This is a genomic window from Paralimibaculum aggregatum (genome assembly GCF_030270585.1).
In the GTDB taxonomy this organism is placed as follows: Bacteria; Pseudomonadota; Alphaproteobacteria; order Rhodobacterales; family Rhodobacteraceae; genus Thermohalobaculum; species Thermohalobaculum aggregatum.
This window is the reverse complement of the sequence record NZ_BSYI01000012.1, coordinates 57,672-113,037: the sequence shown is the minus strand read 5'-3', so window position 1 is coordinate 113,037 and position 55,366 is coordinate 57,672. Positions and strand designations below refer to the sequence as shown.

At 72.1% G+C, this 55,366-nt stretch carries 49 protein-coding genes and 1 tRNA gene (1 of these 50 running past the window's edge); 24 read left to right on the top strand and 26 right to left on the bottom strand.

Going from position 1 to position 55,366, the window contains the following annotated elements; translation table 11 throughout:
* The 5 genes from QSJ97_RS09485 to tsaD all read right to left on the bottom strand — a co-directional run.
* Positions 1–344: the 5' portion of an EVE domain-containing protein gene (locus QSJ97_RS09485; protein ID WP_285671501.1), read on the bottom strand. It extends 76 nt beyond the left edge of the window; only the first 344 of its 420 coding nucleotides appear in the window; the start codon lies at positions 342–344; its stop codon lies beyond the left edge, outside the window.
* A gap of 49 nt (positions 345–393) precedes the next feature.
* Positions 394–1,899, bottom strand: coding sequence for a bifunctional aminoglycoside phosphotransferase/ATP-binding protein (locus tag QSJ97_RS09480; RefSeq protein WP_285671499.1), 1,506 nt, complete (start codon positions 1,897–1,899; stop codon positions 394–396).
* 34 nt (positions 1,900–1,933) lie between these two features.
* Positions 1,934–2,209 (bottom strand): YciI family protein, encoded by a 276-nt coding sequence (locus QSJ97_RS09475; RefSeq protein WP_285671498.1) that lies wholly within the window; start codon positions 2,207–2,209, stop codon positions 1,934–1,936.
* Positions 2,210–2,415: 206 nt separating this feature from the next.
* On the bottom strand, positions 2,416–3,126 hold the full coding sequence (locus QSJ97_RS09470; RefSeq protein ID WP_285671497.1) for an aspartate/glutamate racemase family protein: 711 nt from the start codon (positions 3,124–3,126) through the stop codon (positions 2,416–2,418).
* Complete coding sequence (tsaD, locus tag QSJ97_RS09465; protein ID WP_285671496.1) at positions 3,123–4,208, bottom strand: tRNA (adenosine(37)-N6)-threonylcarbamoyltransferase complex transferase subunit TsaD; 1,086 nt, start codon at positions 4,206–4,208, stop codon at positions 3,123–3,125. Before tsaD ends, QSJ97_RS09470 begins: the two co-directional genes overlap by 4 nt.
* A gap of 121 nt (positions 4,209–4,329) precedes the next feature.
* On the opposite strand from tsaD, the gene hemC reads away from it, so the two are divergent.
* From hemC to QSJ97_RS09430, 7 genes are all read left to right on the top strand, one after another.
* A complete protein-coding gene (hemC, locus tag QSJ97_RS09460) occupies positions 4,330–5,283 on the top strand; it encodes a hydroxymethylbilane synthase (protein ID WP_285671495.1) in 954 nt (317 codons plus the stop codon).
* Positions 5,264–6,001 (top strand): uroporphyrinogen-III synthase, encoded by a 738-nt coding sequence (locus tag QSJ97_RS09455; protein WP_285671494.1) that lies wholly within the window; start codon positions 5,264–5,266, stop codon positions 5,999–6,001. The genes hemC and QSJ97_RS09455 overlap by 20 nt, the downstream gene beginning before the upstream one ends.
* Positions 6,002–6,109: 108 nt before the next feature.
* Positions 6,110–7,438, top strand: coding sequence for a hypothetical protein (locus QSJ97_RS09450; RefSeq protein ID WP_285671493.1), 1,329 nt, complete (start codon positions 6,110–6,112; stop codon positions 7,436–7,438).
* Positions 7,439–7,455: 17 nt separating this feature from the next.
* On the top strand, positions 7,456–8,847 hold the full coding sequence (locus tag QSJ97_RS09445; protein ID WP_285671492.1) for a heme biosynthesis protein HemY: 1,392 nt from the start codon (positions 7,456–7,458) through the stop codon (positions 8,845–8,847).
* A gap of 171 nt (positions 8,848–9,018) precedes the next feature.
* Positions 9,019–9,094 (top strand) — tRNA-Thr (locus QSJ97_RS09440).
* 169 nt (positions 9,095–9,263) lie between these two features.
* Positions 9,264–9,866 (top strand): ABC transporter ATP-binding protein, encoded by a 603-nt coding sequence (locus QSJ97_RS09435; RefSeq protein WP_285671491.1) that lies wholly within the window; start codon positions 9,264–9,266, stop codon positions 9,864–9,866.
* A complete protein-coding gene (locus tag QSJ97_RS09430) occupies positions 9,863–10,669 on the top strand; it encodes an ABC transporter permease (RefSeq protein WP_285671490.1) in 807 nt (268 codons plus the stop codon). The genes QSJ97_RS09435 and QSJ97_RS09430 overlap by 4 nt, the downstream gene beginning before the upstream one ends.
* A 170-nt stretch (positions 10,670–10,839) precedes the next feature.
* Here the strand turns inward: QSJ97_RS09430 and QSJ97_RS09425 are convergent, their stop codons facing one another.
* The 5 genes from QSJ97_RS09425 to QSJ97_RS09405 all read right to left on the bottom strand — a co-directional run bounded on the left by QSJ97_RS09425 (position 10,840) and on the right by QSJ97_RS09405 (position 13,922).
* Positions 10,840–11,139 (bottom strand): CcdB family protein, encoded by a 300-nt coding sequence (locus QSJ97_RS09425; RefSeq protein WP_285671489.1) that lies wholly within the window; start codon positions 11,137–11,139, stop codon positions 10,840–10,842.
* Complete coding sequence (locus QSJ97_RS09420) at positions 11,139–11,375, bottom strand: type II toxin-antitoxin system CcdA family antitoxin (protein ID WP_285671488.1); 237 nt, start codon at positions 11,373–11,375, stop codon at positions 11,139–11,141. The genes QSJ97_RS09425 and QSJ97_RS09420 overlap by 1 nt, the downstream gene beginning before the upstream one ends.
* A 119-nt stretch (positions 11,376–11,494) precedes the next feature.
* On the bottom strand, positions 11,495–12,637 hold the full coding sequence (locus QSJ97_RS09415) for a tyrosine-type recombinase/integrase (RefSeq protein ID WP_285671487.1): 1,143 nt from the start codon (positions 12,635–12,637) through the stop codon (positions 11,495–11,497).
* A 209-nt stretch (positions 12,638–12,846) separates the two neighbouring features.
* The gene (locus tag QSJ97_RS09410; RefSeq protein WP_285671486.1) at positions 12,847–13,044 is read right to left on the bottom strand and encodes a hypothetical protein; all 198 of its coding nucleotides are present in this window, start codon (positions 13,042–13,044) and stop codon (positions 12,847–12,849) included.
* Positions 13,045–13,373: 329 nt separating this feature from the next.
* Entirely contained in the window at positions 13,374–13,922 is a 549-nt protein-coding gene (locus QSJ97_RS09405; protein ID WP_285671484.1) for a MarR family transcriptional regulator, read from the bottom strand.
* An 83-nt stretch (positions 13,923–14,005) separates the two neighbouring features.
* Between QSJ97_RS09405 and QSJ97_RS09400 the strand changes: the two genes are divergently transcribed.
* Together QSJ97_RS09400 and QSJ97_RS09395 are read left to right on the top strand one after the other, a co-directional pair.
* Positions 14,006–14,755, top strand: a complete 750-nt coding sequence (locus QSJ97_RS09400) for a hypothetical protein (RefSeq protein WP_285671483.1) — start codon at positions 14,006–14,008, stop codon at positions 14,753–14,755.
* A gap of 131 nt (positions 14,756–14,886) precedes the next feature.
* Complete coding sequence (locus tag QSJ97_RS09395) at positions 14,887–15,969, top strand: glycosyltransferase family 61 protein (protein WP_285671482.1); 1,083 nt, start codon at positions 14,887–14,889, stop codon at positions 15,967–15,969.
* Here QSJ97_RS09395 and rffA read toward each other — a convergent pair.
* Genes rffA through QSJ97_RS09380 form a run of 3 tightly spaced genes read right to left on the bottom strand, consistent with a single transcriptional unit; the run spans position 15,951 to position 18,552 of the window.
* Positions 15,951–17,144, bottom strand: coding sequence for a dTDP-4-amino-4,6-dideoxygalactose transaminase (gene rffA, locus QSJ97_RS09390; protein ID WP_285671481.1), 1,194 nt, complete (start codon positions 17,142–17,144; stop codon positions 15,951–15,953). The two genes, QSJ97_RS09395 and rffA, sit on opposite strands and share 19 nt — an antisense overlap.
* The gene (locus QSJ97_RS09385) at positions 17,144–17,896 is read right to left on the bottom strand and encodes a phytanoyl-CoA dioxygenase family protein (RefSeq protein WP_285671480.1); all 753 of its coding nucleotides are present in this window, start codon (positions 17,894–17,896) and stop codon (positions 17,144–17,146) included. Before QSJ97_RS09385 ends, rffA begins: the two co-directional genes overlap by 1 nt.
* A complete protein-coding gene (locus QSJ97_RS09380) occupies positions 17,893–18,552 on the bottom strand; it encodes an acetyltransferase (RefSeq protein WP_285671479.1) in 660 nt (219 codons plus the stop codon). Before QSJ97_RS09380 ends, QSJ97_RS09385 begins: the two co-directional genes overlap by 4 nt.
* 544 nt (positions 18,553–19,096) lie before the next feature.
* Between QSJ97_RS09380 and QSJ97_RS09375 the strand changes: the two genes are divergently transcribed.
* Entirely contained in the window at positions 19,097–20,293 is a 1,197-nt protein-coding gene (locus QSJ97_RS09375; RefSeq protein ID WP_285671478.1) for a hypothetical protein, read from the top strand.
* A gap of 3 nt (positions 20,294–20,296) precedes the next feature.
* The gene (locus QSJ97_RS09370; protein WP_285671477.1) at positions 20,297–21,103 is read left to right on the top strand and encodes a hypothetical protein; all 807 of its coding nucleotides are present in this window, start codon (positions 20,297–20,299) and stop codon (positions 21,101–21,103) included.
* A gap of 14 nt (positions 21,104–21,117) precedes the next feature.
* Here the strand turns inward: QSJ97_RS09370 and QSJ97_RS09365 are convergent, their stop codons facing one another.
* Positions 21,118–22,074, bottom strand: coding sequence for a class I SAM-dependent methyltransferase (locus tag QSJ97_RS09365; RefSeq protein ID WP_285671476.1), 957 nt, complete (start codon positions 22,072–22,074; stop codon positions 21,118–21,120).
* A gap of 2,429 nt (positions 22,075–24,503) precedes the next feature.
* On the opposite strand from QSJ97_RS09365, the gene QSJ97_RS09360 reads away from it, so the two are divergent.
* Positions 24,504–27,155: an ATP-binding protein gene (locus QSJ97_RS09360; protein WP_285671475.1), complete on the top strand. Its 2,652-nt coding sequence runs from the start codon at positions 24,504–24,506 to the stop codon at positions 27,153–27,155.
* On the top strand, positions 27,152–28,327 hold the full coding sequence (locus QSJ97_RS09355; RefSeq protein ID WP_285671474.1) for a sensor histidine kinase: 1,176 nt from the start codon (positions 27,152–27,154) through the stop codon (positions 28,325–28,327). Before QSJ97_RS09360 ends, QSJ97_RS09355 begins: the two co-directional genes overlap by 4 nt.
* Here the strand turns inward: QSJ97_RS09355 and QSJ97_RS09350 are convergent.
* Positions 28,264–29,025, bottom strand: coding sequence for a response regulator (locus QSJ97_RS09350; RefSeq protein ID WP_285671473.1), 762 nt, complete (start codon positions 29,023–29,025; stop codon positions 28,264–28,266). The two genes, QSJ97_RS09355 and QSJ97_RS09350, sit on opposite strands and share 64 nt — an antisense overlap.
* 264 nt (positions 29,026–29,289) lie before the next feature.
* Between QSJ97_RS09350 and fmdA the strand changes: the two genes are divergently transcribed.
* The 6 genes from fmdA to QSJ97_RS09320 all read left to right on the top strand — a co-directional run bounded on the left by fmdA (position 29,290) and on the right by QSJ97_RS09320 (position 34,458).
* Positions 29,290–30,516: a formamidase gene (gene fmdA, locus QSJ97_RS09345; RefSeq protein ID WP_285671472.1), complete on the top strand. Its 1,227-nt coding sequence runs from the start codon at positions 29,290–29,292 to the stop codon at positions 30,514–30,516.
* Between the two features lie 79 nt (positions 30,517–30,595).
* On the top strand, positions 30,596–31,108 hold the full coding sequence (locus QSJ97_RS09340; protein ID WP_285671471.1) for an AmiS/UreI family transporter: 513 nt from the start codon (positions 30,596–30,598) through the stop codon (positions 31,106–31,108).
* A gap of 85 nt (positions 31,109–31,193) precedes the next feature.
* Positions 31,194–31,493 (top strand): FmdB family zinc ribbon protein, encoded by a 300-nt coding sequence (locus tag QSJ97_RS09335; RefSeq protein WP_285671470.1) that lies wholly within the window; start codon positions 31,194–31,196, stop codon positions 31,491–31,493.
* 20 nt (positions 31,494–31,513) lie between these two features.
* Positions 31,514–32,701 (top strand): MFS transporter, encoded by a 1,188-nt coding sequence (locus QSJ97_RS09330; protein WP_285671469.1) that lies wholly within the window; start codon positions 31,514–31,516, stop codon positions 32,699–32,701.
* Positions 32,702–32,777: 76 nt separating this feature from the next.
* On the top strand, positions 32,778–33,521 hold the full coding sequence (locus QSJ97_RS09325; RefSeq protein ID WP_285671468.1) for a helix-turn-helix transcriptional regulator: 744 nt from the start codon (positions 32,778–32,780) through the stop codon (positions 33,519–33,521).
* Between the two features lie 64 nt (positions 33,522–33,585).
* Entirely contained in the window at positions 33,586–34,458 is an 873-nt protein-coding gene (locus QSJ97_RS09320; protein ID WP_285671467.1) for a DMT family transporter, read from the top strand.
* 28 nt (positions 34,459–34,486) lie between these two features.
* Here the strand turns inward: QSJ97_RS09320 and QSJ97_RS09315 are convergent, their stop codons facing one another.
* Together QSJ97_RS09315 and QSJ97_RS09310 are read right to left on the bottom strand one after the other, a co-directional pair.
* The gene (locus QSJ97_RS09315) at positions 34,487–36,367 is read right to left on the bottom strand and encodes an ATP-binding response regulator (protein ID WP_285671466.1); all 1,881 of its coding nucleotides are present in this window, start codon (positions 36,365–36,367) and stop codon (positions 34,487–34,489) included.
* A 278-nt stretch (positions 36,368–36,645) separates the two neighbouring features.
* Positions 36,646–38,241 (bottom strand): sensor histidine kinase, encoded by a 1,596-nt coding sequence (locus QSJ97_RS09310; RefSeq protein ID WP_285671465.1) that lies wholly within the window; start codon positions 38,239–38,241, stop codon positions 36,646–36,648.
* A gap of 734 nt (positions 38,242–38,975) precedes the next feature.
* Here QSJ97_RS09310 and QSJ97_RS09305 point away from each other — a divergent pair.
* From QSJ97_RS09305 to QSJ97_RS09295, 3 genes are all read left to right on the top strand, one after another.
* Positions 38,976–40,067, top strand: a complete 1,092-nt coding sequence (locus QSJ97_RS09305) for a Rossmann-fold NAD(P)-binding domain-containing protein (RefSeq protein WP_285671463.1) — start codon at positions 38,976–38,978, stop codon at positions 40,065–40,067.
* A gap of 42 nt (positions 40,068–40,109) precedes the next feature.
* Positions 40,110–40,940 (top strand): class I SAM-dependent methyltransferase, encoded by an 831-nt coding sequence (locus tag QSJ97_RS09300; protein ID WP_285671462.1) that lies wholly within the window; start codon positions 40,110–40,112, stop codon positions 40,938–40,940.
* Positions 40,941–41,294: 354 nt separating this feature from the next.
* Positions 41,295–41,990 (top strand): type 1 glutamine amidotransferase domain-containing protein, encoded by a 696-nt coding sequence (locus tag QSJ97_RS09295; RefSeq protein WP_285671461.1) that lies wholly within the window; start codon positions 41,295–41,297, stop codon positions 41,988–41,990.
* Positions 41,991–43,902: 1,912 nt separating this feature from the next.
* Here QSJ97_RS09295 and QSJ97_RS09290 read toward each other — a convergent pair.
* The 6 genes from QSJ97_RS09290 to QSJ97_RS09265 form a co-directional block, all read right to left on the bottom strand.
* The gene (locus tag QSJ97_RS09290) at positions 43,903–44,859 is read right to left on the bottom strand and encodes a 2-hydroxyacid dehydrogenase (RefSeq protein ID WP_285671459.1); all 957 of its coding nucleotides are present in this window, start codon (positions 44,857–44,859) and stop codon (positions 43,903–43,905) included.
* Positions 44,856–45,143 carry a hypothetical protein gene (locus QSJ97_RS09285; RefSeq protein ID WP_285671458.1) on the bottom strand — a complete coding sequence of 96 codons (288 nt, stop codon included), beginning with the start codon at positions 45,141–45,143 and terminating at the stop codon, positions 44,856–44,858. The genes QSJ97_RS09290 and QSJ97_RS09285 overlap by 4 nt, the downstream gene beginning before the upstream one ends.
* A 3-nt stretch (positions 45,144–45,146) precedes the next feature.
* Positions 45,147–46,574, bottom strand: a complete 1,428-nt coding sequence (locus tag QSJ97_RS09280) for an amidase (RefSeq protein WP_285671457.1) — start codon at positions 46,572–46,574, stop codon at positions 45,147–45,149.
* Positions 46,564–47,991 carry a TRAP transporter large permease gene (locus tag QSJ97_RS09275; RefSeq protein WP_285671455.1) on the bottom strand — a complete coding sequence of 476 codons (1,428 nt, stop codon included), beginning with the start codon at positions 47,989–47,991 and terminating at the stop codon, positions 46,564–46,566. The genes QSJ97_RS09280 and QSJ97_RS09275 overlap by 11 nt, the downstream gene beginning before the upstream one ends.
* The gene (locus QSJ97_RS09270; RefSeq protein WP_285671454.1) at positions 47,988–48,596 is read right to left on the bottom strand and encodes a TRAP transporter small permease subunit; all 609 of its coding nucleotides are present in this window, start codon (positions 48,594–48,596) and stop codon (positions 47,988–47,990) included. The genes QSJ97_RS09275 and QSJ97_RS09270 overlap by 4 nt, the downstream gene beginning before the upstream one ends.
* Before the next feature lie 98 nt (positions 48,597–48,694).
* Entirely contained in the window at positions 48,695–49,801 is a 1,107-nt protein-coding gene (locus tag QSJ97_RS09265) for a TRAP transporter substrate-binding protein (RefSeq protein WP_285671453.1), read from the bottom strand.
* A gap of 467 nt (positions 49,802–50,268) precedes the next feature.
* On the opposite strand from QSJ97_RS09265, the gene QSJ97_RS09260 reads away from it, so the two are divergent.
* Entirely contained in the window at positions 50,269–50,958 is a 690-nt protein-coding gene (locus QSJ97_RS09260) for a GntR family transcriptional regulator (protein ID WP_285671452.1), read from the top strand.
* Positions 50,959–51,011: 53 nt separating this feature from the next.
* Here the strand turns inward: QSJ97_RS09260 and QSJ97_RS09255 are convergent, their stop codons facing one another.
* The 3 genes from QSJ97_RS09255 to QSJ97_RS09245 form a co-directional block, all read right to left on the bottom strand.
* Positions 51,012–52,295: a TRAP transporter large permease gene (locus QSJ97_RS09255; RefSeq protein WP_285671528.1), complete on the bottom strand. Its 1,284-nt coding sequence runs from the start codon at positions 52,293–52,295 to the stop codon at positions 51,012–51,014.
* A gap of 2 nt (positions 52,296–52,297) precedes the next feature.
* Positions 52,298–52,849, bottom strand: coding sequence for a TRAP transporter small permease (locus tag QSJ97_RS09250; protein ID WP_285671451.1), 552 nt, complete (start codon positions 52,847–52,849; stop codon positions 52,298–52,300).
* A gap of 79 nt (positions 52,850–52,928) precedes the next feature.
* On the bottom strand, positions 52,929–53,912 hold the full coding sequence (locus QSJ97_RS09245) for a TRAP transporter substrate-binding protein (protein WP_285671450.1): 984 nt from the start codon (positions 53,910–53,912) through the stop codon (positions 52,929–52,931).
* A 171-nt stretch (positions 53,913–54,083) separates the two neighbouring features.
* Between QSJ97_RS09245 and QSJ97_RS09240 the strand changes: the two genes are divergently transcribed.
* Positions 54,084–54,833 (top strand): SDR family NAD(P)-dependent oxidoreductase, encoded by a 750-nt coding sequence (locus tag QSJ97_RS09240; protein WP_285671449.1) that lies wholly within the window; start codon positions 54,084–54,086, stop codon positions 54,831–54,833.
* The last annotated feature ends 533 nt before the right edge of the window (positions 54,834–55,366 follow it).

The window sequence follows — 55,366 nt, the reverse complement described above, 5'->3', positions numbered from 1 at the left end:
TGGCGCACCAGCGCGAATTCCGAGAGCCGCGGCTCGGCCTTGATCTCGGCCAGGCTCACCGGCTCGGGCATCGGCGCGACGGCGCGGATGTCGACGCATTCCCAGCGCGCGTCTTCGGTGGTGCTGTCGGGATGGATCTCCCGGCAGACCTCGACGATGCCGACAATGCGCTTCTCGTTCACCGAGTGATAGAAGAAGCCGCGGTCGCCGAGCGCCATCTCGCGCATGTTGTTGCGCGCCTGGTAGTTGCGCACCCCGTCCCATTCCTCGCCATCGGCGCCGCGGGCCACCTGGTCGTCCCAGCTCCAGGTGTTGGGCTCCGATTTGAACAGCCAGTAGCGCATCTCGTCTCCTCTTCGCTTGGAAGCCCGGTCCGGGGCCGGCATGCCGGGCTCAGAGACCGAGCGCCGCGGCGGCGGCCCCGGCAACCCGCTCCGGCCCCTGGCCCGCCGGGATCATGGTCCAGTCCGCCGGCGCGTCCAGCCCGGCGAGCTGGCGTTCGAGCACCGCGGGCGTCGCGTCGGAGGCATCGGGGCCGCGCCCGCGGATACGGCCGGCCAGCGTCTCGCCCGGCGCCGCGAGCCAGAGCCCCTGGAAGCCGGCGCCCGCCGCCGCCGCCAGCGCCGCGGCTCGGGCGCGCTCCCCGGGGTCGAGATGGGTCGCGTCCAGCACCACCGGCATGGCCCCGCCGAGCGCCATGCGGGCCCGCGCCAGCATCGCCGCATAGACCTCCGCCGAGGCTGCCGGGGCATAGGCTTCCGGCGGCAGCGCCTCGGTCTCGGCGACCCCGCGCAGCCCCTTGCGGATCGCGTCCGAACGCAGCACCACGGCGCCCATCCGGTCGGCCAGCGCGCGGGCCAGCGTCGACTTGCCCGAGCCGGAGGGCCCGCCCACCGCCACCAGCCGCGGCGCCGGGGCGGGCCCGAGCCGGGCCAGCGCCAGCCCGGCATAGGCCCGCGCCTCCGCCGCATCGCCGCCGAGCGCACCGGTCTTGGCCCGGATCGCCGCCCGGGTCGCCTCGTAGAGCGGCAGCAGCGCCAGCCCGCCATAGGCGGTCTCCGGCTCCGGCCCGGGCGCCGCCGCCAGCGCCTCCGCCCAGGCGTTCAGCGCCGCCGGCACCAGCCGTGAGAGACCGCGGCGGTGCAGGTCCATGGTCAGGAAGGCAAGGTCATAGAGCGGGTCGATCCGGCTGAGCGCGTCGTTGAACTCGATGCAGTCGAACGGCGCCGGCCGGCCCTGCCAGAGCACGATGTTGCGCAGGTGCAGATCGCCGTGGCAGCGCCGGCAGCGGCGCCCCGCCGCGGTCTCCGCGAGGCGCTGCGCGGCCGCCGCCATGGCGCCGGTGAGGCGGGCGGTCAGCGCCTCCCCCAGCGTCCCGGAGAGCGCCGCCAGCGCCGCGGTCTCGGCCCCGACCAGCGCCGGCAGGTCCACCGGCGCGCCGGGCTCGGCCGCCTTGTGCATCGCCGCCACCGCGGCGCCGGTCCCGGCCATCAGCGCGCGGCTCAGCCGGCCCTCGTCGGCCATCCGGTCGAACAGCGCTTCGGCAGGGAAGCGGCGCATCGCCACCAGCGGCTCGGCCGCCGCCGGCACCGGGCTGCCGGGCCGGATCAGGCGCAGCCCCTCCGGCCCCTCCGACACGCCGCCGAGGCCGAGATAGAGCCCCGGCGCGGTCGCCTCGTTCCAGGCGATCTCGCGCTCGGCCATGATCCGCCGCCGGGCGCGGGAGGCATAGTCGAGCCAGCCATAGTCCACCGGGCGGCGCAGCTTCCAGACCCGCGCCCCGGCGAGATGCACCCGCGCGGTATGGGTCTCGATCACCTCGGCCGGCCCGTCGTCGGCGAGCCCCGGCCCGGCGAGGAACGCCGCGACACGGTCCCAGTCCGGCCCGGTCTCCGACATCGCCCCGCGCCCCCCGCGACCCGCCGCCCGCGGCTCAGCCGATGACCCGGTTCCAGGCCCGGATCTCGACGCTCTCGAACAGCCCGGCCGTGGCATAGGGATCGGCGGCGCACCAGGCCTCGACCTCGGCGCGGTCCGCTGCCTCCATCACCAGCAGCGAGCCGCACATCTGGCCGTCGGCGTCGAGGAACGGCCCGGCCTGCGAGATCCGCCCCCCGGTCGAGCGGATATGCGCCAGATGCGCGTCGCGATTGGCCTTGCGGGTCTCGATCGCGCCCGGCTTGTCGATGCAGATGATGGCATAGAGCATGTGCTGTCCCTCCCTGTCGCGCCCTATGGGCCACAGCCGCCGGCGCCATGCAAGCCCGGAGGCGCGGCCCGGCGCCCGGCAACGCCCGCCGCATGCCGAACGGCCGGGGCGGGGCGCCGGCGCGGCCATGCGGGCGGGCACCGCACGCCGGCGGCGGCGCAGCCGCAGCCCCGCGATCGCCCCGATCGCGGATGGCCGCGCCCCCCTCAGCCGGCCAGCGCCAGCTCCAGCGCCGCCGCGCAGTGGATCGCCACCGTGTCGAAGACCGGCACCGGCACATTGCCCGCGTCCAGCAGCATCCCGACCTCGGTGCAGCCGAGGATCAGGCTGTCCGCCCCCGCCGCCGCCAGCCGGGCGGCGATGGCCTCGAAGGCGGCGCGGCTCCGCGCGCTGACCACCTCGCGGCAGAGCTCCTCGTAGATGATCCGGTGGGTCTCGGCCCGGTCGGCCGCATCCGGCAGCACCGGCGCGAGCCCGGCCGCGCGCAGCCGCCCGGTGTAGAACTCCTGCTCCATGGTGAAGGCGGTGGCCATCAGCCCCGGCGCCGAGAGCCCCCCGGCGCGGATCGCGGCGGCGGTGGCGTCGGCGATATGGACGAGCGGCACCCCGACCCCCTGCATCATCGGCCCGGCGAGCTTGTGCATGGTGTTGGTGGCGAGCAGCAGGAGCCCCGCGCCGGCGCGCTCCAGCGCCTTCGCCTCGGCGTTGAGCAGCGCGCCGGCGCGGTCCCAGTCCCCGGCCGCCTGCAGGTCGGCCACCGGCGCGAAATCCAGCGAGCGGATCAGCAGTTCCGGCGAGTGCAGCCCGCCGAGCCGCTCCCGGGTCAGCCGGCAGAGCTCGGCATAGTAGATCTGCGTCGAGGCCGCCGACATGCCGCCGAGAATCCCGATGGTGCGCATGCTCGCCCGCCCGCTCATGCCTTCGCGCCCTTCTTGCCGGAGCCGATCAGCGGCGCCGCCGCGGCATCCAGCGGCCAGCGCGGGCGCGGGCGCGCCGGCGCGTCCGCTAGCCCCGCGGCGAGCCGCTCGATCCCGGCCCAGGCGATCATCGCGCCGTTGTCGGTGCAGAGCTTCAGCGGCGGCGCCACCAGCGCCAGCCCCGCCTCCGCCGCGACCCGCTCGAGCCCGGCGCGCAGCTCGCTGTTGGCCGCGACGCCGCCGGCCACCGCCAGCGCCGAGGGCCGCGCCCCCATCGCCGCCACCGCGCGCGCCGTCTTGGCCGCGAGGATCTCCGCCGCCGCCGCCTGGAAACCGGCACAGAGATCGGCGATGTCGCGCCGCCAGAGCCCGCCCTGCGCCTCGGCCAGCCGCATCACCGCGCGGGCCACCGCGGTCTTGAGCCCGGAGAACGACATGTCGCAGCCCGGCCGGTCGAGCAGCGGCCGCGGAAAGGCGAAGCGCGCCGGATCGCCCTTTGCCGCCCAGCGCTCCACCTCCGGCCCGCCGGGGAAGCCGAGGCCGAGCAGCTTGGCCACCTTGTCGAAGGCCTCGCCCGGGGCGTCGTCGATGGTGCCGCCGAGCCGGCGATAGCGGCCGAGCCCCTGCACCGCCAGCAGCTGGCAATGCCCGCCGGAGACCAGCAGCAGGAGATAGGGAAAGGCCACCGCATCGGTCAGCCGCGGGGTCAGCGCATGGCCCTCGAGATGGTTGACCGCGACCAGCGGCAGCCCGGCGCCGCGCGAGAACCCCTCGGCCGCCATCACGCCGGAGATCACCCCGCCGATCAGCCCCGGCCCGGCGGTCACCGCCACCGCGTCGAGATCCGCCGCGCCGAGCCCGGCCCCGGCCAGCGCGCGGGCGATCGCGGTGTCGGCGCGCTCGGCATGGGCGCGGGCGGCGATCTCCGGCACCACGCCGCCGAAGGCGCCGTGCAGCTCGGCCTGGCCGTGCACCCAGTTGGACAGCACCGCGCCCCTCGCGCCGGGGCGCCCGCGCACCACCGCCGCAGCGGTCTCGTCGCAGCTGGTCTCGAGCCCCAGCACCGTCAGCGTGCCGTCCATCACCCTCTCCCCGGCGCGGGGCGCATGATTGCGCCGACCGTCCGCGGCACTTAGTAAGGACAACCGGCCGCCACCACAATCGGCGGCCGCATTCGGTCCCCGCAATCCCGGAGCCTGCCCGATGACCCTGCCGAGCCCCGACCAGCCCCTGCGGATCGGCACCCGCGGCTCGCCGCTGGCGCTGGCCCAGGCCGAGGAGACCCGCGCCCGGCTGATGGCGGCGCATGGCCTGCCCGAGGCGGCGTTCCGCATCGCGGTGATCCGGACCACGGGCGACGCGGTGCAGAACCGCGCGCTCTCGGAGATCGGCGGCAAGGGGCTCTTCACCAAGGAGATCGAGGAGGCGCTGTTCGCCGGCAGCATCGACATCGCGGTGCATTCGATGAAGGACATGCCGACCGTGCTGCCCGAGGGGCTGGAGATCGGCTGCCTGCTGCCGCGCGAGGATGTGCGCGACGTCTTCGTCACCGGCGCCGGCGGCCCGGCCGGGATCGCGGCGCTGGCGCCGGGGGCGGTGGTCGGCACCTCCTCGCTGCGGCGGCGCGCGCAGCTCCTGCACCGGCGGCCGGACCTGCGGGTGGTGGAGTTCCGCGGCAATGTCCAGACCCGGCTGAAGAAGCTGGCCGACGGGGTGGCGGAGGCGACCTTCCTGGCGCTGGCCGGGCTGCGCCGCCTCGGCCACGGCGAGACCGAGCTCGGCGCCCCGGTGCCGGTGGACGAGATGTTGCCGGCGGTGGCGCAGGGCGCCATCGGCATCGAGCTGCGCCGGCGCGACGCCGATCTCGCGGCGCTGCTCGCACCGGTCCACGATGCGCCGACGGCGAGCCGGCTGGCGGCCGAGCGGGCCTTCCTCGCCGGGCTCGACGGCTCCTGCCGCACGCCGATCGCCGGGCTGGCGGAGATCGACGGCGCGGCGGGCGGCACGCTGCGGCTGCGCGGCGAGATCGTGCGCCCGGACGGCTCCGAGCGGCTGGCCACCGAGCGCCGCGGCCCGCTCGCCGAGGCCGCCGCCATGGGAGCGGATGCGGCGGCGGAGCTGCGCGCACGGGGCGGCGATGGCTTCTTCGACAGCTGAGCCGGTGCCCGGGCGCCGGCGCCGCGCGGTGCTGCTGACCCGCCCGCTCGAGGACAGCCGGGCGCTGGCCGACGGGCTCGCCGAGGAGGGCATCCAGGCGGAGATCTGGCCGCTGACCGCGATCCGTCCCCTGGCGATGTCGCTGAAACTGCCGCCGACGCTGGACGGGCTGCTGTTCACCTCCGCCCATGGCGTGCGCGCCTTCGCCGGGCTGGCGCCGCGGCGCGACCTGCCGGCGCTCTGCGTCGGGCGGCGCACCGCGGATGTCGCCCGCCGGCTCGGCTTCGCCGGTGCGCTGAGCGCCGGGCCGGACGCCGAGGCGCTGGCCCGCGCCGCCTCGATGAGCGGCTTGCGGCATTTCTTCCATGCCCGCGGGCGCGACGCGGCGGCGGACCTGAAGGCGATGCTGGCGGCCCGCGGCGTGCACGTCACCGAGGCGGTGCTCTATGCCGCGGAGGAGACCGGCCCGCCGCCGGCGCCGGTGGCGCATGCGCTGGGCTCGGGCGCGATCGGGCTGGTGACGCTCTGGTCGCGGCGCAATGCCGAGATCTTCGCGCGTCGCATGGCCGCGCCCGGCGCGCTGGCGCCGGGGCTCCGCGGGCTGGCGATCTCGGCCCGGGCGGCGGAGCCGCTGGCCGCCCTCGGGCTCGCCTCGGTCACGGTGGCCGAGGCGCCGGACGGCGCGGCGATGCGCGCCGCGATCCGCGCCCTGGCCTGAGCCGCCCGGCACGCGTTCGTGGCGTTTTACCGCACCCGCGTAGTTGTCGCCCGCGCCGGTGCGCCCTAAGGTCTCCCCAAGGCATCGCGCCAACGAGGACGACAAGGCATGACCGCGCGCTCACTGACCGGCGACCCGGACCATCTCGACCCTGCCGGCTACGACCCGGCCGAGGAGGTCTACGACGCCTATGACGACGAGCCGCATGCCCCGAGCCTCGCGGCGACCCTGCTCTGGCTGCTGATCGGCGCGGTCTTCGTCGCCGCGGTGACGCTCTGGGCGGCGCCGAAGCTCGCCCCGCACCTGCCGGCGCCGGTGGCCCGCTTCCTGACCCCGGTGCCGGAGGAGCTGCGCAGCCGCATGGCCGCGCTCGAGGCGCAGGCGGCGGCCCGCCAGGCCACCCTCGAGGCCGAGGTCGAGGCGCTGCGCGCCGCTGCCGCCAGCGCCGTGATGGGCGAGGAGGCCGCCACCGCCTTCGCCGGGCTGACCGGGCAGATGGAGCGGCTCGAGGCAGCGCAGAAGGCCGCCACCGCCACCTCCGAGGCGGCCCGCGCCGAGGCCCGCGTGGCGCTCGCCCAGGCCGAGACCGCGGAGCGCATCGCCCGCGGCGCCGAACAGGGCGTGCGCGCCGCCAGCGCCAGCGCCGCGGCGGCCGAGGATGCCGCGGCGGAGCTCTCGCTCGGGCTGGCGCAGCTCAAGGCCGGGCTCGAGCGGCTGGCCGCGGCGCGCGCCGCCGATCCGGCCTTCCTGCCCCGCGCCGAGGCCGAGGCGCTGGCCCCGCGCGACGAGCTGGCCGCGCTCTCCGGCGAGATCGCCGCGCTGCGCGCCCGCATCGGCCAGCAGCTGCACGCCCTCGGCGCCCGCCTCGACGCCTCCGAGCGGCAGGCCGAGCGGATCCAGACCAGCGCCCTCGGCGAGGCCGAGGCGGCGCTGCGCAATGCCGCGCTGCGCGGCGCGGCGGATGCGCTGGCCACCCGCGTGCTGGCCGGCGAGAGCTATGCCACCGTGCTGGCCGAGGTCGAGGCCCTGATCGGGCGCCCCGCGCCGCCGGCGCTCGCCGCCCATGCCGCGGCCGGGATCGCGCAGCCGGCCAGCCTCGCCGGAAGCCTGCCCGGGGCCGCCCGCGCCGCGATCGCCGCCGAGGCCCGCATCGCCGGCGACGACGGCCCGACCGACCGGGTCGGCTCCTGGCTGCAGCGGCAGATCTTCGTGATGCCCAAGGAGGAGCAGGCCGGCCCCTCGCTCACCGCCCGGATCTCGCGCATCGAGGCGCGGCTGCGCGAGGGCGAGCTCGCCGCCGCGCTGGCCGAGGCCGAGGCCCTGCCCCCCGCCGCCGCGGCCGCCATGGCCGGCTGGACCGCGGCGCTGGCCGACCGGGTCGCGGCCGAGCGGGCACTCGCGGAATATGTCGCCCCGGCGCTGATCGGCGCCCCCTGACGCATCGGAACGCAGGCATGCTCGGCTCCCTGATCCGGCTCCTGGCCTTCGCCGGCATCGTCGGCGCGACGACCTGGGTCGTGGCGCTGCTGCTCGAGGCGGAGGGCAGCGTCACCGTGGCCCTGGCGGGCTATGTGTTCGAACTGACCCCGCTGGCGGCGGGGGCTGCGCTGGTCGCCGCGGCGGCGGCGCTGGTGATCGTCGCGCGGCTGCTCGACCTGCTCGTCGCGCTGGCGCTGTTCATGCTGGGCGACCCGGCGGCGGTGCGCCGCTTCACCGATGCGACCCGGCGCCGCCAGAGCCTCGAGGCGCTCGACGGCACGCTGATGGCGCTCGCCGCCGGCGATGCCCGCGGTGCCGAGCGGCAGGCCGGGCGCGCGGCGCGGCTGCTGCGGCGGCCGGGCCTGGCGCGGCTGCTGCAGGCGCAGGCGGCGGAGCTCGCGGGCAACAGCCGCCGGGCCCGGCGCTACTGGCGGGCGCTGGCCGAGGAGCCGGCGACGGCGCTGGTCGGGCTCAAGGGGCTGCTGGCCCAGGCCCAGGCCGCCGGCGACACCGACCGCGCCCATGCCCTCGCCGAGCGCGCGGCGGAGATCGCCCCGCACGACCCGGAGGTGCTCGAGACCCTCTACACGCTGCAGAGCCAGGGCTACGACTGGGCCGGCGCCCGGCGCACCCTCGCCGTGCAGCGCCGGATCGGCGCCGTGCCCGCCGCCGAGGCCAGCCGCCGCGGCGCCACGCTGGCGATCGCGCTCGCCGAGGAGGCCGAGGCGGCGCGCGCGTGGAAGCCGGCGCTGGCCTATGCGCTGGAGGCGGCGAAGCTCGACCCCGGCAACCCCGAGGCCGCGGTGGCCGCGGCGCGTCACCTCATGCGCGACGGGCAGAAGCGCCAGGCCGCGCGGCACCTCGGCGCCGGCTGGAGCCGGATGCCGAGCGCCGAGATCGCCCGCGCCTTCGCCGATCTCGAGCCGGAGGAGAGCCCGGAGGCCCGGCGCCGCCGCTTCGACCGGCTGCTCGGCGCCAATCCCGAGCACCGCGAGAGCCGATTCGTCCGCGCCGAGCTGGCGCTGCTGGCAGAGGACTGGGCCGGCGCCCGCGCCGCCGTCGAGCCGCTCTCCGAGCCGCCGCTCTCGGCGCGCTACTGCGCGGTGATGGCGGCGGTCGCCCGCGGCGAGGGCGAGCCGGATGCGGTGGTGCGCGGCTGGCTCGCCCGGGCGCTCGGCGCGCCGCGCGACGATGCCGCCGAGGGCGCGTTGGCGCAGGCCGCCATGCTGCCGCTGCTGGTCGACGAGCGGGGTCCCGGCGAGCCGCCCCTGCCCGGCCCCTCGGACCGCGCGCTCGGGCGCGAGCCGGACACGGAGGATGGCGACACCGATGCCGCCGCGCCGGACAGGCCGCCGCGCCCCGACTGACGCGCGCCCTTCTGACGCTCCCCTGCCGGAAAGCGCCCACCGGCCCGCCCCGGCCGGCGGCGGTTCCTGGCGGCGGTTCCGGGCACCGGCCGGCCGGTGCGAGCGCTCTTGCCAAGCCCCGCCGGAGCCACTATCACGCGCATGGTCCGCGCGCACCCGACGCGCGGCATGGCCGGTGTAGCTCAGCTGGTAGAGCACGTCATTCGTAATGATGGGGTCGGGGGTTCGAGTCCCTTCACCGGCACCATTCTTCTCAGCAAGAACCTGAAAAGAATGCAATTTCCTGGGGGGCGAGTTTTGGGTCCACCTCTTGGCCCACCCCAATAGAGGCTGTCCCGAACCAAAGTTTGTAGGCTCATACCGGGGCTCACTCGTTTGCATGGCAGTTTAGCGGCATAGCTGCCAGAGTGCAGCGCATGCTTGCCATAGAGGATCTTCGTACACCGCTGATCGGCCCGGTGAGCCTGGCCGTAGAGCGGGGACAAATATCTGCGCTGCTTGGCCCCTCGGGCTCGGGCAAGTCCCTGATTCTTCGCGCGATCGTCGATCTCGACCCCAATGAGGGGACAGTGACGCTCGACGTCCAGGAGCGGGCCTCGATGCCGGCCCCCGAATGGCGCCGGCGCGTGGCGCTGGTTCCTGCCGAGAGCGGCTGGTGGGCCGACCGGGTTTGCGATCATTTCGATGCGGAGTCGGAACTCGCCGGCCTCCTCGAAGCGGTCGAGCTGCCGGAGGCGCTCGACTGGTACGTCGCCCGGCTCTCCTCCGGCGAGCGGCATCGTCTCGCAATCGTCAGGGCGCTGGCGAACCGGCCCGATGCGCTGCTGCTCGACGAGCCGACCGCGACGCTCGACGAGCACGCGACCGGATTGGTCGAGGCGCTGATCCGGGACCAGTGCGAGCGAGGCGTCGCCGTGCTTCTCGTGACCCATGACGAAGCGCAGCCTGCCCGGCTCTCGGCCGGGCGCCATCGCGTCGAGCGCGGTCGGCTCGTGTCCCTGCCTGGAGTCGCCTTATGACCGGCTACATCGAGCTCTCTATCTGGGACATTGTCCTCGCCGCGCTGTTTCTCGCGCTGAATGCGGTGCTGTCGATCACGCTCAGGCTGCGCCTCGAGCGTCAGCTCCTGATCGCGGCGCTCCGGATGATCGTTCAGCTCCTGATGATCGGGCTGGTTCTGCGCGCGGTGTTCGCCGCCGGCTCTCCCTGGCTGACCTTGGCCCTTGCCTGCGCGATGGTGGGGTTTGCCGGCTATGAGATCTTGGCGCGCCAGCAGAGCCGTCTCGCCGGGCTCTGGGGCTACACGCTCGGCGCGGGCGCGATGACTGCGGCGGGTTCGATCGTCACCCTCGTAGCGCTGACCAGCCAGATCCAGCCCGAGCCCTGGTGGTCGCCGCAATATGCCCTGCCGATCTTCGGCATGATACTCGGCAACACCATGACCGGGGTGAGCCTCGGCCTCGACACGCTGCACGCGACACTCGCAGCCGAGCGCCGCGCCATCGAGGCGCAGCTCCTGCTGGGGCGCACCAGCCTCGAGGCGATGCTGCCGATGATCCGGCGGGCACTCCGGAGTGGATTCACTCCGATTATCAACGCGATGGCCGCGACCGGCGTCGTCTCGTTGCCGGGCATGATGACAGGGCAGATCCTGTCGGGCGTCGACCCGCAGGAGGCGGTGAAGTACCAGCTGCTGATCATGTTCCTGATCGGCGGCGCCACAGGACTCGGGGTGCTGGGCGCTGTGATCGGCAGCGCGCAGCGGCTGACCGATAGCCGACACCGCCTGCGCCTCGACCGCCTGGCCGACGCCGGCCGCTGACCGCCTTCTCCGAACGTCCGACAGCGCAAGGAGACTGTATCGATCGGAACTGACACCCACAGACTTTTTGTCTGCTGCTCCATCAGCATCAGATTCGTAGTCAGGAAATCAGACTAAAACAGTCGGAATTTCCACGGCTTTGGCCTCCGCCTCAAGAAATCGAGACTGCATCAGAAGCCAAAGAAGGCCATGTCGAGCGCCCCGGTGATCTCGGCGTCGTGATCGGCGAGCGTGGTTACGGGCTCCTTCAAAATTGCACGTGGGACTGCCGCTATGAACTGCGTGACCATGACGTGTCTTTGATTGACGATCTCGAACACCGGGTTCAGTCGCTGGGCCGGAGAAGGCGCGTCGTTTGCGGGCAGCAGTGGGACGACGATTCTGGTGTTCAACCCATCCAGGAGATCGGTCTGCACGTCCAGCAGATAGCCGGCGCCGTCCGGATTTGCGTAGACGTCGAACCGGGCCATCAGAAGCGGCGAAACCGCTCCAACGGCAAGCCGCGTTTCTCGACCCAGGCATTGGAGCTTTCCAAAGCAACCTGGTTTTCGCGTTTCCAGGCAGCGGCCTTTGCGCTGGCGATGGCCTGCCGGAGACCGTGCTCCGCAGCCTGAGAGAGATTCACCCCGAGTTCCCGAGCTTCCTGCAAGAGGGCTTGGTCAAGCGAGAGATTGGTCGGCTTCTTAGGCAACGAATGGGGTTGCATCATACCTCCGACGACATATGGACCGAGAATATGCGCATAGTTGTGCGCGTCAAGATGCGCATCCAGATCGACGCCTCATTCCGAATGCACTGGCGTTTGCGCGATTGGCTAGGACAGCCTCATGAGCCGGTAAGGAACGAAGACCAGCTTTCCATTAACTCCCGGCGACGCTCAAGGCGGTCAGAGCGCTGGTAGGCCCGGACCACCGCGCCATCGACGATGTGACCGAGGCAGGCCTCCTTCACCTCGTAAGGGGCGTCAGTGCACTCCTCCACCCAGGTGCGGAAGGTCGACCGGAAGCCGTGGGGGCGCGCCTCGTAGCCTTCGCGCTCCATGAAGCGCGCCATGGTCGCGTCCGACATCGGCTTGCCCTTAGGAGACGGGAAGAGAAGGTCGCTGTCATGCAGCCGCCTGGTCTGTGCGATGAGGTCGAGCGCCTCGGTGCTCAGCGGGATCCTGTGCTCATTGCCCGTCTTGGTGCGCTCAGGCGGGATGACCAGCACGTCGTCGACGAGATCATCCTTGAGGGCGAAGCGGATTTCGCTCGTGCGCGCGACCGTCAGCATCAGAAAGCGCAGCGCGTGGCAGGAGAAGAAGCTCTTGCCGGAGAGCATGCGGTAGAAGGCCGGCGCCTCCCGGTAGGGGATCGAGGGAACGTGCTCGACCGTGTGGCGCTGTTTGCCGAGGAGGGCCCGCGCCTTCATCGTTGCCTGCATGTCGACCTCGAGCCCAAGGGCGGCGGCGTGCTTGAGCGTCAGGTTCAGACGGTTCATCGCCTTGCGTGCGGTGTCGGGCTTCTCGTGCCAGATCGGCTCGAGCACCTTCCGGATCACGTGCTGGTCGAGATCCTCGATCGCGACCTCCCCGATGGCCGGGATGATGTGAACGGCGAGTGGCGAGAGCCAGCGGCCGGCCTTGCCGTCAGCCTTGAGTTCGGCCTGGCGCGCTTCGAAGCATCCGTGGATAGCCTCCTCGACGGTCAGGCGCTTGGCGCGCAGGCGCCTGGCCGCGCGCTCTTCGATCGGGTCGTCGCCGCCCCGCACGCGGCGTCGGGCATCCTCCGCGCGGCCCCGCGCCTCCGCGATCGAGACATCTGGCCACGGGCCGAGCCCCATCTCCCGGCGCCGCCCGTGGATCGTGAGGCGCAGGATCCACTTTCCTGACAGCTTGCTGCGCTTCACGAGCCAGAGCCCCTGACCGTCGGCATGCTTACCTTCGGGCAGGTGCTTAGCTTTCATCTGAGAGAGCGCGTTGATGAGCACAGTTCGGGTCCTCCACCTCTCCGGGGCCCACCTTTCAGCCCACCCCGGAGAATGCGAAACCATGCTCAAATATGCGCCAGCTCGGTTGCCTAGGGAACCGTAAATTTCTGTTTCAAAACAGATATCTGGTTCTGTTGTGAGTCGCTATGAGAAGGAAAATCGGTGCCCTTCACCGGCACCATTCTTCCCCCAGACATGTCGAGTGCCGCTCACATGTTGAACGGCAAGGTGGTTTTCGAGGTCCGAAGGCCGCCTTCCCGCTCGCATGGCGCGGGATCGGCAGAGGCCGGTTGCAGCCCCATCCGGCGGAGCGTGAGCTGCCCGCCCTCCCGGATCTTCCAGCGATTTTCCTGAAAGCGAACGCGCATTCCCACGAAGCCGTGCGGCGGGTTGGCCGCTTTCCGCATCTGATCGGTCAGCGCCGGGCGGCCCCGCGCCAGCTTGCCGATCCGCTGCTCATCGGCCGCGATGACGCCGGAGCCGTCTGCCTCGGCGATCCGCTCGGGCCGCGCGTCGGTCTGCCTGGCGATCCCGGCGGCTTCCTGCTTCGCGGTGCGGCGGGCGATCCCTGCTCCGGGCCCCGCCCGGATCGCGTCCGCGGCCAGCTCCGGATGGCGCCCGCGGCCAGCGCAGCCGCCGCGGTGACGCGATGCCCGGACCCCCGGATGTCAGCGGAACCGGCGGCCGCTTCGGCCGGAGGGCGCCGCTGCACGACGTGCGGCTCGGGCGGCCGTGCTCATGCCGCCACCTGCTCGTGGCAGATCTGCGTGGCTTCCTCCGGCCGGAGAGGAAGCCTGAGCAGGGCGCAGAACGCGCCATCGGCGGCCGGGCGGTGGTGGATGCAGGTCCGGCACAGGCCGAAGGCGCGCCCGCCATTGGCCTCCAGCCGGGCGGCGAGGACCGCCGACAGCCCGTCGCTCAGGCTGTCCCGCTGTGCCGCGGGCAGCGCCGCGATCGCATCCGCCAGGGCGCTGCGCCGCGCGGCCAGGGCGATCCCCGCATCGGTCAGATGGCAGGTGATCGAGCGCCTGTCGGTCTCCGAACGGCTTTCGCGCAGATAACCCTTGCGCTCGAGCGCCTTCAGCGTCTGCGACATCGTCCCGCGGGTGGTGCCCAGATACTCGGCCACATGCGACGGCGCGCGCGAGAAGCGGTTGGCGCGCGCCAGGTATTCCAGCGCGGCGATCTGGGCAGGGTTGAGATCGTCCGTCCAGGTCTCGGCCGCGTCGAGGCGCGCCAGACGGTGGATGAAGGCGCGGATCCGCTCGGTCGTGTCCATGGGCATGTAATAGCGACTCGCTATCTCCATTGCAACGCCGGCGGTAAAGTGTTATCGACTCGCTATCATATCACCCGATGGAGGCCGACATGAACCGCACCCTGCCCAGCGCTGCCGCCCTGCTGCTGCTCGCCGGCGCCGCCGCTGCCGACGAAACCCGCGCCATCCACCAGGCCGGGGCGATCGCCTCGCCGGCCGACGCCTCGAGCGTCGCGGCCTTCGACATCCTCGCCGCCCATGCGCACCGGGCGGGGCGGCTCGTGACCTTCCACATAACCACCGGCGGCATCGCCGGCGCCGACCGGCCGCAGCCCGCCGGCGCGCTCGCCGGCGCGCCGGTGCTCTCCTATGTCTGGCCCACCTCGCTCGACCCGGCGACCGTCGGCTTCGCTGGCGGCACCGGCATCCTCACGCTGGCGGCGACCAGCCACCCCGATTTCGACGACACGCCGCTCTTCGACGAGAACGGCGACGGCGACCCGGGCAATGACGGGGTGCTGTGGCACAGCCACTGGGTCGTCCTGACCCCGACCGAGGGCTGCGGCGCCGGCGCGCTCGGGGTGCGCGACATTCCCGACGGCGCGACCCCCGCCATGCCGGCGACCTGGCCGGGCCTGCCGATCTTCATCGACAGCCCGGGCTACACGCCGCTGTTCGACGGGCCGGAGATCACCGTCACCGTGCCGTTTGCCGACCCGGCGGCGGTGCACGGCGCGGCCTATGACGGCGTCACCGCGGCGCTGCGCGTCAACGCCAACATCCACGCGCCGCTGCTCTGCGTGACCGACATCTTCGACATCGCCTCGGGCGATCTGAGCCTGCCCGGAACCATCGACTGAGCCCTGCGCGGCGCATCCCGGCGGGCATCGCTCCGTCCCACCCACGCATGCGGCACGGGCCGGATCGACGCTTGACGGCAGCCGGAGCGCGGCGACATGCTTGCTCGCGCCAATGGGATCGGGGGCCGGCGATGATGTTCCACCACCGCGTCAAGGTCCTCGGCAAGCGCGGGCTCGTCGGCCTCGGCCTGTGGCGCCCGATCCCCGCCGCGCTCTGCGAGCGGCGGGTTGCCGAGCGGCTGCCCTATCTCGGCGACGCCTTCCACGGGCGCGACAACAGGCCGGTCTCGAGCCCGGCCGAGATCCTCGACTTCGCCGCCCCGCGCCCGGCGGTCTCGCGGCTGCGCGATCTCCGCTACACCCCGCTCGGGCTGGCCTGGCATCGCGGCGCGATCGAGGAAGCCGCGTCGTTCTCGCCGATCGGGCCGCCCTTCATCGAGATCCCCTATCTGCGGCCGCTCGAGCGGATCGCGGCGGCCACCGTCGTCCAGACCGATCACACGGTCTCCTATGGCGACTGGGTGTTCGAGGTGGTCCGCCGCCTGGTGGCGGCGGGGGCGCTGCACGGGCCGCTGCTGCTGCCGCGGGCGCTCGCGGCGAAGGGCTATGTGCGGGCCGATCTCGAACGGCTCGGCATCGCGTACCGCGCCGTGACCCGGCCGCTGCTGATCGGCGAGGCGCTGGTGCTGCACAAGCAGCACATGACGCAGCGCTGGACCGCCGAGGAGGTCGGCCTGCTCCGCCGCCGCTGGCGCCTCGCGCCGCCGGAACCGCGGCCGGGCAGCCTCCTCTACCTCTCGCGCGAGGATGTCAGGAGCGAGGTCTGGTCCCGCTCGCGCGCCATGCCCCATGCCGAGATCGGCGCGCTCGTGGCGGCGCGCGGCGGCCGCGTCGTGCGGACCGGGAAGCTGCGCTTCGAGGACTACACCGCGCTCGCCGCGGAGGCGGAAACCGTGGTCGCGGACCACGGCTCGGCGATGGTCAACCTCGTCCAGTGGCGCACGCGGGCGGTGATCGAGCTGGTCTCCGACGGCTACTGGGGCGCTGGGCTGATGGCGCTCGGGCGTGCCGCCGGGGTCGGGACCCATGCGATCCTGCGCGCCAACCAGGACCTGCCGACGCTGCTCGCCAAGCTCGAGCACCTGCTCGACACGATCGGGCGCGGCGACACGCCGGGCGGCGATGGCGAGCCGCCTCAGCCCGCCGCCAGATAGGCGCGCGCCGCGGCGATCACGCGGTCCTGCTGCGCATCGCCGAGCCCGTAGAACAGCGGCAGCCGCACCAGTCGCTCGCTCTCGCGCGTGGTGAAGCGGTCCGCGCCGTGGAAGCGGCCGTGGCGCCGGCCCGCCTCGGCGCCGTGCAGCGGCACGTAGTGGAACACCGCGATCACCCCGGCACGCGCCATGTGGTCGATGAAGGCCGCCCGGTCGGCCGCATCGCGCAGCTTGATGTAGAAGATGTGGCCCTCGCTCTCGGCGCCCGGCGGGATGGCCTGGGTCTCGATCCGCCCGTCCGCCGCGGCCTCGGCGAAGGCGGCGCGGTAGCGCGCGAAGATCCGGCCGCGCCGCTGCAGGATGCGCTCGACCGCCTCGACCTGCGCCCAGAGATAGGCGGCGCCGAGCTCGCTCATCAGGTAGCTGCTGCCGAGGCAGCGCCAGGAATAGGCGTCCACCTGGCCGCGGAAGAAGGCGCGCCGGTCGGTCCCCTTCTCGCGCACCATCTCGGCGCGCGCCTCGAGCGCCGGATCGTTGAGGCAGATGAGGCCGCCCTCGCCGCCGCTGGTCAGGTTCTTGGTCTCGTGGAAGCTCATGGTCGCGATCTGGCCGAACGAGCCGAGGCGGCGGCCCTTCCAGCGCGTGCGGGTGCAGTGGGCGGCGTCCTCGATGAGCCAGAGGCCGTGCTCCGCGGCGATGCGGCAGAGGCTGTCCATCTCGCAGGCCACGCCGCCGTAATGCATCGCGACGATCGCCCGGGTACGGGCGGTGATCGCGGCCTCGACCAGCGTCTCGTCGATGTTCATCGTGTCGGGGCGGATATCGACGAAGACGATGGTCGCGCCGCGCAGGGCGAAGGCATTGGCGGTCGAGACGAAGCCGTAGCTCGCCATGATGACCTCGTCGCCGGGCCCGATCCCGGCGATCAGTGCCGCCATCTCGAGCGCATGGGTGCAGGACGAGGTGAGCAGCGCCGACGCCACCCCGAGCTCGGCCCGGAACCAGGCCTCGCAGCGCCGGCCGAAGGCGCCGTCGCCGCCGAGCCGCGCGGTGCTCATGGCGCTGGCGAGATGCGCCGCCTCGGTGCCGACGACCGCCGCCCGGCTGAAGGGAACCCGGTCTCCGGCCGGCGGCGGCGCCGGCCCGCCCCCGGCCTGCGCTCCCCCCGCGCCCATCAGCGGTGCCGGTCGCGGCGCTGCGCCATCTCGAGGCGCGCCGCCAGCGGGTCCTCCGGATCGTCCGGGTCGACGATCGTCGCGAGGTCCTGGACCTGCACGAGGAGCACGTATTTCATCCGGTCCCCGGCGGCGGGGATCGAGGCATGGACGAGCAGCGGATCGAAGAGCACCGCATCGCCCGCGGGCATCTCCAGCTCGAGCGGCGGGAAGTCGCGGCAGACCGCCTCCGGCACCGCCGGCCGGGCCGGGTCGCTGGCATCGTGCTCGACAAGGCCGAGGCGGTGGCTGCCGGGGCGGATCGCCATCGTCCCGCCGCTGCGGCCGGCCGGGCGGAGCGGGCACCAGAGCCGCCAGGCAACCCGGCACTGGGTGGCATAGTCCTGGTGCATCGGCAGGAGATAGCGGCCCTCCCCGGGCACATCCGCGCGCAGCGTCGGATAGGCCAGCGGGGCGGTCAGCCGGGCCGCATCGAAGAACCCCTCCGCAGCCAGCCGGCGGGTCGCGGCCTGGCTCATCTCCTGCACGATCCTGAGATGCTTGAGATTGGCGAACAGCCGCACGCGATACTCGCCGCCGGTCTTCAAGAGATCCGTCATCGCATCCGCGGCGCGGCGCGTGCGGCCCTTGCGCGCGAGGCCGGCCTCGCCGAGATCGGCCATCACCCGCTCGAACTCCGCGAGCATCGCCGGGCCGATCACGCCTTCGAGGCGCACATAGCCGTCCCGCCGCAGGGCCTCCATGTCGATCATCTGTCCGCCTCCGCTGCCGGAACATCGCCGATGCGGCGCGCGGGGTTGCCGGCGACCACCGCGTAATCCTCGACATCCCGCAGCACCACGGCGCCGAGGCCGACGACGGCGAAGCGGCCGATGCGCACCCCCTCGCGGATCAGCGCCCCCGGCGCCAGATGCGCGCCCTCGCCGATCCGGCAATAGCCGCAGACCACCGCGCGCGCGCCGATGAAGGCGAAGTCGCCGATCGCGACGTCGTGGCCGACATAGCCGCTGCCGCGCACCGCCACGTGGCGGCCGAGATGCGTCCCGGCCTGGATCTCCGCATGCGGGCCGACAAGGCTGCCGACCCCGAGCGTGACGCCGGCCGCGACGGCGGAGCGGCCATCGACGAGCCGTGCCCAGCGCGGATCGGGAATGCCGAGCCCCTCGATGCGGGCGGCGCGCCGCGGCATCTGCCTGACCTTGTGCAGCGGCGCGATGAACTGCACCGCCGCGGGGAGCGCCGGCCAGTCGGCGAAGCTGCCGAGCACCGGATAGACCCCGATGCGCGCGCCGCGCGGCACCTCGTCGTTGAGGAACCCGATCACGGCCGGCCCCTGGGCGCCGAGGGCACGCGCGGTCTCGGCCATGACCTCGCCGCCCCCGCGGCCGCCGAAGATTGCCAGATCCACCCTCGCCGCTCCGGACATCGCCTACCCCGTGCCCGGCCTGATCGACGCACCTCTGTCGACCTCCCGCCGGGCGGATACCTTACGCGACAAGCCTGCCGCAGGGCAGGCGCGATGACAAGAACGCCGGCGCAGCACAGGGCCGCCGGGCGGCACGCCGGATGCCGATTTGCCCTGCCGGGTTGCCCGGCCCAGCCCAGCCTTGCCCGGCGCGGCCGCACGGGCCGCCCTCGCCGGACCCCCCAGCGCGCCGCGGCAGCGCTCGCAGGTCGCCAGTTCGCTCCGGTCCCGCGCGCACGCCGCGGCAGCTTGTGCCCCGCCCGCCTGCCCGAGACAGGGGCGGAGGCGAGCGCACCGGCCCGAACCTTGCGCCGGTCTCCCGGCCCCCGGCAGGCACCGCCCGCGCTGAGCCCTTGCGGTTGCGGCCTGCCATGGGTAGCCGCGCGGAGCCCTTGTCGTGCCGGCCCGGTCTGCTAGCCTGACCCTCTAGATCGGCGGTGGATCGAAGGCGGGGAGAGCGAGGCTTCGCTCCCGGAGATGTGCCGCAGTGCAACTGGCGAAGGCGCCTGCCGTGCCCGATACCGATCCCGCGAAACCGGCCCCTCCCACCGGCAACCAGCCGGACTGGACGGCGAGCGTGCTGGCCGAGCTCGGGCTCGGCCCGCCGACCAACCCGCCGACCAACGCGCCGCACGGGAACACCGGCGCGCCGGTCACCGCCAGCGAGAACGCGCGCCTCGCCGCGCTGTCGGCGGAGGAGCTCGCCGCGACCAACCTGACCATGGGCGACACCAAGGCGCTGTTCGGCCAGTCCTACATGCTCCGGCTCAAGGACACGCCGATCCGCGGCGAGGGCGACCCGGCGCTGAAGGCGCTGATGCGCGAGGTCGAGAAGGGCCTCTCCGGGCCGCGCCGCACCGCGGTGATGCAGGACCTGGCCGGGATCGTCGGCATCCCGCCCACCGCCGAGCAGCTCGACCTCGACTACGGCCGCTTCCTCGTGGTGCGCCGGCAGCAGGCGGCGATCGGCACGGCGAAGAACGACACGGTGCCCGGGCTCAACGAGGAGATGCATCCCAGGTTCATGGCCTCGCGCCCGCAGCTGATGTTCGGCAAGGTGGTCGGCGACGCCTTCGGGATCCACGAGGTCTTCGCGGCGCTGCTGAGCCCCACCGGGGGGCTCGTCGGGCCGGGCAACTGGCTGATCCCGGGGGTCGTCAAGGCCGGGCACCTGGCGCCGGACAACCCGGTCGGGCTGCACGGCACGGTGCATGACGCCGCCGGCTACCTGCTCTCGTTCCACGATGCCGGGCCGGGCTACAACTACCGCGACAGCCGGATCGAGATCCTCGGCACCGACAGCCCGCTCTCGGGCCAGGTCAGCGGCATCGCCTTCTGGGCGAAGGAGGCGGGCGACGACTATGTCCGCCACCGCGTCGATGCCGCGCTCGTCGAGATGGAGAAGGCGCTGAAATCGGCGCGCGACGCGGTGACGGCGGAGATCGAGCGCAGGCTCGCCGAGGCGCAGCAGGCCGCGGCCCGCGCCGCCGGCACCGCGAAGGGCTTGGCGGAGAAGGCCGGGCAGGTCATGGTCGGCGTCGGCGATGCGATCCTCGATGCGCGCGACAAGGTCAGGCGGACCGCGGTGCAGACCTTCGAGACCGCGACCAGGGCGCTCGGCGGCAAGCCGAACCGGAAGGCGAAGGACAAGCTCGACGCCGCCTGGGACTTCATCTGGAGCTGAGACGTGGCCTCGATCGACCTGCATCCCTCGGAACTCGCCTATGCCTTCTCCTATTCGAGGACCGAGGCGGTCATCGGCTGGGGCAGCGCGCCGTTCCTGCCGGAGCCGGGCGCCGACGGCGATCCGGCCGACTGGCTCCTCGACGGCGAGGCGCGGCTGCGCGCCGCGGGCCGGCTCACCGGCACGCCCGAGGCCGGCCTGAACTTCACCGAGGAGATGGCATCGGCGATCCTGGCGCTCGCCGATCCCGGCCTGGTGCTGCTGGCCCAGCGCAAGGAAGGCGACGGCATGCGGACGCTGACCGTGCATGCCGCCGGCGACACCTTCGCCGGGCTGCTGCGGCGCCCGGACGGCATGTTCGAGCTGACCCGCTATGCCGATCTGACCGCTGCCGCCGGCGCCGGCGCGAGCTTCGTCGGCGCGGCGCTCGCCCCGGCCGGGCACGAGAGCCGCATCGAGGCCAACATGAAGGTGCTGGGCCGGCTGAAGCAGCTCGCCGGTGCCGGCGCGGCCGACAAGGTGGTCGCCGCCCTGGTCAGGCTGGGCGCCGCCGAGGCGGATGCGCGGTCCGCCGCGCTTGCCCTGGCCCGGCCGGCGGCGGCCGGGGTGCTGAGCGTGCTTTACTGCGCCGCCAACGAGGTCGGGGATGCCGAGCCGTTCAGCGTGATGACCGACGCCGAGGACCGCACCTGGATCGTGTTCCCGCCGGCCGGGCCGGAGGGGCCGGTGATCCTCGAGCGCAGCTCGGCCGGCGCCCTCGCGGCGCGCATCGCGGTCGGCGTGGCGGCGCGGCTCGCGGCGCAGAGCTGAGCGGACCGCCGGGCTCAGCCGCCGAACTCCCGCGCCAGCAGCCGCCGGATGCGGCGCAGGTGATAGGCCAGCCGGCGCGCCAGCGGCGGGCGGGTGCCATAGTCGGCCGCGTTGCGCGCCGCGGTGGCCGCCAGCCTGCGCGGGTCGAGCGCGAAGGGCGCCGCCCGCCGGTCCGCCGCATCGGCGAGGAACAGCGATGTCGGCGCGGCGGCGCTGACGAGGCCGAAGCCCGCGCGCCGCGCGGCCAGGCCCAGCGTGTCGCTGCAGAAGCCGAGCACATGGGCGAAATGGAACCGCGTCGGCCCCTTGGGCTCGTAGGCCTGCATGTCCGGCACCTCGAGATAGAGGATGCCCCCGGGCGCCAGCCAGTCGCGCATCCGCGCCAGCGCCGGCACCGGCGTCGCCAGGTGCTCGAGCACGTGCAGGCAGGTGATCGCCTCGAAGCTCGCCGGCGCGAAGGTCATCTCCTGCCAGCGCCCGGTGCGGATCGTGCAGCTGGCATGGGCCGCGGCCCTCTCCCGTGCATGCCGCGTGTAGCCGCCATGCGGGTCGAAGCCGGTGACCGCATGGCCGCCTTCGGCGAGATGCACCGCCAGCTCGCCCGAGCCGCAGCCGAATTCGAGGATCCGCCGCGGCCGGTCCAGATCCATCACCCGGCCGAGCGCCGCACGTCGCCGGGCCGCCTCCCCGGCCTTCCTCGCGCTGTGCGCGCGCCGCGGCCGCAGCCGCGCGAGCTGGTATTCCAGCCGGTAGACGCTGGCATAATAGGCCGCCAGCTCAGCCTCGCTGGGCATCGGATTGGTGAAGAACATCCCGCAGTCATGGCAGAGCTCGGTGGTCAGGCGCTTCGCCTTGCGGTCGTGGCGCGCGATCGGCGCATGCCGGGCCGAGCCGCAAACCGGGCAGTCCACCGTGTCGCCACGATAGGGATAGCCCGTGAAGGGCAGGAAATATGCAAGGGCGCTGCCCATCTGGTCGCTTCGCGATACCCGCTCCCGCGCAGGCCGCGCCAGGTCGCGGCCTGCGCCGAGGCGGCGCGGCGGCTTGCGGCGAGGGCCGGGTCCGCCGCCCGGGCCGGGTCGCCGCGCCGTCGCCGGCCCGGCATCCTGCACCGGCCGGCCGATCAGCCAGTATGCGGGCGCCGATGGCGGCGATCAAGCCGCCCGGCGCCCCTGCCATGCGCGGGGTCCCGCCATGGGCCGGTGTACGCGCACGCCGGGCCACCGCGACAGGCCCCCTTGCGATGCGCCGGTTGCCGGCAGCGTCGATCCTCCGCCCGTACCGGCACGGATCGAAGTCGGCCATGCCGAGCGTATCCCCCTTGCGCGGGACACCGCCCCCCGGCGGTCCCGCCCCCGCCGCCCGGCAAGGCGACTGACCGCCTGGGCGTCCGAGAGCCCTGGGGCGTGCCTCCGATCTACGCGGCAATCCTCGCCGGCAGCGACCGCGGCAGGGGCGGTATCGACACGCCCCCGGATGCAAGGATGCAAGTCTGCCAAACCGGCATCATCTCGACGGCAGCGGCGCGGGTACGCCGAGACGGAGCCCACCCTCGCCGGCATCGACTCCAGCACGGGCGCGATCGATATTACCCGGATGCAGGGATGCAAGGCCGCCGAACCGGGAACATCTCGACGGCAGCGGCACCGCGGCACCCGGCGGTCATCGCCGGACCGGCACCGCCCCCCGCCTGCCGCGCGCATTCGCCGATACGGAGCCCATCGGGACCGGCATGGGCCCCGCCATCCCGGAGACCGCTGTTGCCGTTGCAGGCGGCGGAGGACCTGTCGGCCCTCACCGGACTATCGGGCCGGGCCACCGCTTCGCGCAGGACCATCGGGGGCCTGCAGCAGCGCGCCGACACTGCGTGCCACCGAGATACTGCCGACGGGACGCCGATCGCCACGCTCGACCCGCCGAACCGAGGCCGCCGGTCAGCGCCTCGCGGTTCTTCGGCGGGGGCGGATCGAGGCGCAGCACCGCGCCCCGGAGGATGCGGGAAACCTGACGGGAAACGCGGCACTCGTCCGCGCCATGATCCGCGAGCCGACCCCCGGGGGCGCGGCCGGAACGCCATGCCCGTCACGGCGGCACGGCTCGTCAGGCAGCAGCACACCCGCAAGCCGGAGGCGCTCGGCAGCCCGAGGCACCGCCGCAGGATCGCGCGCAGCGCGGTGGCGGCGATGTGGCCGGCGGCGGCGGCACGCCCGCCATGCCGTTCGTCTCCGGGCTGCCGAGCCTCGCCCCGGCAGCCGCCGACACGCGGCTCACAGACCGCGGCGGGTGCGCCGAGCAAGAGCCCCACGCGCTTGAGTAGACATCCCGCGGCAATCCTGACCGGTGGGCGCATGGTTTCGACGCCCCCGTCCTGTTCTGCCCCGGAGGCGGTGAAAGCCGGAAACGGGCACTGCCGATGCCGAGTGTCAGTGCGGGCACCCCCGCAGCAATCCTCGCCTGCACTCCGCGCTCGGTTATCTGAGCCCCGCGCGTTACGAGGAGATCAACCGCCCGGCCCTGGTCAAAACCGCTGCCTGAACCTGTCCGGCCCCAGGGGCGCAGTCCATCGTGCGGGGGGACCATCTGCCATCTTCCCCCTAGGAGCTGCGTCGTTTGCCGCGGGCCGGTGCGGCGGGGACGGGTGCCCGGCAGGGGCCGGCGCTCCGCCCGTTGCCCGGCTCTGGCGCGGCGGGGCGCCGGTCCCGATCGGCCTGAGAGGGCCTGCGACGACCGCGCCCGGGCGAGCCTGCCGGCCTTCCGGCACTGCGCACGGGCGATCGGCGGGCGGCGCGGGACGACCTCAGGCGGGTCGTCGCCGCGGTGGGCCCCGGAGGCCGCCGCCCTGACAGGCGGCACGAGACGGCGGGCCATCCGGCGCTGCGCCCGGGCGATCGGCGGGTGGCGCGGGGTGACATCAGGCGGGTCGCCGCCGCGGGGCCCCGGAGGCCACCGCCCTGACCGGCGGCGCGAGACTGCCGGCCTTCCGGTGCTGCGCCCGGGCGATCGTCGGGCGGCGCGGGGTGACATCAGGGGGGTCGTCGCCGCGGGGCCCCGGAGGCCGCCGCCCTGGCCGGCGGCAGGAGACTGCCGGCCTTCCGGTGCTGCGCCCGGGCGATCAGCGGGCGGCGCGGGACGACCTCAGGCGTTTCGCCGCCGCGGGGCCCCGGCGGCCGCCGCCCTGACCGGCGGCTCGGGGCGTGGGCTCTGCCCGATCTCCCACCCGCGGCGCCGGGGCGGGCGGCGAGCCCCAAGGGCGGGCCGGCGCGGCGGCATCGGTTGCAGGCTTCCGCGCAATCTGCAACCCTCGCGCCCACGCTTCCGCACCGTGGCGGCGCCTTCCGCCGCGGCACATGTTTCCGCCGCCCGCGCGCCACCGCGGAGAGCCCCGCCAGGGACCGCCGCCATGACCCGCCGTCCGAGACTGCGCTCCTACCAATCCTGGGTCGCGAACGAGACGCTGGAGGACTATTCGCTGCGCTATGCCGCGAAATCCTTCCGCCGCTGGTCGCCCTTCGTCATCGCCAACACCGCGCTCGGCGGCATCTCCTTCCTGGCGCTCGAGGCGATCGGCGGCGCCATCACGCTGAGCTACGGCTTCGCCAACGCCTTCCCGGCGATCATCGTCACCTGCCTCTTCATCTTCGTCACCGCCTACCCGATCGCCTTCTATTCGAGCCGGCACAACATCGACATGGACCTGCTCACCCGCGGCGCCGGCTTCGGCTATATCGGCTCGACGATCACCTCGCTGATCTATGCCTCCTTCACCTTCATCTTCTTCGCGCTCGAGGGCGCGATCATGGCGCAGGCGCTGAAGATCTATGCCGACATCCCGCTGGTGCTGGGCTACCTGATCTCCTCGCTGGTGGTGATCCCGGTGACCTTCGTCGGCATGACGATGATCAGCCGGCTGCAGCTCGTCACCCAGCCGGTCTGGATCGTGATGATGCTGACGCCGTTCTTCGCCATCGCCATCGGCTCGCCGGAGTCCTTCGCGGAATGGGCGGCGCATGCCGGCAGCGAGCCCGGCGGCGACGGCTTCGACCTGATCGCCTTCGGCTCGGCGGTGACGATCCTCTTCGCGCTCTCGATCCAGATCGGCGAGCAGGTGGACTATCTGCGCTTCCTGCCCGAGCGCACCGCCGGCAACCGCCGCGCCTGGTGGTCGACGGTGATCTCCGCCGGGCCGGGCTGGATCGTGATCGGCGGCTTCAAGATCCTGTTCGGCAGCCTGCTGGCGGTGCTCGCGGTCTCGGCCGGGCTCGAGCGGGAGACCGCGCTCGAGCCGGTGCGGATGTTCATCGAGGCCTATGGCCATGTCTTCGACGACCCGCGCATCGTGATGGCGGCGGCGGCGGTCTTCGTGCTGGTCTCGCAGGTCAAGATCAACGTGACCAACGCCTATGCCGGCTCGCTGGCCTGGTCCAACTTCTTCTCGCGCGCCACGCACCAGCATCCGGGCCGGGTGGTCTGGCTGATCTTCAACATCCTGATCTCGCTGCTGCTGATGCTGCTCGGGATCTTCCAGACGCTGGAGCTGGTGCTCGCGGTCTATTCGGTGATCGCGGCGGCCTGGATCGGTTCGCTGTTCGCCGATCTCGCGATCCTGAAGCCGATGCGGATCAGCCCGCCGGCGATCGAGTTCCGGCGCGCCTATCTGCACGACTTCAACCCCGTGGGCTGCGGCTCGATGGCGGCGGGGGCGCTGATCGGGGTGCTCTGCTTCGCCGGGCTGGCGGGCGACTATCCGGAGGCCTATGCCGCGCCGCTGGCCTTCCTCTCGGCGCTGGTGATGGCGGTGGCGATCGGGGTGGCGACGCGCGGGCGCTACTATCTCGCGCGCCAGCCGGTGGCCTTCCGCAAGGCGCGCGGGCGGCGGATGAACTGCGCGATCTGCGGCGTGGAATACGAGCGGCCGGACATGGTCTCCTGCGCCTTCTACGACCGGCCGCTCTGCTCGCTCTGCTGCACGCTCGACGCGCATTGCCACGATGTCTGCAAGGCGCCGGCACCGGACGCGGCGGAGCGCGAGTCGCGGTTCTTCCGCTCGATGCGCAGCAAGATCGCGCCGCATACCTGGCGGCGGCTGCGCAAGGTGCTGGTGATCCTGCTGACGCTCTCGGTGGTGACGGCGGCGGTGTTCCTGCTGACCTATCGCATGGTCACCTATCCCGGCGCCGCGCCGATGACCCAGGGCACGCTGCTGTTCGACGTGTTCCTCGCGATACTGCCGCTGCTCGCCATCGGCGCCTGGTGGATCGTGCTCTCGCAGGAGAGCCGGGAGCTGGCCGAGCGCGACCTCGTCACCTCGCTCGAGGAGCTCGGCCGCACCCAGCGCGAGCTCGCCGGCAGCGAGCGGCTCGCCGCGATCGGCCAGATCACCGCCACGGTGAGCCACGAGCTGCGCAACCCGCTCGGCACGGTGGTGACCTCGGCCAACATCCTCGGGCGCCGGCTGGGCGAGAGCGACGGCGCCACCCGCGAGGAGCTCGACCGGCTGCAGCGCAATGTCTGGCGCTGCGTGCGGATCATCGACGACCTGCTGGAATTCTCCCGCCGCAAGGAGCTGATGGTGACGCCGATCGACCTCGACGGCTGGATCCGACGCCATCTGCGCGCCGGCGATCTCGGCATCAGCGCCGAGCCGGTGCTCGACCTCGCCGCGGAGCGCGTGGTGACCGCCGATCCCGAGCGCCTGCGCCAGGTGCTGGCGAACCTGCTGACCAATGCCGTGCATGCCTGCGAGGCGGCCGGGCGCCGCTCGCCGCGCATCGCCATCGAGACCCGCGCCGAGGGGGCAGAGGCGGTGCTGCGCGTCTCCGACAACGGCGCCGGCATGGACGAGGAGACCCGCGAGCAGGTCTTCGAGCCGCTGTTCAGCACCAAGGCCTTCGGCGTCGGCCTCGGCCTGCCCATCGTGCGGCGCATCGTCGAGCAGCATGGCGGCAGCGTCGCCATCGAGAGCCGCCCCGGCGAAGGCACCACCGTCACCGTGCGCCTGCCTGCCGAGCCGCTGGCCGCCGGGCCGCTGGCCGCCGACGGGGCGCCGGCATGAGCGCCGCGGTGCAGGGGCCGCGGGTGCTGGTGGTCGATGACGACATCGACTTCGCCGGCAGCCTCACGGCGCTGCTGCAGCTCGAGGGGCACGGCGTGGCGGTGGCGCACAGCCCCGAGGCGGCGCTCGCCCGGATCGAGGCCGACGGCATCGTGGTCGCCCTCGTCGACATCCGCCTCGGCCGGCAGAGCGGGGTGGAGCTGGTGCGCGAGATGCGCCGGCGCCGGCCGGAGATGGTCTGCGTGATGATCACCGCCTATGCCTCGATCGACACCGCGGTGGAGGCGCTGCAGGCCGGCGCCTACGACTATCTCTGCAAGCCGTTCTACCCCGAGGATCTGATCGCCACGCTCGGGCGCTGCTTCGAGCGGCTGGAGCTCGGGGCCGAGCGCCGCCGCATCGCCGAGCGGGTCAGCCACATGCAGCGCATGGAGACCATCGGGCAGATGACCTCCGGCATCGCGCACGACTTCCACAACGTGATCGGCGTGCAGTTCGCCACCCTGCGCTGGCTCGAGGGGCGGATGCCGCCGGGCTCGGCCGAGGCCGAGGCGATTGCCGATGCCATCGCCTCGCTGGAAGGCGGGCAGCGGCTGACCTCGCGGCTGCTGCATTTCGGGCGCACCGGGCGGGGCGATACCGAGATCGTCGACCTCGCCGCCGAGATGCCGCCGATCGCGCGGGTGCTGCGCCGCGCGCTCGGCGAAAGCGTCGAGGTGGTGCTGGAGATCGCGCCGGCGCTGCACCCGGTCAGCGTCGCCCGCGGCGAGCTCGAGGCGATCTTCCTCAACCTCGCGCTCAATGCCCGCGACGCGATGCCGGAGGGCGGCTGCCTGCGCATTGCCCTCGCCAACATGCGGGTGACGCGGGAGCCGGCCTGGCGCCGGCTCGGCCTGATCGCGGGCGAGCATCTGCGCATCGCGGTCTCCGACACCGGCACCGGCATGACCCCGGAGGTGCTGGCCCGCGCCCTCGAGCCGCTCTACAGCACCAAGCCGCGCGAGCGCGGCTGCGGGCTCGGGCTCTCGATGGTCGACAACTTCATCCGCCAGGCCGGCGGGCGCGTGGTGATCGAGAGCGCCCCCGGCGCCGGCACCCGGGTCGAGCTCTACCTGCCGCGGGCGGTGCCCTCCTCGCCGCCGTCCTCGCCGGGCTGCGCGACGAACATGTAGCCGACCCCGCGCACCGTGCGGATGAAGCGCATGCGCCCGGCATCGTCGCGCAGCTTGCGCCGGATGCGCCCGATCAGCACGTCGATGCTGCGGTCATAGGGCGACCAGTTCCGGCTCGCCACGATGTCGAGGATCTGCTCGCGCGAGAGGATCCGGCCCTTGCGCACCAGCAGCGCCTGCAGCACCTGGCATTCGCGGTGGGTCAGCCGGATCGGCCCGCCCTCGGGCGGCAGCACCTCCTGGCTCTCCGGGTCGAGGCGCCAGCCCGAGAAGGCCCAGAGCCGGTCCTCCGCCGCGCCCTCCGCGACGCCGGCGCTGCGGCCATAGCGGCGCAGCACCGCGCGCAGCCGGGCGATCAGCTCGCGCGGCTCGAACGGCTTGGTCACGTAGTCGTCGGCGCCGAGCTCGAAGCAGACCACCTTGTCGATGGTGCTGTCCTTGCCGGTGAGCATCACCAGTGGCATGTCGTGCTGCACCCGGAAGGTGCGGGCCAGCGACATGCCGTCCTCGCCGGAGGGGAACCTGAGGTCGAGCAGCACGAGGTCGAAGCTCTCGTCGGCCAGCAGCCGGCGCATCGCCGCGCCGTCATGGGCGGCGCGGGCGGCAAAGCCCTCGTCGGCGAGGATGCGGACGAGGACGCCGCACATCCGGCGGTCGTCGTCCACGACCAGGATTCGGTGCTGGGCGGTGGCGGGCATGCGCGAGCATAGCCACGGGCAGGCCCGCCGGTCGAGCCGGCTCTGCCCCGCCCGAGGCCCGCCGCGGGCCGGAATCGCGCCCCGCGGCGCCCCGTTTACAAAAAGTTACATTTCCTCCCGGCCGGCGGCGCACTGGCGTTACCCGCCCCGCCTAGCCTCTCCCCCTGCCGGCACCCCGCAGCCCGCCCCCCGGGGCGGCGCGGGAGACAACAGCCCACCGGCCGGCCGACGCGGTGGGACACCCATGGCATGGGGGAGGAAGATATGCCCAAGACCGTATTCTCGATCGATCTCGACAAGGCGCCCGAGGACCAGGACATCAAGACCCACAACCGGTGGCACCCGGACATCCCGATGGTCGAGACCTTCAAGACCGGCGAGGTGTTCCGCGTCGAGTGCTATGACTGGACCGGCGGCCAGATCGGCAACAACGACAGCGCCAACGACATCCGCGATGTCGATCTCACGCGGGTGCACTACCTCTCCGGGCCGTTCGGCTTCGAGGGCGCGGAGCCCGGCGACCTGCTGGTGGTCAACATCCTCGATCTCGGCGCGCTGCCCAATTCGGAATGGGGCTTCAACGGCCTCTTCGCCAAGGAGAACGGCGGCGGCTTCCTGACCGAGCACTACCCCAACGCGACCAAGTCGTGCTGGGACTTCCAGGGCATCTACACCACCTCGCGGCACATCCCGGGGGTGCGCTATCCGGGCATCATCCATCCCGGCCTGATCGGCTGCCTGCCCGATCACAAACTGCTGGCCGAGGCCAACCGGCGCGAGGCCGAGCTGGTGGCGACCGATCCCAACCGGGTGCCGCCGCTCGCCGCGCTGCCCTATGCCGACACCGCGCTGATGGGCCAGATGTCGGGCGATGCCGCGCGCAAGGCGGCCGAGGAGGCCTGGCGCACCGTGCCGCCCCGCGAGCATGGCGGCAACTGCGACATCAAGAACCTGTCGCGCGGCTCGCAGGTGTATTTCCCGGTCTACGTGAAGGGTGGCGGGCTCTCGATGGGCGACATCCACTTCTCGCAGGGCGATGGCGAGATCACCTTCTGCGGCGCCATCGAGATGGCCGGCTGGATCGACATCAGCGTCGACATCATCAAGGGCGGCATGGCGAAGTACAACGTCATCAACCCGATCTTCAAGCCGAGCCCGATCGACCCGCATTTCGACGACTACCTGATCTTCGAGGGCATCTCGGTCGACGAGCATACCGGCGAGCAGTACTATCTCGACGCGCATGTCGCCTATCGCCGGGCCTGCCTCAACGCGATCGAATACCTGAAGAAGTTCGGCTATACCGGCGAACAGGCCTACAGCATCCTCGGCACCGCGCCGGTGGAGGGGCGGATCGCCGGCATCGTCGACATCCCCAATGTCTGCGCCACCCTGGCGATCCCGACGGCGATCTTCGATTTCGACATCAATCCCAACGCCTCCGGCCCGACGCCGCAGGTCTCGGGGGTCGACGTCGCCCGCACGAGCTGACGCCCGCTCCGCAACGCATCGTGAGGCCCGCGCGGGGGCATGAGGCCCGCGCGCGCGGCCGCCACAGGGGGATATCGCCATGTTGCTCGGCTTCGCCTTGCTCTATGTCGGCGCGGTCCTGTTCCTCAACGGGCTCTGGCTGCTCGGCCGGATCCAGGATCGCGAGATCGTCGTCATCAACATCGTCTCGGGGGTGGTCACGCTCTCGGTCGCCGTCGCCTCGATCTTCGGCGCCGGCGCCGATCTCGCCACCGTCAAGGCGGGGGCGCTGACGCTGCTCTTCACCACCACCTATCTCTGGGTGGCCTACAACCGCATCGTCGCGGTCGACGGGCGCGGGCTCGGCTGGTTCAGCCTGTTCGTCTCGGTCACCGCGGTGCCGGTGGCGCTGCAGTCCTTCGCCGGGATCGGCAGCGCGCTCGATCTCTGGATGGCCGTGAACTGGAGCGCCTGGGCGGTGCTGTGGTTCATGTACTTCCTGCTGCTCGCGCTCGGCCGGCCGATCCTGAAGGCCACCGGTGCGGCAACGCTGCTGATGGGAATCGGGACCGGCTGGATCCCCGGATTCCTGCTGCTCGAGGGCGTGCTCTGAGGCACACTGCCCGCGAGGCACGAGAACGGTGCCGCGGCGGCTGGCCGGCGCGGCACACCAGGCAAGACAACAACCGGAGACACCGATGCCCATCTACGGCTATCTCTGCACCTCCTGCGGGCCCTTCGAGAGCTGGGCGACGCTGGCCCGCTCGGAGGAGCCCTGCACCTGTCCGAGCTGCGGCGCACAGGGCCGCCGCGAGGTCGCCCTGCCGCATCTCGCGATGATGAACGCCTCGCTCAGATCCGCGCTCGACCGCTCGGAGAAATCCTCGGCCGAGCCGAAGGTGGTCAACAAGAAGCACCTCGCAGGCTGCGGCTGCCCGCTCTGCAAGATGGGGCCGAAAGGCAACCAGACCCGCAAGAAGTGGTCGATCGGCCACTGAGCGCGGCAGCCCCGGCGCCCGTGGGCTGGGCGCCGGGGCTGCTGGCGCTCGCCCTCGCGCAGGTGCTGAGCTGGGCCGCGCTGTTCTACAGCTTCGCGGCGCTGCTGCTGCACTGGGAGCGCGATCTCGGCTGGCACAAGGCGGAGCTGACGCTGGGGCTGACCGCGGCGGTGCTGGTCTCGGCCGCCGCGGCGCCGCTGGCCGGGCGCATCCTGGATGCCGGCCACGGGCGGCTCCTGCTCGGCCTCAGCCCGGCGCTCGGGGCGCTGGCGCTCTGCGGGCTCTGCCTCGCGGAGACGCCGGAAGCCTTTGTCGCGCTCTGGGTGGTGGTCGGGCTGGCGCAGGCCGGCTGCCTCTACGAGGCGCTCTTCGCCTTCGTCACCCTGCGCCTCGGCGGCGCGGCGCGCCCGGCGATCCTGCGCGTCACGCTGGTCGCCGGCTTCGCGGCGCCGGTGGCCTTCCTGCTCGGCGGGCGCATCGCCGAGGCGGCGGGCTGGCGCGCCGCGCTGCTCACCCTGGCCGGGCTGGCGCTGGCGGTGGCGGCGCCGCTCAACTGGTTCGGCGCCGGCCGGCTCGAGGGCGGCGCGGCCCGGCCCGCCCGACCGGCCGCGCGGCCGAGGGTGATGCGCCGGGTGCTGCGGTGCCCGGCCTTCTGGCTGATCTGCATCGGCTTCACCTGCATCGCGCTCGATCACGGGATCCTGCTCAACCACCTCGTGCCGATGCTGGCCGAGCGCGGCATCGCCGAGGGCACGGCGCTGATGGCCGCGGCCTGCATCGGCCCGATGCAGGTGGCCGGGCGGCTGGCGCTGCTGCCGGTCGAGGGCCGCGCCTCGAACCACGTGCTGGCGCTGCTCTCCTTCCTGGCGCTGGCCGCCGCGGCCGGGCTGCTGCTGGCCACCGGCGGCGCGGTCGGCCCCGGCGAGGCGGCGGCGCTGGCCTTCGGCTTCGCCGGGCTGCAGGGCGCGGCCTACGGGCTGACCAGCGTGCTGCGCCCGGCGCTGGCCGCCGAGACCCTCGGGCACGAGGGCTTCGGCACCGTCTCGGGCTGGCTGGCGCTGCCCTATCTCCTCGGCTTCGCGCTGGCGCCCACGCTCGGCGCGCATCTCTGGGCGGCGGGGGGCTACGACCTCGCGATCCTGGCCGCCCAGGGCGCGGTGCTGGCCGGGCTCGCCTGCCTGCTGGCGCTGCGCCTCGCGGCGCGCTGAGCCCGGCCGCGGGCGCGGCGATTGCATCGCGGCCCGCGACGCCGGAGAATGGCGCCTCCCCAGCGCCACGGAACAGATGGACCCAGCCCTCGACATCCGCGCCTATGACGGCCCCGGCCAGCTCCACAGCCACGAGATCGTGCAGCTCGTGCTGCCGATGGAGGGCGCGCTGGAGCTCGAGATCGCCGGGCACGGGGCGCGGCTCTCGCCGGCGCTCTCGGCCTTCATCGCGCCGGGCGAGCGGCACACCCAGGCCGGGCACGGGCCGAACCGCTCGCTGGTGCTCGAGGCGCCCGCCGCGGCGTTCCCGCCGGCTGTGCTCGAGCGGCTCGGCCGGCAGCGCTTCTTCGCCCCGGCACCGGCGCTGCGCAGCCTCGTGGAGTTCGCCGACCTGCGCAGCCGCGCCGCCGGGCTCGGCACCGGCGATCTCGCGGCGCTGGCCCGGCTGCTGACCGGCACGCTCGGCGCGGAGCCGGAGCGCCCCGCCCCGCGCGACCGGCTGGCGGCGGCGATCCGGCGCGACCCGGCGGCGGACTGGCCGGTCGCGCGGCTGGCGCGGGAGGCCGGCATGAGCCGCTCGGCGCTCTACCGCGCGCTCGCCGCCGGGGGCGAGAGCCCGGGGCGCTTCGTCACCCGCATCCGGCTCGAGGCGGCGCTGGCCGATCTCGCCGATCCGCGCCTGCCGCTGGCCGGGATCGCCCTGCGCTGCGGCTTCTCCGACCAGGCGGCGCTGACCCGGGCGATGCGGCGCGAGACCGGCCGCACCCCCGGCGCCTGGCGCCGGCAGATCGGGACGCCGGGCCAAGCGCGCGGAACGTGAGGACAAGCCCGCCGCCGCGCCGGCGCGCTATCTCCCGGCGACCGGAAAAGGCGCGGAGGCGGCGATGAACGCGGCGAGGCTGACGGGGATTGCGGCGGTGCTGGCCGCGGCCCTGCTCTGGGGCACCACGGGGACGGCGCAGAGCCTGCTGCCGGCGGCCCGCGAGCCGATGGTGGTGGGCGCGCTGCGGCTCGCCTTCGGCGCGGCGACGCTGCTGGCGCTGGCACTGGCCGACCCGGCCTGCCGCCGCGCCCTGCCCGGCCTGCCCTGGGGCACGATCCTGTTCGCCGGGGCGGCGGTGGCGGCCTACAATCTCTGCTTCTTCCGCGCGGTCTCGGAGGCCGGGATCGGCATCGGCACGGCGGTGACCATCGGCAGCGCGCCGATCTGGGCCACGGCCTGGGAGACCCTGACCCATCGCCGGCTGCCGGGCGGGCTGCGCCTCGCCGGGCAGGCGGTCTCGATCCTCGGGGTCGGGCTGCTCGGGCTGACCGGGGCGGGCGGCGGCTCGGCGCTCGGCATCGGCCTCGCGCTGGCCTCCGGGGCGAGCTATGCCGCCTATTCGCTGGCCACCAGCGCGATCGGCCACCGCGCGCCCTCCACGGCGATCGCGGCGGCGACCTTCGGCACCGCGGCGCTGCTCACCGCGCCGGTGCTGGCGATCCTCCCGCTCGGCTGGATCGCCGGGGCCGATGCCTGGGGCGCGCTGGCCTTTCTCGGGATCGGCGCGACCGGGCTGGCCTATGCGCTCTACACCTGGGGGCTGACGCGGGTCGCCGCCTCCACCGCGGTGACGCTGGTGCTGGCCGAGCCGGTGACCGCCTGGTGCCTCGCGACCTTCTTCGTCGGCGAGCCGGCGACCGCCGAGAGCATCGCCGGCGCGGTGCTGATCCTCGCCGGGCTGGCCCTCGTGACCGCGGTGCCGGCGCGGCGCTGAGCGGCCGGGGGTGGCCGCGCCGCCCGGTTCAGCGGCTGCCGCGATCCACCAGCCGGGGGCCGCCGAGCGCCCGCCGGTCGGCGGCATCCTCGGTCACGCGCAGGATGCAGGTGGTCAGCTCCTCGAGCCGCAGCGGCTTGCCGACATAGCCGTCGAAGCCCGGCCGGGCCGCGCGCCGGCGCGCCTCGCCGGGCCCGCGGGTGCCGACCAGGATGACGCTCGCCGCCCGCCCGTCGGCCTCGGCGAACCGCAGCGAGGCCAGCACGTTGGCGCTCTCGGCGCCGGCCACGTCGTCGTCGAGGATCACCAGGTCGAAGCGCTCCGCCGCCAGCTTCGCCAGCGCCGAGTGCACCGAGGCCACCGCGGTGACATTGGCCCGCTGCGTCGAGAGGAACAGCTCCAGCACCCCACGGTCGAGCCGCGCCGGCTCCACCGTGAGCACCCTGAGCCCCGGCGGCAGGCGCGGCGCCTCGCGCAGCGGCTCGCCGGGTTTCGCCACCGCCAGCGGCAGCGGCAGGCGCACGGTGAAGGTCGAGCCCGCGCCCGGCGCGCTGTCGAGCTGCAGCACCCCGTTCATCGAGGCGACCAGGTCCCGCACGATGTGCAGGCCGAGCCCGCTGCCGCCGAAGCGCCGGGCGATGTCGGCCCCGGCCTGGGCATAGGGCTCGAAGATCGCCGCCTGCTGCTCCGGCGCGATGCCGATCCCGGTATCGGCGACCTCGATGCTGAGCGGCTGGTCGGCCAGCCCCCAGATCCGCACGGTCACCGCGCCCGCCTCGGTGAAGCGGATCGCGTTGCCGACGAGGTTGTCGATGATCTGGGAGATCCGGTGCTCGTCGCCGATGCGGGCGATGTTGGCGCCCTCGCCGGCCTCCGCGACGAAGTCGAGCCCCCTGGCGGCGGCGGTATGGGCATGGGTCTCCTGCGCCGCGTCGACCAGGTTGAAGGGGCGGAACTCCACCGCCTCCAGCGCCAGCCCGCCGGCCTCGATCCGCGACAGGTCGAGCATCTGGCTGGCGATGTGCTCCAGCGTGCGGCCCGAGCGCACCAGCTGCTCGGCCAGCTCGCGCTCCGGCCCGCTCGGCAGCCGGCTGACCAGCAGCCCCGAGAGCCCGACCACGCCGGTCAGGTGATTGCGGATCTCGTGCGACATGGTGGACAGGAAATCGGTGCGCGCGTCGCGGCTGATCACCGCCTCCTCGGCCCGCGCCGCCTCGGCCTCGCGCGCCTGGCAGAGCTCGTCGACATCCGCCTCGACCACGTCGATCACCTCGGCGCCGCTGTCGGCGTCGCGCGCCTTCACCGCATCGACCCGCTGCCAGCGCGCCGTGCCGCCGACCCGGCGCATCCGCGCGATCACCACCGCGCGGCCGGCGCCGTCGAGCTCCTCGACGAGCCGCGCATGATCGGCCGGGTCCTCGAACCGCGCCACCAGCGCCGGCGCCAGCGCGCCATAAAGCGCCTCCGCCGCCGGGTTGCAGCGCAGCAGGCGGCCATCGGCAGAGAACACCGAGGCCGGCACCGGCGAGCGCTGCACCAGCGCCAGCAGCTCGGCATCCGCCGCCGCCCGCGGCGCCTGCGGCAGCATCACCAGCAGCGCCGGCCGGTCGTCCACCGTCACCGCCCAGGCCTCGGCCGGGAGATGCGCGATCTCGCCGTCCTCGGCGCGCACCGGCCAGCGGTTCTGCAGGCCCTGCGGCGCCGCCGCCCCGGCCGCGCCCCGCGCCTCGGCCACGAATTCCTCCGGCACGGCGGCGACGAGCGCGGCCACCGGCGCATCCTCGAGCGCGGCGACCTCCCAGGCACGCAGCGCCGCCGGGTTGGCCCAGAGCACCGACCCGTCATCCGGCGAGATCAGCCACAACGGCCGCTCGATCGCCCCCAGCAATGCAATATCCAGCGTTATCATGTCACCCCACCCAAATAATTCGGACGGATGGAAATCAAGATGCCGGCAGCATCCGGCCAGGGCACAATGGCCCGTGCGTCCTCGCCAAATACCGGGGCGTCCACTGGAGTGCTCCGGTTGCGTTCACTGGTCATTCCGATACCCCCCGATCTATATTTTTCTGGATCGCAATTCGGAGAAAGAAATACACGAACACAAACGGTTAATACCGAAATTCCCCGCAGCGGGGGGAAGCCGGCGGGCCATGCCGCCCGGCGCGCCGATCCGCGCTGCCCCGCTCATGGCGACACCACCTTGAGATGCGGCCCGCGGCCGGAGCCCGGGCCGGGATCGTAGCCCGGGCCGCCGCCGGAGCCGGGATCGCCCTCGCCGGGGCCGATCATCGAGACGCGCATCGCCGGCACCTCGAAGCTGAAGATGCTGCCTCGGCCAAGCTCGCTGCGCACCTCGATGACCCCGTCCCACTGCGCGACGATGGCCTGCGCGATGGCCAGCCCGATGCCGGTGCCGCCGACCCGCCGGGTCGAGGAGCTGTCGCCCTGGAAGAAGCAGTTGAAGATCCGCTCGATATCCTCCGCCGGGATGCCCGGCCCGGTATCGGCGACCTCGAAGAGCAGCCCGGTGCCGCTGGCCGAGGCGCCCACGCGCACCGAGACGAAGCCGCGCTCGGTGAACTTCACCGCGTTGTCGATCAGCACCCGCAGCACCTGCTTGATCAGGTCCGGGTCGTGGCGGAACAGCGTCGGCCCGTCGAAATGCGAGGAGCTCAGCACCGTGAGCTCGCGGCAGTTGTTGGCCTCCTTCGCGGCCTCGACCACCGCATCCATCAGCAGCACCGGGTCGAACTCCTCGGCGCGCACCGAGAGCCCGCCGCTCTCGATCTCCACCAGGTGCAGGATGTTGCCGACCAGGTCGAGCATCAGTTCGCCGGACTGGCCGATCACGTCCAGCATGCCCTTCTGCTCGCCCGCGATGCGCGAGTTCTGCAAGAGGTTCACCATGCCGAGGATGCCGTTCAGCGGGGTGCGCAGCTCGTGGCTCATCACCGCCAGGAACTGCGAGCGCGCCCGCACTGCCCGCTCGGCCATGTCGCGCGCCTCGGCCAGCTCCTGCGCGTGCTCGCGCGCCTCGGTGACGTCGAGCATGTTCACGTGGAACGCGCCGTCGCCGGTCACCGCGTCCTTGCAGCGGATCGCGTGGATGTCGAGCCAGCGCTTGCCGTGGCGGGTGTGCACCAGCGTGGTCATGCGGTGCTCGCCGTGGCGCTTCAGCCCGTCGAAGCATTCCAGCAGATCCGCCGGCGAGGCGAACTCGCGGCCGAAGACCTGCTCGCCGGGGCCGAAGGTGGTGCGGAAGGCGGGGTTGCCATAGAGCGCCCGGCCCGACTGGTCGAACAGCGCGATGATGGTCTGCGCATGCAGCAGCGCATCGGCGCTGCGGATCGTCTCCGGCGCGCTGACCTCCTCGGGGCGGGCCTCCACCAGCATGCCGAAGCGGCCGGGCTCGAGCTCGTGGCGGCGCAGGATCGCCTGCACGCGCACCGGACGGTCCTCCGGGTAGAGGGTCCAGAGCTCGGAGATCTCGCGGTCGGGATAGCGGGTGAAGTCCTCCTGGTGCTGCTCGAGCCGGGTCTTCACCGAATTCGACATCTCCGAGCGCATGTCGCGCCGCACCAGCGCCTCGACGCTGCCGGCATCCCAGAGCTTCAGCGCCGCCGGGTTGGCCCAGACGATCCGCATGGTGTCAAAGTCGAACACCCAGATCGCGGTGCGCAGGCGCAGCACCACATCCGCCGGGGTGACGACGGGGACCGAGCGGATCGCCGCTGGCAGGGTCTCGCGCGGCGTGTCGTGCGGATCAGACGGGGTCTTCATGCAACGCTCTCAAATCGCTTTCCGTGCGCTTATGCAAGGGATGGGTGCGCGCGTGCCGGTGCACTCTGCCGCTTGCAGCCTGCAATGATGTTACACCAATTGGTAGACAGGAAATTGCCATAGCGTCCGAATAACGACAAATCCGGCACTTTTTTTGCCCTGTGCCCGCGGTGCGGGAAGCGCGATCACAGGATGGCCACCGAGCCGCCACCGGGCTGCCACGACACCGCCGCAATCGGCAACCGGCTCGCCGGATGGTTGCCAGCATTCGAGATTTTGCGAATCACCTTGCACTGCACAGTGCCCCTGGCGGCGCTGCGGCCTGCGAAGCTGCGCGAAACCGGCAGCAGATCGGCAATTCACCCGTCGCGAATCGCAAATTTTAACTAATTTATAAGTAAAAATAGAGTATAAAAAACTGTCAACTCGAATTATGTCCGAGTTGCCAAATTTTTTTCGCAATTTCGCCCAAATCACCTTCCCTTCACGCGCAACTTCTGCCTTTGTGTTCGAAGGACGACAACATCCCTTCATTGGGTTACAGCGAACGCAGGTGTACAATGGAAGTAAGATCAACCCTCCCAAGCGGAACGCAATCGACCCCTCTGTGTACTGCGCCCGTTGCGCGAGACACGAGTGATCTACTGAATTCTGTTGTGAGGCGACTCAACTACACGCGAGATACGCAACATCGCTACATTCTTGTCGCACACCTCTTTGACGACACCCAACGAATGATTGACGCGCTGGCACCGCATATCGAGCTCGATGCGATCTTCGGCGTGCCCTATTCGTCGAACCGGACCGACATTATTGAGCGCTGGACCCGGCTCTATGGCGATAGAGTGTGCATTACTCAGAACATGGGGGAGATGGAGGCGGCGCTTGTCAAGCAATTGGCGCGTTCGCTGACGCAGTGCCGCCAGAACGGGCAGCGCCTGATTATTCAGGAAGTCGGCGGTTTTGTCGTCCCGATTCTGCACAAGTACTTCCGGGACCAGTTGCATCTCGTGAAGGGCGTGGTGGAGCTCACCAAGCAGGGGGTCTGGCGCGACCAGGAGATCGAGCTGCAGATTCCCGTGCTGCACTGCGCCGGCAGCGAGCTCAAGCGCCTCGAGGCCAAGCGCTGCGGCGAGACCATCGCGCGCTGCCTCGACGGCGTCGCCCGCGAGCTCGGGATCTCGCTGGCCGGGCGCTATGCCACGGTGTTCGGCGCCGGCTGGATCGGCTCGGGCGTGGCCCGCGCGCTGCGCCGGCTCGACATGATCCCCTCGGTGGTCGAGGTCGATCCGCTGAAGATCGCCGAGGCCCGGCTCGACGGCTTCCACGCCTCGCGCCATGGCGACCATCTCGAGCGCAGCGCCCTCGTGGTCGGCGCCACCGGCCGCCAGTCGATCACCCCGGAGGTGCTCGCCCGGATCCCCGACGGCGCCCTCGTGGCCAGCGCCAGCTCGCGCCAGCACGAGATCGACGTCGCCTGGCTGCAGGCCCAGCCGCGCAGCCGCATCAACGACGTGCTGGACGCCTATCACCTGGTCGACGAGCGCGCCCGCACCGCGCGCAACCTGCTCCTGGTGAACAACGGCTTCCCGGCCAATTTCATCCCCGGCTCCGGCAGCGTGCCCGACGAGATCGTCGAGACCATCCTCGCCGAGCTGATCGCCCTCATGCACACGCTCTCCCGCGGGGAGCACGACCCGGGCATCCACCCGATCGGCCGCGATCTCGAATGCTTCTGCGCCGAGATCTGGCTCGAGCTGCGCGACCGCACCTCGCCGCAGCACATCGACGACGCCGAGCTTCCACCCCTCGCCGCCGAACTCTGACGACGCCGTGACGACCCGACCATTACGTAAGGAGGACAACACATGAACATGCATATCTCGGGTGCCCTGCCGCAACTCACCATCGACGAAGCCCCCGTCGTCCACTCGCCCTACCTGGTGCAGAAGCTGAAGGGCCAGGCGCCGAACCTCTACGGCACCGTGAAGTTCCGCATGGTGGCGGAGAAGATCCGCGCCCTCGGCAAGGAGCTCGGCCGCCCGCCGCGGGTGCTCGATCTCGGCTGCTCGACCTCGATCTCGCGCGAGTACCTCGAGGGCAACGATCTCGAGTTCGAGTATTGCGGCGTCGATTACGAGGCCACCTTCGACCCGGACATCGTGATGGATGTGCGCGAGCTCTACGCCCAGCGTCACCGCCTGCCCTGGGTGCCGGACGTGATCATGCTGCTCGACGTGCTGGAGCACCTGCCCGGCAAGGAGCGCGACATCCAGACGGTGATGCAGGAGTGCCACCGGCTGATCCCCGAGCACGGCATGGTGCTGGTGATCGTGCCGCAGCTCTACCGGCTCGACCGGCTCAAGCTGAGCCACCTGACCTATCCCGAGCACGAGGTCCGCTTCACGCTCAAGGAATGGTCCGGCATCATCGAGAAGGTGACCAACATCGAGAAGATCGAAGGCATCGGCTACCTCTCCTGCCTGCCCTATCTGCCGATGCTGAGCCCCTGGTACACCGAGACCAACGCCCATGGCCGGCTGTTCAAGTATCTCCGCGGCACCGTGTTCGAATGGGCACCGTTCAAGACCGCCGAGATCGCCGTGACCGGGCTGATGAACCGCCTCGGCATCCTCAAGGGCTGGTGCAACAGCAGCCTGCTGATCTGCAAGGGCGGCACGCTGAAGAAGACCTGCTGAGGCGTTCGCCCGGCACCACATGACGGCACCGGCGAAACCGGTGCCCAGAGGGTGAGACACGGCCGGGCCCGGGGGGGTCCCGGCCTGCTCTCCTTCCGGGGCGCGGCGCAGCCCCGTCCGGGCGCAGGGCCCGGCTTCCGCGCCAGTCAGCCCCCCCCCGCCAGTCCGGCCCCCTTTCCCATCCGCAGCCCCCGGCCGCCGCGCCGCCGTCAAGGCCCGCGCGCGCAACGCCGGTTTCCGTGTCCGCAGGCCCGCCCGGGAGATCCTTCGGGATGGCAATCAGGCACGCGCTCCCTATCTCGCGATCTCCCCGGGCCGACAGCCCCGATACCGACCACGAGACGGAGCACCGCCATGTCGACGATCCTGATCATCGCCACCGCCGCCGACCGCATGGGCGCGGCGGGCCATCCCACCGGCGTCTGGCTCGACGAGCTCGCCACCCCCTGGCTCGCCTTCCGCGCGGCCGGCCACGGCGTCGAGATTGCCACCATCGCCGGCCGCCCGATCCCGGTCGATCCCAAGTCCGAGCCGCAGGACGAGGCGCCGGAGGCGCTGCGGAGCTTCCGCGCGCGCCCGGAGATCGCGGTCTCCCTCGACGCCCCGGCGGCGCTGGTCGATCTCGATCCCACCGCCTTCGGCGCGGTCTTCGTCCCCGGCGGCCACGGCGCGATGTGGGATCTCGCCGGCAGCCCGGCGCTGGCCCGCTTCCTCGCCCGCGCCTGGGCCGCCGGCGCGGTGCTCGGCGCGGTCTGCCACGGCCCGGCGGCGCTGGTCGGCGTCGAGCTCGAGGGCCGGCCGCTGGTCGCCGGCCGCCGGGTCAGCGCCTTCACCGACAGCGAGGAGCGCGCCACCGGCCTCGAGGCGGTGGTGCCCTTCCTGCTCGAGAGCCGGCTGCGCGCGCTCGGCGCCCGGGTCGAGACCGGGCCGGACTGGGAGCCCCATGCGCTGCGCGACGGACGGCTGGTGACCGGGCAGAACCCGGCCTCCTCGGCCGCGGTGGCCGCGGCGCTGCTCGCGGCGCTCGCCGAGACCCGCGCCGCCGCCTGAGCCGCGACCCGCCCCCGGTGGCGTGGCCGGAGCCGGGGCACCACCTCCCCCGCGCCCGCCACACCCGCCCGAGGCCGGAGGCACCGGCCAAGCGCCCGCGCCCGCCACACCCGCACGTGGCCGGAGGCACCGGCCGAGCGCCCGCGCCCGCCACACCCGCCCGAGGCCGGAGCCGCAGTCCGCCCACCCGCCCCGGGCGCCCCGGGCGCCAGGGCGGAGCGGTTCGGACCGTTTCGGGCCGGCTCGGCCAAACCGCCCATCCCCCCGCTGCCGGGCGGGGCAAGGGCAAGGAAATCGCCGCCACCACCCCCTCGGAACGCCGCAGGAAGGCAAACGCGTTCCCCCAAGCCGCCCGCCGAACACCACGGGGCGAGGGTGGCAAAGTCCCCGCAAGCCTCGCCTCCGAACCCGGCGGGGCGAAGGCGGGAACGATCCCGCGGCGCCCAGCAGGCACGTCGCGGCGCGAAGCCGGAAGGCTCCCTGCAAGCCTCCCCGCCGACCGCAGCAGGGCGGAGGCAGAAAGCCTCCCGCAAACCGCTCCTCGGAACGCGGCGGTGTGCTGGCGGAACCGATCCCGCGAACCTCCCCTCCGAACGCTGCGGGTGCGGCCTGAAAGGTTCCTCCGAACCTCCCCCCGGAACGCGGTAGGTCGGAGGCGAGAAGGTTCCCGAGAACCTCCCGTCGGAACACTGCGGGCACGGGCCGGACGGCTCCCGCGAACCTCTCTTGGGAACGCGACGGGGCGCGCGCGGAATGGTTCCCGCAAACCTCCCGTCGGAACGCTGCAGACGCGTGCCGGACGGTTCCTGCGAACCTCTCTTCGGAACGCGACGGGGCGCGTGCGGAACGGTTCCCGCAGACCTCCCCTCCGAACGCAGCAGGAGGGAGGCAGGAAGGTTCCCGCGAACCTCCCCTCGGAACCCGGCAGGTGCGGGCAGGAAGGTTCCTGCGAACCTTCCCTCGGAACGCCGCGGGATCGGGGAAGAATGTTCCCGCGAACCTCCCATTGGAATGCTGAGAGGTGCGGGCGGGAAGGTTCCGTCGAACCTCCTGCCGGAACGCGGCGGGGTGGGGGGAGGAATGTTCCCGCGAACCTCCTTCCGGAACGCTGCGGGGCGGGGGAAGAATGTTCCTGTGAAACTCCCGTCGGAACGCCGTGGGCGATGGTGGGAAGGTTCCCGCGAACCTCCTTCCGGAACGCGGCGAGGCGGGGGAGGAATATTCCTGTGAACCTCTCGTCGGAACGCCGTGGGCGAGGGCGGGAAGGGTTCTGCGAACCTCCTGTCGGGACGCGGCGGGGTGGGAGGAAGAACCTTTCCAAGAACCTCTCCCCGGAACGCCGCGGGACGGGGCGGGTGGGGTCTTGAGAACCTCCAGTCGGGACAAGGCCGGACGGGGGCAAAGGGGCGCGCCCACCCACCTGCCGCCGGACCGCGGCGGGAGATGGGGCCGGGAAGCGTCCCGTGAACCCTTCGGCCGGACAGCGCCATTCGGGACTCTCCCGGCCCGCCGGAGCGGAGCGGGGGAACGGGGGTCGGCGCGCGCATCCGGCTAGCGGTCGTGCCGCGCAGCCCCGTCGCACCCGCCCATCAACCGGCCCCATCATGCCGGCCCGTCGGCCAGCCCCGTCTTGCCAGTCCGTCGGCCGGCCCCGTCGTGCCGGTCCGTCGGCCGGCCCCATCGTGCCGGTCCGTCGGCCGGCCCCATCGTGCCGGTCCGTCGGCCGGCCCCGTCGCACCCGCCCATCAACCGGCCCCATCATTCCGGCCCGCCGCGCAGCCCCGTCATGCCGGTCCGTCGGCTAGCCCCATCGTGCCAGTCCGTCGGCCGGCCCCGTCGTGCCGGTCCGTCGGCTGGCCCCATCGTGACGGCCCGCCACGCAGCCCCGTCGTGCCGGCCCGCTGCGCGGTTCTCAGGCCACCCGGTCGCCGGGCTCGCGGCCGGCGAAGACGGCATCGACGTTGTCGAGCGCCCGGAAGCCCATCGCGTCGCGCGTCTCGGTGGTGGCCGAGCCGATATGCGGCAGCAGGAAGACGTTCTCCAGCGCCGCGATCTCGGGGTTGCCGCCGGGCTCGGTGCGGAACACGTCGAGCCCCGCGGCGAACAGCTTGCCGGAGCGCAGCGCCGCCACCAGCGCCGCCTCGTCGACCAGCGCGCCGCGGGCGGTGTTGACCAGGATCGCGCCGTCGGGCATCCGCGCGAAGGCGGCAGCGTTCATCACCCCGGTGTTCTCGGGCGTCGCCGGGCAGTGCAGCGAGAGCACGTCGGAGACCGCCAGCAGCCCCTCCAGCGTGTCGTGATAGACCGCGCCCTTCTCGGCCGCAGGCTCGAGCCGGCGGCGGTTGTGGTAGTGGATCTCCATGCCGAAGCCGCGGCCGCGATCGGCCATCGCGCGGCCCACCCGGCCCATGCCGAGGATGCCGAGCCGCTTGCCGGTGACCTGCCGGCCGACCATGAAGGCGGGCGACCAGAAGTCCCACCGCCCCTCGCGCACCATGCGGTCGCCCTCGGAGCCGCGCCGCGCCGCGCCCAGCATGCAGAGCATGGCGATCTCGGCGGTGGCGTCGGAGAGCACGTCCGGCGTGTTGGTGACGATCACGCCGCGCGCCTTCGCGGCCGCCAGATCGACGTGATCGACCCCGACGGAGTGGTTGGCGATCACCTTCAGCCGGTCCGGCAGGGCGGCGATCACCGCGGCGTCGAAGATCTCGGAATGGCAGGGGATCACCGCGTCGACCTCCTGGCAGGCGGCGATCAGCTCGTCGCGGGTGAACACCCGGTCGGCCATGTTGAGCACCGCCTCGTAGTCGCGCTCGACGCGGGCATGGACGGCATCGGTGAGCCGGCGGGTGACCAGAACGCGGGTCATTGGCCGCCCTCCCCGCTGTCGCCGCCGGCGCCGTCGCCGTCCGCGGCGCCCTCCGCGGTGCCGTTGCGATGCTGGAACCACTCGCGGGCGAAGTCGAAGGCGGCCATCGCCACCACCACCGAGATGCAGATGATGAGATCCGGCTCGGGCACGTGCCAGGCCATGATCGCGACGAAGAAGGCGAGCGCGCCGATCGCCAGCGCGCCGGGCATGCAGATCGCCAGCACGATCACGGCGACCGCGCCGAGACCGAGCAGGACGGGGATGGGGATCGCGGCGAGCATGGGTCAGGTCTCCTCTCGGCGGTCGGTGTCGGTGCGGGTGCCGGGGGTACTGGGGGTGCCAGGGGTGCCCGGGACGTCGTCCGGCAGGCTGTCGGACAGGCTCCCGGCGATCCAGCGCGCGGTGCGCAGGAGCCGGGCATCGTCGCGCCAGGCGCCGACCAGCTGGACGCCCACCGGCAGGCCGTTCGGCCCGGTGAGCAGCGGCAGGGTCACGGCGGGCAGCCCGGTCAGCGTCCAGAGCGAGCAGAAGGCCGGGCTGCCGGTGCTGTCGGCGGGCGGCGCCTCGCCGGCGGTGGCGGGGGTGATGATCGCGTCGTAGCGCGCGAAGATCTCGCCGAGCCCGGCGCGCATCGCGGCCTGCGCGGCGCGGGCGCGCAGATAGTCGGCCGCGGAGATCCGCCGGCCCTCCTCGATCAGCGCCCGGTTGGGGGCGCCGAGGCCCTCCGGGTCGCGGTCGAGGTAATGGCCGAGATCGCGGGCGCCCTCGGCCGCCATGATCGCGCGGATATGGCCCAGCGTCTCGTCGAAGACGGCGGCCAGCGGCACCGGATCGACGATCGCATCGAGCGCCGCGGCGAGCTGCTCGAAGCCATCGCGGGTGGCCGGCTCGGCCTCGGCATCCCAGGCCGGCCCCGGCACGAAGGCGAAGGCGGGGCGCGCCGGCGCGGCGCTAGCGGCCACCGCGGCGAGCGGGCTGGCGGCGGCATGGGCGTCCGGGTCGGCGCCGTCGGCCCCGGCCAGCAGCTCGACCAGCGAGAGATCCTCGAGCGCGCGCGACATCAGGCCGAGATGGTCGAGCGAGGGCGCGTTCGGCATCACCCCGGTGCGCGGGATCGTGCCGAAGCTCGGCTTGAAGCCGAAGATGCCGCAGAAGCTGGCCGGGCGGATCACCGAGCCGTTGGTCTGCGAGCCGACCGCGAGCGGCACCATCCCGGCCGCCACCGCCGCCGCCGAGCCGGCGGAGGAGCCCCCCGGCGTGCGCGCCGGGTCGTGCGGGTTGCGGGTGACCGAGGGCGGGTAGCCGGCAAGCTCGGTGGTCACGGTCTTGCCGAGGATGATCGCGCCGGCATTGCGCAGGCGCCGGACGATCTCGGCATCCCGGCCGGCGGTGCGCCCCGCCTCGGAGGCGACGCCGCGCTCGCAGGGCAGGCCGGCGACGTCGATGTTGTCCTTGATGCCCACCGGCACGCCGTGCAGCGGGCCGGTCGGCCGCCCGCTCTGCCGGTGCGCGTCGAGCGCCGCGGCCTGCGCCAGCGCGCCCCGCCGGTCCACATGCACCCAGGCGCGGACCCGGTCCTCCACCGCGTCGATCCGCGCCAGGCAGTGCTCCACCAGCGCCGTCGCGGTGAGCCGGCCCTCGGCGATCGCCCGCGCCGCCTCGCGCGCCGTGGGCACCGCGGTTTCCCCGATCTGCACGGGCCTAGCGGCCATAGACCTGCTCCGGCAGCCAGAAGGCGATCTGCGGGAAGCTGTAGAGCAGCACCATCGAGAGCAGGATCATCCCGAGATAGGGGAACACGCCCTTGAAGATCTGCGTCAGCTCGACCCCGCGTGGTGCCACCCCCTTCAGGTAGTAGGCCGCCATCGCCATTGGTGGTGTCAGGAACGATGTCTGCAGGTTGAGCGCGATCAGGATGCCGAAGAACAGCGGGTCGATCCCGAAATGCGGCAGCAGCGGCAGGAAGATCGGCACGAAGATGATGATGATCTCCGACCATTCCAGCGGCCAGCCCAGCAGGAAGATGATGAGCTGCGCCATGATCAGGAACATGATCGGCGAGAGGTTCATGCCGAGCACGAACTCCTCGATCAGGTTCTCGCCGCCGAGATAGGAGAACACCGAGGAGAAGGTCCAGGAGCCGACGAACATCCAGCAGACCATCGCCGAGGTGCGCACCGTGAGATAGACGCTCTCGCGCAGCCGGTCCCAGGTCAGCGAGCGATAGGCCACCGCCAGCAGCAGCCCGCCGAGCGCGCCGATCGAGGCCGCCTCCGACGGCGTCGCGAGGCCGAACAGGATCGCGCCGAGCACCGAGAGGATCAGGAAGGCCAGCGGGAAGAACGAGGTCGCCAGCATGTAGATCACCTGCCCGGTGCCGAGCGGCTGCTCGCCCTCGACCACCGGCGGCTTCGGTGCCAGCGCGGGGTTCAGCCAGGCCCGCCCGACGACATAGATCATGTAGAGCCCGGCCAGCAGGAAGCCCGGGAACAGCGCGCCGGCATAGAGCTTGACGATCGAGACGTTGGAGGTCGCGGCATAGACAATCAGCATGATCGAGGGCGGGATCAGGATGCCGAGGCAGCCGCCCGCGCAGATCACGCCGGCGGCGAAGGAGACGTCGTAGCGCGCCTTCAGCATCGAGGGCAGCGCCAGCATCCCCATCAGGGTCACCACCGCGCCGATGATGCCGGTGGCGGTCGCGAACATCGCGCAGGTCGCCAGCGCCGCCACCGCCATCGCCCCCGGCAGGTTCTTCGCGGTGATGTACAGCGTCTCGAACAGGCGGGTCACGATGTTGGCCCGCTCCACCACGTATCCCATGAAGAGGAACAGCGGGATCGCCGTCAGCACGTCGTTCGTCATCACCGAATAGGTCTGGTTGACGAACAGGTTGAATATGTTGTTGTTGAGGAACCCTCCCAACCATTCCCCTGCCAGTTCCAGTGATCCCGCGTCGCCGGATTCCACCGCGCGTTCATAGGCGCGCCATTGCCGGTCCGGGTTGAAATAGGCGTAGTAGCCGAAGATCACCGCCATCCCCATCAGGGTGAAGGCGACCGGAAAGCCGAAGAAGATGCAGAGGATGAAGATCGCCAGCATCGCGATCGCGATCTGCGGGTCGGTCATCGGCGGGCCTCCCGGGCACTGGCCGCTTCGGCGGCCGCCTTCTCTTCCTGTGCCCGGTTCAGCAGGATCTGCTCGAGCTCCTCGACATCGTCCTCGGCCTCATCCCACTGCCCGGTGCGGATGCATTGCAGGCAGCGCAGCACCTGCGCGATGCCCTGCAGCAGCAGCAGCACGCCGGCCACGACGATGATCGTCTTGAGGTGATAGACCGGCATCCCGGCCGGCGAGTTGATGCTGACCTCGCCATAGCCGATCGAGCGCGAGGCGTATTTCCAGCCGGCGAAGATCAGCGCCAGCACCCCCGGGAAGAAGAACACGAAATACAGGATCATCTCGACCCGCGCCTGGGTGCGCGGCTTCCACAGCCGATACAGGAAATCGCCGCGGACATGGCCGTTGCGCGCCAGCGTGTAGGCGCCGCCGATCATGAACAGCGCGCCATACATGCTGTAGCTCAGGTCGAAGGCCCAGGAGGTCGGCGCGTTGAGCACGTAGCGCACGAACACCTCATAGGCGGTGCCGAAGGTCATGATGAGGATGCACCAGGCGAATGCCTTTCCGAACCAGGCGGTGAGCCGGTCGATCATCGTTATGGCTGTGGCCATGTCCCGTCCCGAGTTGAACCATGCGTGCCGGGGCGGAGGGTCTCCCCCCCACCCCGTGTTCCGGTGTCAGGCCCTTGCGGGCGTCGGTTGCTGCTGGGTCAGAACGGCAGCTTGCCCGGGAAGTAGTGGTCGTAGGCCAGCTTGTAGTCCGCCGAGTTCATCAGGTCGTAGAACGCCACGCGCTCCGACCAGGCCTTCTGGCTGTCGACGATCTTGGCGAAGAACTCGTCCTGCAGCAGGCCCTCGAGCACCTTGTCCCAGGCCTCGAGCTGGGCCGCCATGATGGTGCTGTCGGTGCGGTGCACCTTGGTGCCGCTGGCGATCAGGTCCTGCAGGTCGGCGGAGTACTTGTCCATCGCCAGGCCGTAGTTGGCGGTGGAGGCGGCCTCGGCGGCGTATTTCAGGATCGCCTGCTCGTCCGGCGAGAGGTCCTCGTAGACATCGCGGTTCCAGATGATCTCGAAGAACTCCGCGGCCTGGTGGTAGGAGCCCATGTGGTAGTCGCTGGCCACGTCCTGCGCGCCGAACTCCTTGTCCGAGGTCGGGTTGTTGAACTCGAAGGCCTCGATCACGCCGCGCTCCAGCGCCGGCACGATCTCGCCGCCCGGCAGCTGGGTGACGTTGACGCCCATCGACTGCATGATGTCGGCGGCGAGGCCCACGGTGCGGTATTTCAGGCCCTTCATGTCGTCGACCGACTGGACATGGCGGTTGAACCAGCCGAGCGGCTGCGCCGGCATCGGCATCGCCCAGAAGCCCACGGTGTTGATGCCGAGCACGTCGTTGATCAGCTCGTCATAGAGCTCCTGGCCGCCGCCGAAATGGATCCAGGCGAGGATCTGCGAGGCGTTGGCGCCGAACACCGGGCCGGTGCCGAACAGCGAGGCGGCCTTGTGCTTGCCATACCAGTAGGCGGTGACCTGGTGGCCGCCGTCGAGCACGCCGTCGGAGACCGCGTCCTGCACCTGGAAGGCCTTCACCACCGCACCGGCGGGCAGATACTCGACGGTGAGCGAACCGCCCGACATCTCGTTGACGCGGGTGACATACTGCTCGGCCATCGCCGAGAAGATGGCCGAGGGCCCCCAGGCCCCCTGCATCTTGAGGGTGCGCCCCTGCGCGCGGGCGACATGCGGGGTCGCCAGCGCCGCACCGGCGACGAGGCTGCCCTTCAGGAAATTGCGGCGAGCTTGTGTATCGGTCATGACGACGTTGTCCTCTCTGTCAGTATTCGGTGCCCCATTGCCCTGCTGATCGACTTGAAAGCGCGGCAGCGGGTCGCGGCCCTTATTTGTTCTTGACGGGCCAGCGGCCGATCGAAGCCCGTCTGTTTTTCATTCTGGATCACGATTCGGCCTCTGCCAAGCCCGGGCGGGCCGCCCGATCGGAGCCTGACAGCCACAGGTATGCCAGAAGCCAGCACTGGCGAGAAAGATGTTTTTTGCATGGTATACCGAATTTTACGGACACTTGACGTCCGGGTCCGGCCCGCATTCGGCAAGATTGCTGCGCCTGCCCCTTCGTCGCCCCGGCCCTTTCCGGCAATGCTCGGCGCCTCGCCCACCCGGCGCGGACCGGGCGCATACCGGGCGCGGACCCGCGGCGCGGGGCGCGCGGTTTGCCATTTTCCGGCTATCTGGTATGGTAGAGCCTCCAGAACCTCAGGTGTGCGATGTCCCGACGACTTTCCGCTATCGACACGGTCCGGCGAACCGCGGCGGACGATATCTTCGAGCGCCTGCGCGCCGAGATCGTCTCCATGCGGCTGACCCCCGGCACCAAGCTCTCGGAGGCCGATATCGCCCGGCGCTTCGAGGTCTCGCGCCAGCCGGTCCGCGAGGCCTTCATCCGGCTGAGCAACAGCAATCTCGTGGCGATCCGGCCGCAGCGGGCGACCGTGGTGCGCCGGATCTCGAAAACCGAGGTGCTGGAGACCCGCTTCATCCGCACCGCCCTCGAGGTCGAGCTGGTCCGGCTCGCCTGCGACCGCGGCATCAGGGGCCGCGAGGCCGGCTTCGAGGCGAGCCTGGCGATGCAGCGCAGCGCCGTGGAGGCCCGCGACACCGACCGCTTCAACGCGCTGGACTACGACTTCCACCGGCTGATCTGCGAGGCCGCGGGGCGCGCCTTCGCGTTTCGCCGGATCGCGGAGAACAAGGTCTATGTCGACCGGCTCTGCATGCTCTCGCTGGCCGACAAGGCGGGGCTCGACGAGATCCTCGAGGATCACGAGACGATCTATGCCCGGCTCCGCGGCGGCGACAGCGCGGGCGCCATCGCCGCCATGCGCCTGCACCTGACCCGCCTCGACGCCACCGTGGCCGAGGCGCAGGCGGCCTATCCCGACTATTTCGAGGACTGAGCGGGCGGCGACCGAGCGGGCGGCAGGGGGGCGCCGGCGGCGCCCCTCCCCCCTCAGATGTCGATCAGCCCCGGCAGCGTCATCGAGATCGCCGGCACGAAGGTGACCGCCAGCAGCGCCGCCAGGATCGCCAGGTAGAACGGCCAGATCGAGCGCAGCGCCTGCTCGATCGGCACCCCGCCCACCGCGCAGCCGACGAAGAGGCAGGCGCCCACCGGCGGCGTGCAGAGCCCGAGCCCGAGATTCATCAGCATCATGATGCCGAACTGCACCGGGTCCATGCCGAGATCGCGCGCGATCGGCAGGAAGATCGGCGTGCAGATCAGGATCAGCGCCGCCATGTCCATGATCATCCCGAGCATCAGCAGGATCAGGTTGATCATCAGCAGGATCACGATCGGGTTCGACGAGATCGAGGTGAGGAAGCCCGACAGCAGCCCCGGCACCTGATAGAGCGCCAGCAGGTAGCCGAAGGCCCCGGCCGAGCCGATCAGGATCATCACCATCGCCGTGGTGCGCACCGAGTTGGCGACCGCGAGGCGGAACTGCGCCCAGCTCAGCGAGCGGTAGGCGAGCCCGGTCAGCACCAGCGCATAGATCGCCCCGATGGCGCCGGATTCGGTCACCGTGAAGACGCCGGAGAGCACGCCGCCGACGATGATGACCGCGGTGAACAGCCCCGGGATCGCCGCCGCCGCGGAGGCCGCCACCGCGCCCCAGCCGGGAAAGGCCTCGGCCGGATACCGGTGCCGGATCGCCACCACATAGGCCGCGATCGCCAGGCAGATGCACATCAGCATCCCCGGCACCACGCCGGCGAGGAACAGCTTGGAGATCGAGATCCCGCCGCCCGCCGCCACCGCGAAGATGATCATGTTGTGGCTCGGCGGGATCACCACCCCGGCGATCGAGGAGGTGACGGTGACATTGACCGCATAGTCGCCGCGATAGCCCTTCTCCTTCATCACCGGGATCAGGATCGAGCCGAGCGCCGAGATGTCTGCCACCGCCGAGCCGGAGATGCCGCCGAACAGCATGCTGGAGAAGATGTTGACCGAGGCCAGCCCGCCGCGGACATGGCCGACCAGCGCCGAGGCGAAGCGCACCAGCCGGATCGCCAGCCCGCCATGCAGCATGATCTCGCCGGCGAAGATGAAGAACGGGATCGCCAGCAGCGAGAAGATCGAGATGCCCGAGATGATCCGCTGGAACGGGATCAGCAGCGGGAAGCCCTCGTAGAAGAACACCACCGTGGCCGAGATCGCCATGGCGAAGGCGACGGGGATGCCGATGACGATGCCGGCCGCGAAGAGGCCGAGAAGCAGCGCGAGTCCCATGGTCACTCCCCCTCCCCGACGGGCGCGGCGGCGCGCGCCGGCGCGATCCAGTAGCGGTGGATGCGGGTGCCGGCCCGGGCCGCGGCGAAGACCGCGATCAGCCCGCCGGCCACCGCCGCGGCGAAGGTGCGGATGCCCTCCGGCACGTTCAGCATCGGGATCTTGGTGCTCCAGCCGAAGGCGACGAGATCGGCCGAGGCGCTCAGCATCACCACCCCGAACACCGCGAGCGCGGCATCGGCCAGCACGCGCAGCGCCCGGCGCAGCCCCCGCGGCATCGACTCGCGCAGGAAGGTGACGCCGAGATGGGTGTCGTCGCGCACCCCGGCGGCGGCGCCGAGGAAGGTGATGTAGCAGACCAGCACCAGGGCGAGCTGCTCGACCCAGGTCGGCGTCGCGTTCAGCACGTAGCGGCCGAAGACCAGCCAGCCGAAGATCGCGATCAGCAGGACGAGGGCGAGGCTGCCGAGCAGCGAGCAGAGATCGCGCAGGCGGCCGAGCAGCCGGTCGGCGAGCCGGACCGCGCGCGCGGGCAGAGAGGGGGATGACGTCATCTGGAGACCCTTGAAGGGCGGCGCGGGCGGTGCGGGCAGGCCCGAAGGCCCGCCCCCTGCCGGCCCGCGCCGGGGCGGATCACTCCGCGTTGCGGAACAGGGTCACGAGATCCGTCATCTCGGGATGCGCGGCGAGGAACTGGTCGTAGACCGGCTCCATGGCGGCCTGGAACGGGGCCTTGTCGGCGACCTCGTTGACCTTCACGCCGGCGGCGAGCACGGTCTCCATGCTGGCCTTCTCGCGCGCCTGCCAGAGCTCGCGCTGATAGTCGGCGCTGGCCCGGCCGGCCGCCTTCACGATGGCCTGATCCTCCGGCGAGAGCCGGTCCCAGGTGATCTTGCTCATGCAGAGGCACTCGGGGATGATCAGGTGCTGCGAGATCGAGTAGAACTGTGCGACCTCGTAGTGCCCGGTGGACTCGTAGGAGGGCGGGTTGTTCTCCGCGCCGTCCACCACGCCGGTCTTGAGCGACTGGTAGACCTCGGCGAAGGCCATCGGGGTGGCGTTGCCGCCCATCGATTCGATCATGCCGACGAAGAGGTCGTTGTTCATCACGCGGACCTTCATGCCGGCCACGTCGGCGGGCGTGTTGATCGGCTTGACCGAGTTGTAGAACGAGCGCGCGCCGGCATCGTACCAGCCCAGCGCGACGATGCCCTTGGCCTCGAGCCCCTTGCCGAGCGCCTCGCCGCCGGCGCCGTCCATCACCCGGTACATCTGCTCGATGCTCTTGAAGATGAAGGGCAGCGAGACGACGTTGGTCTCCGGCACCACCTGGCCCATCGGGCCGAGGCTGAACACGCCGAAATCGATCGCGCCGAGGCGGACCTGCTCGATCGCGTCGGGCTGCGAGCCCAGCACGCCGCCATGGAACACCTTGCCGGTGATGCGGCCGTCGGTCTTCTCCGCGACATCCTCGAGGAACCGCTCCATGCCATGGGAGACCGGGTAGTCCTCCACATGGATGTTCCAGCCGCGCAGTTCGACGGCCCCCGCCTCGAGGCTGAGGCCGAGCAGCAGCGCCGCGGCGCCGCCTGCGATGACCGATCCGGATAGTTTCATTCGTGCAACTCCCATTTCCTGGACTGCCCGCTCTGGCGCCTGGCGCTGCGGGTTCTTTCCTCCGCCGTCCGGAACGCGCTTCCTTGACAGCGACGTGGATACTACCATACCAGTTTGGAATGGCAAGGCGGTCCGTGCGGGCCGCGTCAAGACCGTACAGGGAGAGACGCAATGGAGCTCGAAGGGAAGACCGCGATCGTCACGGGAGGCGGACGCGACATCGGCCGGGCCTGCGTGCTGGAGCTCGCGCGGCGCGGCGCCAGGGTCGCGATCAACTATCACAGCAGCGATGCCGGGGCGGTCTCGGCGGTGGAGGAGATCACCGCCGCCGGCGGCGCCGCCTTCGCCAAGCAGGGCGACATGACCGCCGCCGCGGACGTGGCCGCGCTGGTCGGCGCGGCGCGCGAGCAGTTCGGCGGCGGCGTCGACATCCTCGTCCATGTCACCGGCGGGCTGGTGGCGCGCAAGACCGTGGCCGAGATGGACGAGGCGCACTGGCACAGGGTGATGGACCTCAACGCCACCTCCTACTACCTCGCGGTGAACGCCGTGCTGCCGCATATGGGCCCCGGCGGCGCGATCGTGGCGCTGGCCAGCCAGGCCGGGCGCGACGGCGGCGGGCCGGGCGCGGTGGCCTATGCCGCCTCGAAGGGCGCGGTGATGACGATGACCCGCGGGCTCGCCAAGGAGCTCGGCCCGGATATCCGCGTCAACGCGCTCTGCCCCGGCATGATCGACACCGATTTCCACAACACCTTCACCAAGCCCGAGGTGCGCGAGAAGGTCGCCGGCGCGACGCCGCTGAAGCGCGAGGGCACCTCGGAGGACTGCGCCCGGCTGGTCGCCTTCCTGGCCGGCGACGGCGCCGCCTTCATGACCGGCACCTGCATCGACATCAACGGCGGGATGCTGTTCTCCTGACACCCCCCGCAGCGCCCGGCCGCCGGCCGGGCGTGGCAGCCCCGCCCTGCACCGCGGTGCAGGGCGGACCCCGATCCGCCGCCGCAGGACGGAACCGGAGACATCCCCCTTGCCGGAACCGGATGGGCCGTTGCAGGGCGGAACCGGACGCATCGCCCCTTGCCGGGACCGGATGGGCCGCCGCAGGGCGGAACCGGAGGCATCCCCCTTGCCGAAACCGGATGCGCCGCTGCAGGGCGGAACCGGAGGCATCCCCCGCCAGAGCCGAACGCGCCGCCGCAGCGCGGAACCGGAGGCATCCCCCGCCAGAGCCGAATGCGCCGCCGCAGCGCGGAACCGGAGGCATCCCCCTTGCCGAAACCGGATGGGCTGCCAAAGCGCGGAACCGGAAGCATCGCCCCTTGCCGGGAACGGATGCGCCGCCGCAGGGCGGAACCGGAGGTATCGCCTTAGCCGGAACCGGATGGGCTGCCACGGCGCGGAACCGGAAGTCCCCCTTGCCGGGACCGGATGGGCCGCCGCTCGGCGGCCGG

What these genes read in the sequence shown, in the direction of transcription:
- QSJ97_RS09435 (WP_285671491.1), top strand. Translation starts at nt 9,264, where the DNA reads ATGCTTGCCATAGAGGATCTTCGTACACCGCTGATCGGCCCGGTGAGC.
- QSJ97_RS09420 (WP_285671488.1), bottom strand. Translation starts at nt 11,375, where the DNA reads ATGCAACCCCATTCGTTGCCTAAGAAGCCGACCAATCTCTCGCTTGAC.
- QSJ97_RS09340 (WP_285671471.1), top strand. Translation starts at nt 30,596, where the DNA reads ATGTTGCTCGGCTTCGCCTTGCTCTATGTCGGCGCGGTCCTGTTCCTC.
- QSJ97_RS09305 (WP_285671463.1), top strand. Translation starts at nt 38,976, where the DNA reads ATGATTGACGCGCTGGCACCGCATATCGAGCTCGATGCGATCTTCGGC.
- QSJ97_RS09290 (WP_285671459.1), bottom strand. Translation starts at nt 44,859, where the DNA reads ATGACCCGCGTTCTGGTCACCCGCCGGCTCACCGATGCCGTCCATGCC.
- QSJ97_RS09360 (WP_285671475.1), top strand. Translation starts at nt 24,504, where the DNA reads ATGACCCGCCGTCCGAGACTGCGCTCCTACCAATCCTGGGTCGCGAAC.
- QSJ97_RS09265 (WP_285671453.1), bottom strand. Translation starts at nt 49,801, where the DNA reads ATGACCGATACACAAGCTCGCCGCAATTTCCTGAAGGGCAGCCTCGTC.
- QSJ97_RS09475 (WP_285671498.1), bottom strand. Translation starts at nt 2,209, where the DNA reads ATGCTCTATGCCATCATCTGCATCGACAAGCCGGGCGCGATCGAGACC.
- rffA (WP_285671481.1), bottom strand. Translation starts at nt 17,144, where the DNA reads ATGGGCGCGGGGGGAGCGCAGGCCGGGGGCGGGCCGGCGCCGCCGCCG.
- QSJ97_RS09275 (WP_285671455.1), bottom strand. Translation starts at nt 47,991, where the DNA reads ATGACCGACCCGCAGATCGCGATCGCGATGCTGGCGATCTTCATCCTC.
- QSJ97_RS09300 (WP_285671462.1), top strand. Translation starts at nt 40,110, where the DNA reads ATGAACATGCATATCTCGGGTGCCCTGCCGCAACTCACCATCGACGAA.
- QSJ97_RS09355 (WP_285671474.1), top strand. Translation starts at nt 27,152, where the DNA reads ATGAGCGCCGCGGTGCAGGGGCCGCGGGTGCTGGTGGTCGATGACGAC.
- QSJ97_RS09480 (WP_285671499.1), bottom strand. Translation starts at nt 1,899, where the DNA reads ATGTCGGAGACCGGGCCGGACTGGGACCGTGTCGCGGCGTTCCTCGCC.
- fmdA (WP_285671472.1), top strand. Translation starts at nt 29,290, where the DNA reads ATGCCCAAGACCGTATTCTCGATCGATCTCGACAAGGCGCCCGAGGAC.
- QSJ97_RS09335 (WP_285671470.1), top strand. Translation starts at nt 31,194, where the DNA reads ATGCCCATCTACGGCTATCTCTGCACCTCCTGCGGGCCCTTCGAGAGC.
- QSJ97_RS09285 (WP_285671458.1), bottom strand. Translation starts at nt 45,143, where the DNA reads ATGCTCGCCGCGATCCCCATCCCCGTCCTGCTCGGTCTCGGCGCGGTC.
- QSJ97_RS09430 (WP_285671490.1), top strand. Translation starts at nt 9,863, where the DNA reads ATGACCGGCTACATCGAGCTCTCTATCTGGGACATTGTCCTCGCCGCG.
- QSJ97_RS09365 (WP_285671476.1), bottom strand. Translation starts at nt 22,074, where the DNA reads ATGGGCAGCGCCCTTGCATATTTCCTGCCCTTCACGGGCTATCCCTAT.
- QSJ97_RS09295 (WP_285671461.1), top strand. Translation starts at nt 41,295, where the DNA reads ATGTCGACGATCCTGATCATCGCCACCGCCGCCGACCGCATGGGCGCG.
- QSJ97_RS09310 (WP_285671465.1), bottom strand. Translation starts at nt 38,241, where the DNA reads ATGAAGACCCCGTCTGATCCGCACGACACGCCGCGCGAGACCCTGCCA.
- QSJ97_RS09405 (WP_285671484.1), bottom strand. Translation starts at nt 13,922, where the DNA reads ATGCCCATGGACACGACCGAGCGGATCCGCGCCTTCATCCACCGTCTG.
- QSJ97_RS09280 (WP_285671457.1), bottom strand. Translation starts at nt 46,574, where the DNA reads ATGGCCGCTAGGCCCGTGCAGATCGGGGAAACCGCGGTGCCCACGGCG.
- QSJ97_RS09425 (WP_285671489.1), bottom strand. Translation starts at nt 11,139, where the DNA reads ATGGCCCGGTTCGACGTCTACGCAAATCCGGACGGCGCCGGCTATCTG.
- tsaD (WP_285671496.1), bottom strand. Translation starts at nt 4,208, where the DNA reads ATGGACGGCACGCTGACGGTGCTGGGGCTCGAGACCAGCTGCGACGAG.
- QSJ97_RS09260 (WP_285671452.1), top strand. Translation starts at nt 50,269, where the DNA reads ATGTCCCGACGACTTTCCGCTATCGACACGGTCCGGCGAACCGCGGCG.
- QSJ97_RS09320 (WP_285671467.1), top strand. Translation starts at nt 33,586, where the DNA reads ATGAACGCGGCGAGGCTGACGGGGATTGCGGCGGTGCTGGCCGCGGCC.
- QSJ97_RS09395 (WP_285671482.1), top strand. Translation starts at nt 14,887, where the DNA reads ATGATGTTCCACCACCGCGTCAAGGTCCTCGGCAAGCGCGGGCTCGTC.
- QSJ97_RS09445 (WP_285671492.1), top strand. Translation starts at nt 7,456, where the DNA reads ATGCTCGGCTCCCTGATCCGGCTCCTGGCCTTCGCCGGCATCGTCGGC.
- QSJ97_RS09385 (WP_285671480.1), bottom strand. Translation starts at nt 17,896, where the DNA reads ATGATCGACATGGAGGCCCTGCGGCGGGACGGCTATGTGCGCCTCGAA.
- QSJ97_RS09470 (WP_285671497.1), bottom strand. Translation starts at nt 3,126, where the DNA reads ATGAGCGGGCGGGCGAGCATGCGCACCATCGGGATTCTCGGCGGCATG.
- QSJ97_RS09315 (WP_285671466.1), bottom strand. Translation starts at nt 36,367, where the DNA reads ATGATAACGCTGGATATTGCATTGCTGGGGGCGATCGAGCGGCCGTTG.
- QSJ97_RS09245 (WP_285671450.1), bottom strand. Translation starts at nt 53,912, where the DNA reads ATGAAACTATCCGGATCGGTCATCGCAGGCGGCGCCGCGGCGCTGCTG.
- QSJ97_RS09250 (WP_285671451.1), bottom strand. Translation starts at nt 52,849, where the DNA reads ATGACGTCATCCCCCTCTCTGCCCGCGCGCGCGGTCCGGCTCGCCGAC.
- QSJ97_RS09270 (WP_285671454.1), bottom strand. Translation starts at nt 48,596, where the DNA reads ATGGCCACAGCCATAACGATGATCGACCGGCTCACCGCCTGGTTCGGA.
- QSJ97_RS09400 (WP_285671483.1), top strand. Translation starts at nt 14,006, where the DNA reads ATGAACCGCACCCTGCCCAGCGCTGCCGCCCTGCTGCTGCTCGCCGGC.
- QSJ97_RS09325 (WP_285671468.1), top strand. Translation starts at nt 32,778, where the DNA reads ATGGACCCAGCCCTCGACATCCGCGCCTATGACGGCCCCGGCCAGCTC.
- QSJ97_RS09455 (WP_285671494.1), top strand. Translation starts at nt 5,264, where the DNA reads ATGGCTTCTTCGACAGCTGAGCCGGTGCCCGGGCGCCGGCGCCGCGCG.
- QSJ97_RS09410 (WP_285671486.1), bottom strand. Translation starts at nt 13,044, where the DNA reads ATGCGGAAAGCGGCCAACCCGCCGCACGGCTTCGTGGGAATGCGCGTT.
- QSJ97_RS09450 (WP_285671493.1), top strand. Translation starts at nt 6,110, where the DNA reads ATGACCGCGCGCTCACTGACCGGCGACCCGGACCATCTCGACCCTGCC.
- QSJ97_RS09350 (WP_285671473.1), bottom strand. Translation starts at nt 29,025, where the DNA reads ATGCCCGCCACCGCCCAGCACCGAATCCTGGTCGTGGACGACGACCGC.
- QSJ97_RS09240 (WP_285671449.1), top strand. Translation starts at nt 54,084, where the DNA reads ATGGAGCTCGAAGGGAAGACCGCGATCGTCACGGGAGGCGGACGCGAC.
- hemC (WP_285671495.1), top strand. Translation starts at nt 4,330, where the DNA reads ATGACCCTGCCGAGCCCCGACCAGCCCCTGCGGATCGGCACCCGCGGC.
- QSJ97_RS09255 (WP_285671528.1), bottom strand. Translation starts at nt 52,295, where the DNA reads ATGGGACTCGCGCTGCTTCTCGGCCTCTTCGCGGCCGGCATCGTCATC.